Below are 57,671 nucleotides of genomic sequence, written 5' to 3'. Positions count from 1 at the left end.
ATGAGCCTGGGAGACGCGCACCTGGCGGCCGGGGACGCGGAGCAGGCGCGCGTGTGCCTGGACGAGGCGGTCACGGTGATGTCAGCGGCGGGCGCGGGGCTGCAACTGGCCGACGCCGTCGAGGCGCGGGCCCGCTGCCACCGCCTGGCGGGCCGCCGGGCGCAGGAGGTGGCGGACCTGCGCACCGCCGCCGCCCAGTACGAGGCGAACGGGGACCGGCTCGGCCTCGCCCGCGTGCGGGCCCGCCTGGCCGAGCCGGCCGACTGACCCCTGATTCCGGTCTGGCTCCCGGCCTGGCGCTCACCGGCCGGCCGGTGAGCGGCTCGGCACGGGTCCGGGGCGGGCGGCCCGACGCCGCTCGGCTCGGCTCACGTGGTCCCGGACCGGCTCCCCCGCGGTGCCCGGGAGCCGTTCAGCGATGGCCCGCGGAAAGCGGTTCGACGGTGACGCGGTGCGCCGCGGCGCCGGTGCGCACGGTGAGCACGGGCACCGCCGCGGCCAGGTCCCGGCCGCCCGCGAGCCAGGCGTGCAGCGCGGAGGCGTAGGCGGCGGGATCGCACAGGTCGGCCCGCCCGTCGGGGTCCGCGGCGGCGGACAGCCGCACGAGGTCCCCCTCGCGGGTGCGCACCACACAGCGGTCCGGCCCGTCCACATAGGCGGCCAGCCCGCGGGTGACGCTGAAGCGTCTCCGCCGTCCAGGCGGCCGGCGGCCCGAGCCGTGGGTCGTCCCCGGCCGCGTACCGCACGACGACGTCGGCAAGGTCCAGCCGGCGGTCTCCCGCGTCTCCTCGTCCACCGGCGTGTGCGCCGAGTCGACCCACGCCGGGAGGTCCGACGGGTCGGCTCCGGCCCCGGCCACGGCGTGCCGGACGACGGCGACCTCCGGCGGGTCCGTGCCGGGAGCGCCGGCGAACACGCGGACCGGGGCGGTGCGCCGGGCGGGCAGGTACGGCGGCAGCGGCAGCGGGTCGAGCAGCGCGGGGTGCCCGTCCGGCTCGGGCAGGTCCATGAGGCCGTAGAACAGACGGCGCAGGAGGGCGGCCGACTCGCCCGGCGCGGAACTGGTCTGCTCCGCCAGCTCCTTGTACCGGCCGGGATCGTGGGCCGCGACAGCGCGCTCGATCTGGGCGCGCAGCCCGCCCCGGCGATCCAGCCGGGGCGCCGTACGGCCGAGGGCGGCGACGGGGGAGAGCGGGTCGAGGTCCTGCTGGGCAAAGGCCCCGAGCAGGACGGGGACGCCGATGGACGCCGCGTAGTAGGTGACGCTGGAGTGGTCCCCGAGGACGCAGTCGGCGGCGATCAGGGCCTGGCGCCAGCCGTCGAGGGGGTCGATCGTGTCGAGGCCGGCCCGCCGGGCGCCGTCCAGCCAGGCCCGGACCTGTCCGGGGCCGTGGCCGTACCAGATGTTCGGGTGCAGGACCGCGACGGTCCGGTACTCGTCGGCGGGCAGCTCCGCCGTCAGACGGGACAGCAGCCAGGGCAGCAGATCGTCCGCCGCCGGCTCCGCGGTGCCGCCGAAGAGGGAGCGGGAGGCCCAGGTGGAGCTGACGACGATCAGCCGCTGGCCGGGGCCCACGCCCAACGCCCGGCGGTAGCGGGCGCGTTGGGGGAGGGCGGCGAGGATGCGGTCGTAGCACGGATCACCGGCGAGCGCTGCCGTGGGCGCCGCCTGCGGACAGGCCGAGCGCAGCCGCTCCAGTTGCTCGGGGTGGGAGAGGACGGTGGCGTCGGCGAGGGGCCGTCCGTCGTGGAGGAGCCAGTCGGGCGCCGGGCCGAAGACCGGTGTTGTCCGGTGTTGTCCGGTGTTGTCCGGTGTTGCCAGCCTCTTATTGTAGCCGACGCCGTGTGACAGAACGGCCAACTTGCCCTGGACGGCGGCCAGTTCGCCGCCGTAGCTGGCCGACACGGCAAGGTCGAAGGGCGTCTGTCTTGCCTGCTCCCAGGGCAGGACCGGCAGGCCCGCGCGGGCCAGCAGCCCGGGCACTCCGGCCAGGAACGGGGAGGAGCCGGTGCAGGCGGCGACCATCTGCACGCGCAGGTCGCCGGAGAGCAGCGGGAGGACGTCCAGCAGCCGTCGCCGAGGTCACGTTGTGCACGACGAACAGGACACGGCGGCAGCCGGCCCGGGTGACCCACCGCTCCGCGTCCGCGCCCACCGGCACGCGCACACGCGCCGCCCCGCCCGTCACCACCGCGCCCGCCGGCACCCCACCCGTCACGGGGTTCACCTCAGCACTCGATGATGTTCACCGCAAGGCCGCCCCGGGCCGTCTCCTTGTACTTGACGGACATGTCGGCGCCGGTGTCCTTCATGGTCTTGATGACCTTGTCCAGGGACACCTTGTGGGAGCCGTCGCCGCGCATCGCCATCTTGGCGGCCGTGACCGCCTTCACCGCGGCCATGCCGTTGCGCTCGATGCACGGGATCTGGACCAGGCCGCCGACCGGGTCGCAGGTCAGGCCCAGGTTGTGCTCCATGCCGATCTCGGCCGCGTTCTCGACCTGCTCGGGGCTGCCGCCGAGCACCTCCGCCAGCGCGCCCGCGGCCATCGAGCAGGCCGAGCCGACCTCGCCCTGGCAGCCGACCTCGGCGCCGGAGATGGAGGCGTTCTCCTTGAACAGCATGCCGATCGCGCCGGCTGCCAGCAGGAAGCGGACCACGCCGTCCTCGTCGGCGCCGGGCACGAAGTTGATGTAGTAGTGCAGGACTGCGGGGATGATGCCCGCCGCGCCGTTCGTCGGGGCGGTCACCACGCGTCCGCCGGCCGCGTTCTCCTCGTTCACCGCCATCGCGTAGAGCGTGATCCACTCCATCGCGTGCGCCAGCGGGTCGCCCTCGGCGCGCAGCTGGCGGGCGGAGACGGCCGCGCGGCGGCGGACCTTCAGACCGCCGGGCAGGATGCCCTCCCGGCTCATACCGCGCTGGACGCACTCGCGCATCACGCGCCAGATCTCCAGCAGGCCCGCCCGGATCTCCTCCTCCGTGCGCCAGGCCCGCTCGTTCTCCAGCATCAGCGAGGAGATCGACAGGCCCGTCTCGTTCGTCAGGCGCAGCAGCTCGTCGCCGGTGCGGAAGGGGTGCTTCAGGACCGTGTCGTCGAGCACGATGCGGTCCGCGCCCACCGCGTCCTCGTCCACGACGAAGCCGCCGCCGACCGAGTAGTACGTCTTCGTCAGCAGCTCGGCGCCCTCGGCGTCGTACGCCCGGATCGTCATGCCGTTGGCGTGGTAGGGCAGGGCCTTGCGGCGGTGCAGGACGAGGTCGTCGTCGAAGGAGAACGGGATCTCGTGCTCGCCCAGCAGCTTCAGCCGTCCCGCCGCCTTGATCGCGGCCACCCGGTCGTCGGCCGTCTCGACGTCCACCGTGCGCGGCGAGGCGCCCTCCAGGCCGAGCAGCACCGCCTTCGGGGTGCCGTGGCCGTGGCCGGTCGCGCCGAGGGAGCCGTACAGCTCGCAGCGCAGGGACGCCACCGGGCCGAGCAGGCCCTCGTTGCGCAGCCGGCGGGCGAACATGCGCGCCGCCCGCATCGGACCGACCGTGTGGGAGCTGGACGGGCCGATGCCGATCGAGAACAGGTCGAAGACCGAGATGGCCACGGTCACTCCTCAAGACAGCAGGAAAGGGGGTGGTGGGGCACCCTTTCCCAGGGTGCCCCACCGGGGGACTTACTTGTTCAGACCCGGGTACAGCGGGTGCTTGTCGGCGAGCGCCTCCACGCGCGCCTTGAGGGCCTGCGCGTCGTACGACGGCTTCAGTGCCTCGGCGATCACGTCCGCGACCTCGGCGAAGTCCTCGGCCGTGAAGCCGCGGGTGGCGAGGGCGGGGGTGCCGATGCGCAGGCCCGAGGTGACCATCGGAGGACGCGGGTCGTTCGGGACGGCGTTGCGGTTGACCGTGATGCCGACCTCGTGGAGCCGGTCCTCGGCCTGCCGGCCGTCCAGTTCCGAGGCGCGCAGATCGACCAGGACCAGGTGCACGTCCGTACCGCCGGACAGCACGTCCACCCCGGCCTGACGCACGTCCGCCGCCGTCAGGCGCTCGGCGAGGATGCGGGCACCCTCCACCGTACGGCGCTGGCGCTCCTTGAACTCCTCGCCCGCGGCCACCTTGAAGGAGACCGCCTTCGCCGCGATCACGTGCTCCAGGGGGCCGCCCTGGAAGCCCGGGAAGACGGAGGAGTTCAGCTTCTTCGCGAAGTCCTTCCTGGCGAGGATGATGCCGCCGCGCGGGCCGCCGAGGGTCTTGTGGGTCGTGGAGGTGACCACGTCCGCGTACTCGACCGGGTTCGGGTGCAGCCCGGCCGCGACCAGGCCGGCGAAGTGGGCCATGTCGACCCACAGGTACGCCTCGACCTCGTCGGCGATCCGGCGGAACTCGGCGAAGTCCAGCTGCCGCGGGTACGCCGACCAGCCGGCGATGATCACCTTCGGGCGGTGCTCCCTGGCGAGCTTCTCCAGCTCCGCCATGTCGACCAGACCGGTCTCCGGGTCGACGTGGTAGGCGACCACGTCGAACTGCTTGCCGGAGAAGTTCAGGCGCATGCCGTGGGTCAGGTGGCCGCCGTGCGCCAGGTCCAGACCGAGGATGGTGTCACCGGGCTGGGCGAGCGCGAACAGGGCCGCCTGGTTGGCGGAGGCGCCGGAGTGCGGCTGGACGTTGGCGTACTCGGCGCCGAACAGCTCCTTGACCCGGTCGATGGCGATCTGCTCGGCGACGTCGACGTGCTCGCAGCCGCCGTAGTAGCGCCGGCCGGGGTAGCCCTCGGCGTACTTGTTGGTCAGCACCGAGCCCTGCGCCTCCATCACCGCGAGCGGCGCGAAGTTCTCGGAGGCGATCATCTCCAGCGTGGACTGCTGGCGGCTCAGCTCGGCGTCGACCGCGGCGGCGATCTCCGGGTCCAGCTCGTGCAGGGACGTGTTCAGGACGGTCATGCGGATTACGACTCCTCGCCGCTGGTCTCGGCGGTGTACTCGTCGGCGGTGAGCAGGTCGGCCGGCTCCTCCGCGACGCGGACCTTGAACAGCCAGCCGCCCTCGAAGGGGGCGGAGTTCACCAGCGACGGGTCGTCGACGACGTCCTGGTTGGCCTCGGTGACCTCACCGCTGACCGGCGAGTACAGGTCGGAGACCGACTTGGTCGACTCCAGTTCGCCGCAGGTCTCGCCCGCGGTCACCGTGGAGCCGACCTCGGGGAGCTGGACGAAGACGACATCGCCGAGCGCGTTGGCCGCGTGTTCCGTGATGCCGACCGTCGAGACGCCGTCCGCGTCGGCGGCCGACAGCCACTCGTGCTCCTTGCTGTAGCGCAGCTGCTGGGGGTTGCTCATGGCCTGAATTCTCCTGTACGCGCGGGAGTGCTGATGAAGGGGGGAGGGCTGGATTCGCTGCTGAGCAGCGGAAATGTGCGCAGCGTCACGTCGCGTGGACGCCTCGCGCCCAGTCTTTTACCTCTGGCGCTTGTAGAACGGCAGCGCCACGACCCGGTACGGCTCGTGGCTGCCGCGGATGTCCACGCCGACGCCCTCGGTACCGGGTGCCGCGTGCGCCGCGTCGACGTAGGCCATGGCGATCGGCTTGCCCAGGGTGGGGGAGGGGGCGCCGGAGGTGACCTCGCCGATCACCGCGCCGCCGGCCACGACGGCGTACCCGGCGCGCGGGACGCGGCGGCCCTCGGCGACCAGCCCGACGAGGACCCGCGGCGGGTTCTGCTCCGCGCGCGCGGCGGCCTGGGCGAGCGCCTCGCGCCCGACGAAGTCGCCCTCCTTGTCGAACTTGACCACGCGGCCGAGTCCGGCGTCGAACGGGGTCAGCGAGGTGGTCAGCTCGTGCCCGTACAGCGGCATGCCCGCCTCCAGGCGCAGGGTGTCCCGGCAGGACAGCCCGCACGGCACCAGGCCGACGCCCTCGCCGGCCTCGGTCAGCGCCTGCCACAGCTCCACCGCGTGCTCCGGCTTCACGAACAGCTCGAAGCCGTCCTCGCCGGTGTAGCCGGTGCGGGCGATCAGGGCCGGGACGCCGGCGACGGTGCCGGGCAGGCCGGCGTAGTACTTCAGGCCGTCGAGGTCGGCGTCGGTGAGGGACTTCAGGATGCCGGGGGACTGAGGGCCCTGGACGGCGATCAACGCGTAGGCGTCCCGGTCGTCGCGGACCTCGGCGTCGAAGCCGGCCGCGCGCTCGGTGAGGGCGTCCAGCACCACCTGGGCGTTGGAGGCGTTGGCGACCACCATGTACTCGGTCTCGGCGAGCCGGTAGACGATCAGGTCGTCCAGGATGCCGCCGTCGGCCCGGCAGATCATCGTGTAGCGGGCGCGGCCGACGCCGACGGAGGCGATGTCGCCGACCAGGGCGTGGTTCAGGAAGGCGGCCGCCTCGGCGCCGGTCACGGTGATCTCGCCCATGTGGGAGAGGTCGAACAGACCGGCGTTCGTGCGCACCGCGACATGCTCGTCGCGCTCGGAGCCGTAGCGCAGGGGCATGTCCCAGCCGGCGAAGTCGGTCATCGTCGCACCGAGCGAGCGATGCAGCGCGTCCAGCGCGGTACGGCGCAGCTCGGTGGGTTCGGTACTGCTCATCGGTCGGTCGTCTCCCAGGGCAACAGGGATGGGGCGAGGAACGTTCCTCCCCATCTGTCATCGGAACCTGAGAGGTTCGCCGGGACCGCCACGAGGACGATCACGGCTTGCACCTTGGGTGGAGCCGCTGTCCGGGAGCGGCCCGCTTTTCAGATGTGCCTCGCCCGCGCGGTAACGGTGCCTGAGAGATTCAAGGGAGGGACTTGCTCCTTCGGCGTCCCAGCGAAGGCTGCTGGGAACTCTCCCGCGCGGATTCAAGCGGCCGGTATGCAGTTGGCGGCCACATCATTGCACGGCGAGCGGGCTTTTGTAACCGACCTGTGGCAGGGAGCGGACCCCGCCGCCGACACCGTCCATTACCTTCTCTTTACTCGTAACGGGAATGACTGTTACCGAGTCGACAGGGGAGGGCGATCACGGTGAACAGGACCCCGGTGTACGCCACCGCCACCACCGGCATCGCGGTGCCGAGGCAGCGTCCCGCGCCGGCCCCGGTCGTCCGCGACCTGCGCGACCGGGCGGGCCGCGGCCCGCACGCCCTGCTCTTCGGCCCCGGCGGCCTGGTGGTGGTCACGGGCCTGCCCGGCAGCGGCAAAGTCCACCTTGACGGACCGCGCGGTCCCCGGCCGCCGCGTCGACTCCCAGGACACCCGCGACCGCTGGGAGGCGCGCATGCCCGCTTCCTGCCCTACGCGCTCTACCGCCCCCCTGGTCCGCCTCGCCCTCCCCCACGCTCGGCTGCGCTCGCGCGGGGGAACCCCCATCGCCGGGCTGCGCCGCGCCCTGCGCACCGGAGAGGGGGTCGTCGTGCACGCCTGCGGCACCCGGAGCTGGGCGCGCGGCCTGCTCGCCCGCGAGGCCCGCCGCCGTGGCGGCACCCTGCACCTGCTGCTGCTCGACGTCACCTACGCCGCCGCCCGCGCGGGCCAGCGCGAGCGCGGCCGGGGTGTCTCCCGCTACGCCTTCGCCCGGCACCGCCGTACGACCGCCCGCCTGCTCGCCGTGGTGGAGCGGGGCGAGCTGCCCGCCGGCGTCGGCAACCCTGCTGGACCGGCCCGCGGCGGACGCCCTGCGCCGGATCGTGTTCACAGGGTGAGGGGTTGTCGCAGGCACCCGCTAGCCTTCATGGTCACAGCAGTGGTTCCCAGCAGGCGGTAGGCAGATGGACTTCCCGGCGGACATTCCCGCGGACTTCCCGGCACAGACGCACCCCCACCCGCACGGCGGCTGGCCCGGCAACGAGCTGGAGGAGGTGCTCGCGGCCTCCCTCGGCGTACCCGCCGCGGCCGGCCGGATCATCGAGGTCCTGGGCCGCAGCTTCCTGTGGATCCCGCTGCCCCAAGGCGGCGGCCCCGGCAGCGGCCCGCTCGACCTGCCCACGCTGGAGATCGACGGCCAGGCCTACGTCCCCGTCTTCAGCTCCGAGGAGCAGCTGCGCATGGCGGCCGGCCCCCACATGGCGTACACCATCGCCCCCGCCGTCGAGTTCGCGCGCGGCCTGCCCCCGCAGGTCGGCCTCGCGGTGAACGCGGACGCGCTGGTCGGCATCCCGCTCCCGCCCGCCGCCGTGGCCGAGCTGTGCCGCGCCGGCCGCACCCCCCTCGACGGCCCGAACACCGGCGGCCGGGTCCGCCTCTTCGAGCCCGACTGGCAGGACGACCCGGTCGACTTCCTCTCCGCCGCGTCCGCCGAGTTCGCCGGGACCGGCGTGGTCCTCACCGCCCGCCGCTGCCTGGCCGCCGTCGAGACGGACGACCCGGTCATGTTCGTCGGCGTCGAACTCTCCCAGTGGGAGGGCGACCTGCGCACCCGCCCCATGGACGCCCTCGGCCGCGCCCTGGGCCGCGTCCCGGTCGCCTGGCCGGTCAGCCTGGTCCTCCTGGACGTCACGGACGACCCGGTGGCCCAGTGGATGAAGACGAGCGTGCGGCCCTTCTATCAATACGGCCTCTAGGAGCCGGCCCGACGGCAGCGGCCCCGAGGGGCGCGGGGCCCTGTCCGATGCGCGGCTGCTCCGCAGGGGCGCGAACAACCCACCACTGAGCCGCGCACGCGCCCAGGGCGGCGCCCCGCCGGGCGCATAAGCTGTCCCCACACACGGGGCACGCAAAAGAGAAGGGCACGACAGGTGAGCGCGAGCCACAGCGGCAGCGTCGAGCACACGCTGAGCCAGGTCACGCCCGGACGCTACGACGCCTACGAGGCCCTGCTGCGCGCCCTCGCCACCCCCGCCTCCGGCCAGATCTGGATGCTCCTGTGGCGCGGCCAGGCCGGCACCCCGGACGCGCAGTACGGGACCATGGAGGTCGACGGCCTCCCGTACGCGCCCTGCGTCACCTCCGCGCAGGAGCTGTCGGCCAGCGGCTGGAACCGCTCGTACGAGGTCGTCGACGGCCTCGACGTGGCCCGCACCCTCTACCCCGACCACTACGGCCTCTGGCTCAACCCGCACGCCCCGGGCGGCGGCGTCGGCATCCCCTGGCTCGATCTGCGGCGCATCGCCACCGGCCTGGACCGCCAGCCCGCCGGCCCCCTCCGGCTCACCGAACCGGGCATCGAGATCCCGCAGTTCTACGCCCTGCTCGCGCAGAACGCCCACCACACCCCCGCCCTGCGCTCCCTGCGCCGCGCCTGGGTGCAGCCCGCGCTCGGCGCGCCGTACCTCGCCATCGGCCTCGACCTCTACGACACCTCCCCGGCCGCCGTCGACTCGGTGCGCGCCATGATGCAGCAGTCCGTCGCCGCCGTCCCCGAGGGCCTGCCGGTCTCCACCGTCGCGATGAGCGACGACCACGACCCGGTCGTGATGTGGATGCGGGGCAACGCCCGCCCGTTCTACGACCGCGACGCCCACGCGGCCCTCCCCCCGACGAACCCGCAGCCCCAGCCGCAGCTCCAGGCGCCCCCGCGGCCGCAGGCGCCGGCCGCCGGCTACGGCTATCCGCCGGTGCCCGGCGGCTACTGACCCGCCCGGCCCCGGCTCCGCCGACCTCGGCTTTCGGCCACCAACTCGGCCGATTCGTCCCCGCTTACCGTCCGCTCGCCGCAATTCACTGTCCGCATACCAGGAAACGCCTGCTTGCATCACGGTTGCGCATCCATTCGCCGTCAAGGCTGGCGGCTTGTCGCGCGGGCATTGAAGACTCCCCCTTCAAGGGGTTCGCCCCTGTGTACGACGGACTGATTGATGCCGCTACCAGCGGCAAGTGCGGGCCGGCTACCGCCGGTTGAGAGGGGTCCCAGCCTAATGACGGCACCATTGCACGAGCCGGCCGCGGAAGCGGCCCCGGGTGCGGCCGAGGAAGCGGCGGTCGCCGCCGCCGACGCGAAGGCCGTTCAGGGCCGTTCCCTGGGACGGATCGCCTGGGAGCGCCTGAAGCGGGACAAACTCGCCCTGACGGGCGGCGTCGTCGTGCTGCTCCTCATCCTGGTCGCGCTGCTCGCGCCGGTGATCACGAGCCTCGTCGGGCAGGACCCGGACGTCTACCACGAGAACCTCATCGACCCGCTGTTCAGCACGCCCAAGGGATCGCTGGGCGGCATCAGCGGCGACCACCTGCTCGGTGTCGAACCGGTCAACGGCCGCGACATCTTCGCGCGCATCATCTACGGTTCACAGGTCTCCCTGCTGGTCGGTTTCCTGTCCGCCCTGGTCGCCGTCGTCCTCGGCACGATCCTCGGCATCCTGGCCGGCTTCTTCGGCGGCTGGGTCGACTCGCTCATCAGCCGTGTGATGGACGGTCTGCTGGCCTTCCCGCAGCTGCTCTTCATCATCGCCCTGGTCTCCGTCATGCCGAACAGCATGCTGGGGCTGACCGGCACGGGCGTGCGCCTGTTCGTGATGATCCTGGTCATCGGCTTCTTCGGCTGGCCCTACATCGGCCGCGTGGTGCGCGGCCAGACGCTCTCGCTGCGTGAGCGCGAGTACGTCGAGGCCGCCCGCTCGCTGGGCGCGGGCCGCTTCTACATCCTCTTCAAGGAACTGCTGCCCAACCTGGTCGCACCGATCATCGTGTACACGACGATGATGATCCCCACCAACATCCTCACCGAGGCGGCGCTCAGCTTCCTGGGTGTGGGCGTCAAGCCGCCGACCCCCTCGTGGGGCCAGATGCTGTCGAGCGCGATCGACTACTACGACTCGGACCCCATGTACATGGTGATCCCGGGCGTGGCGATCTTCATCACCGTGCTGGCGTTCAACCTCTTCGGCGACGGCGTGCGCGACGCGCTGGACCCGAAGGCCTCCCGCTGAACCGCCGCACCCCTAGCGTCCCGTGTGCTCAGCCACGGGGTCTCTCATCAATTCCGGAGGATCCGAGATCGTGACTACCCAACGCACCTCAGGGCGGCGCAAGCAGGCCCTTGCCGCTGCCGCAGTGGTCGCCGGGCTGCTGACCACGGCGGCGTGCGGCGGTGGCAACGGCGGCAGCGACTCGAAGAACGGCGCTGCCGGCTTCGACGCCGCCAACAACAAGGTCGCCCAGGCGTCGCTGGCCAAGAAGGGCGGCGAGCTGAAGTTCGCGTCCGCCCAGGACGCCGACTCGTGGGACACCACGCGTGGCTACTACGGCTTCATGTGGAACTTCTCCCGCTACTACGCCCGCCAGCTGGTCACCTACGCCACGGCGCCGGGCAAGGACGGGTCGAAGGTCGTCCCCGACCTGGCCACCGACACGGGTAAGGTCTCGGCCGACGGCAAGACCTACACGTTCACCCTGCGGGACGGGATCACCTGGGAGGACGGCAAGGCCATCACCTCCCAGGACATCAAGTACGGCATCGAGCGCGTGTGGGCGCAGGACGTGCTCTCCGGCGGTCCCACGTACCTGAAGGACGTCCTGGACCCGGACGGCAAGTACAAGGGCCCGTACAAGGACACCAGCAAGGACCACCTGGGCCTGTCGGCGATCGAGACGCCGGACGCGAAGACGATCGTCTTCCACCTGCCCAAGCCCAACGCGGACTTCCCGGACATGCTGGCGCTGCCCTCGGCGTCCCCGGTCCGGCAGGACATGGACACCAAGTCCAAGTACGCGCTGCACCCGTTCTCCTCGGGCCCGTACAAGTTCCAGTCGTACGACCCCGGCAAGTCGCTGGTCCTGGTGCGCAACGACAAGTGGAACGCCTCCTCGGACCCGGTCCGCAAGGCGTACCCGGACAAGGTCAGCATCAAGTTCTTCAGCAACGCCAACGACCTCGACCAGCGTCTGATCAACGGCGACTACCAGCTGGACATGACCCAGACCGGTCTGTCCCCGCAGGGCCGCCAGACCGCGCTGAAGCAGGACAAGGGCAACCTGGACAACCCGGTCTCCGGCTACGTCCGCTACGGGGTCTTCCCGCAGAGCGTCAAGCCGTTCGACAACGTCCACTGCCGCAAGGCCGTGATCTACGGCGCCGACCACGTGTCCATCCAGACCGCGCGCGGCGGCCCGATCGCCGGTGGTGACATCGGCACCAACATGCTCCCGCCGTCGGTCGCCGGCGCCGAGGGCCAGAAGTACGACCCGTACAACATCGCAGGCTCCGGCAAGAACGGCGACGTCGCCAAGGCCAAGGACGAGCTGAAGCAGTGCGGCCAGCCGAACGGCTTCAGCACCACCATCGCGGTCCGCAACAACAAGCCCGCCGAGGTCGCCACCGCCGAGTCGCTCCAGGCGGCGCTGAAGAAGATCGGCGTCAACGCCCAGATCGACCAGTACGACGGCTCGCAGACCACCGGCATCATCGGCAGCCCCTCGAACGTCCAGAAGAAGGGCTACGGCATCATCATCATGGGCTGGGGCCCGGACTTCCCGACCGTCCAGGGCTACGGCCGCCCGCTGTGGGACAGCCGCTACATCCAGCAGAGCGGTAACAACAACTACGCCCTGATCAACGACAAGTCGATCGACGGCCTCTTCGACCAGTACACCGCCACGCTGGACGACGCCAAGAAGGCGGAGATCTCGACCCAGATCAACCACAAGGTGATGGACGGCGCGTACTACCTGCCCTTCACCTTCGAGCGGTTCCTCAACTGGCGCGGTTCGAACCTGGCGAACGTCTACACGTCCGACGCGTACAACGGCATGTACGACTTCGTCAACCTGGGTCTGAAGAACCCGAAGTAATCCCGGCACACCCGCTGAACTGCACGAAAGGCAGGTGAAGGCCGGCGCGGTGTGACCGCGGGCCGCTGGACACAATCCGGCGGCCCGCGATCCGCGGCGGGCCGTACGCTGTGCTCGCTTACCTCATCAGGCGGCTGTTCGCTGCCGCAGTGATGCTGGTGGTCACCATCGTGGTGGTCTTCTGCATCTTCTTCCTGGTCCCGAAGTGGGCGGGCGTCGATCCCGCCCTGAGCTTCGTGGGCAAGCAGGCCGACCCGGCCGCCGTCGAGGCGGTGCGTATGAAGCTGGGTCTGAGCGACCCGCTCTACGCGCAGGTCTGGCACTTCTTCAAGGGCATCTTCGTGGGCCGCACCTACGCGGCCGGCGGCGATGTCACCCACTGCGCGGCGCCGTGCTTCGGCTACTCGTTCCGCAGTGAGCAGGCTGTCTGGCCCGTCCTGACCAGCCGTTTCCCGGTGACCCTGGAACTCGCGCTCGGTGCCGCCGTGTTGTGGCTCGTCTTCGGTGTGGCGGCGGGTGTCCTCTCCGCGCTCAAGCGGGGCAGCCTGTGGGACCGCGGCGCCATGGTGGTCGCCCTCTCCGGCGTCTCCCTGCCCATCTACTTCACCGGTCTGCTCGCCTCGGCGATCTTCGTCTTCGGACTGAAGTGGTTCAACGGCCAGTACGTGTCCATCACGGACAACTTCGGCAGTTGGCTGGGCGGCATGATCCTGCCCTGGATCACGCTCGCCTTCCTGTACGCCGCGATGTACGCGAGGATCACCCGTGCCACCATGCTGGAGATCCTGGGCGAGGACTACATCCGCACCGCGCGCGCCAAGGGCCTGAAGGAGCCGGTCGTCATCGGCAAGCACGCCATGCGCTCCACGATGACGCCGATCCTCACCATGCTCGGCATGGACCTCGGCGCCCTGATCGGTGGCGCGATCCTCACCGAGACCACGTTCAGCCTTCCCGGCCTGGGCCAGGCGGTGCTCAACGCGATCCGTAACCAGGACCTGCCGATCATCCTCGGTGTCGTCCTGATCACGTCGCTGGCCGTGCTCATCGCCAACCTGCTCGTGGACCTCCTGTACGCCGTGATCGACCCCCGGGTGAGGCTCTCATGACCGAACTCAGCAAGAGCGGGGCGGCCGTCGGCGAGCCCACCGAGTCCTCGCCCGCGCCGTCCGCCTTCCTCGAAGTGCGTGACCTGAAGGTGCACTTCCCGACCGACGACGGCCTGGTGAAGTCCGTCGACGGGCTCAGCTTCCAGCTGGAGAAGGGCAAGACCCTCGGCATCGTGGGCGAGTCGGGCTCCGGCAAGTCCGTGACCTCGCTCGGCATCATGGGCCTGCACACCGCGGGCCAGTACGGCAAGCGCAAGGCACAGATATCCGGCGAGATCTGGCTGGACGGCACCGAGCTGCTGTCCGCCGACCCGGACGACGTGCGCCGGCTGCGCGGCCGCCAGATGGCGATGATCTTCCAGGACCCGCTGTCCGCGCTGCACCCGTACTACACGATCGGGCAGCAGATCGTGGAGGCGTACCGGATCCACCACGACGTCGACAAGAAGACCGCGAAGAAGCGCGCGGTCGAGATGCTCGACCGCGTCGGCATCCCGCAGCCGGACAAGCGGGTGGACAACTACCCGCACGAGTTCTCGGGCGGTATGCGCCAGCGCGCCATGATCGCCATGTCGCTGGTGAACAACCCCGAACTGCTGATCGCCGACGAGCCGACCACCGCGCTCGACGTGACGGTCCAGGCGCAGATCCTGGACCTGATCCGCGACCTGCAGAAGGAGGTCGGCTCCGCGGTCATCATCATCACCCACGACCTGGGCGTCGTCGCCGAACTGGCCGACGACATCCTGGTGATGTACGGCGGCCGCTGCGTCGAGCGGGGACCGGCCGACAAGGTGTTCTACGAGCCCCGCCACCCCTACACCTGGGGCCTGCTCGGCTCGATGCCCCGGCTCGACCGCGAGCAGCAGGACCGGCTCATCCCGGTCAAGGGCTCGCCGCCGTCCCTGATCAACATCCCGTCCGGCTGCGCCTTCAACCCGCGCTGCCCGTACGCCGACCTGCCGAAGGACAACGTCACCCGCACGGTCCGCCCCGAACTCGCCGAGGTCGGCAGCCGGCACTGGGCCGCCTGCCACCTGAGCAAGGAGCAGCGGGAGCGGATCTGGACCGAAGAGATTGCGCCGAAACTGTGAGTGACGAGAAGGCCGAGAAGGCAGGGGCTACTCCCCGGCAGAGCGAAGAGAACGGCCGCGTCGCCGACGGCGAGGTGCTGCTGAGGGTCACCGGCCTGCAGAAGCACTTCCCGATCAAGAAGGGCCTGCTCCAGCGGCAGGTCGGGGCGGTGCACGCCGTCGACGGGATCGACTTCGAGGTCCGCTCCGGGGAGACCCTCGGCGTGGTGGGCGAGTCGGGCTGCGGCAAGTCCACCATGGGCCGGCTGATCACCCGGCTGCTCGAACCGACCGGCGGAACCATCGAGTTCGAGGGCAAGGACATCACGCACCTCGGGGTGACGGGCATGCGCCCGATGCGCCGAGACGTGCAGATGATCTTCCAGGACCCGTACTCCTCGCTGAACCCGCGCCACACCATCGGCACCATCGTCGGAGCCCCCTTCCGGCTCCAGGGTGTCGAGCCGGAGGGCGGGATCAAGAAGGAGGTTCAGCGGCTGCTGTCGGTGGTCGGCCTCAACCCCGAGCACTACAACCGCTATCCGCACGAGTTCTCCGGCGGTCAGCGCCAGCGCATCGGCATCGCCCGTGCGCTGGCCCTCAAGCCGAAGCTGGTGGTCGCCGACGAGCCGGTCTCCGCGCTCGACGTGTCGATCCAGGCGCAGGTCGTGAACCTCATGGACGACCTCCAGGAGGAACTCGGCCTGACGTACGTGATCATCGCGCACGACCTGTCGGTGGTGCGGCACGTGTCGGACCGGATCGCGGTGATGTACCTGGGCAAGGTCGTCGAGCTGGCCGACCGGGACCTGCTGTACAGGACGCCGATGCACCCGTACACCAAGGCGCTCATGTCCGCGGTGCCGATCCCGGACCCGAAGCGGAAGAACGCCAAGAGCGAGCGCATCCTGCTCAAGGGCGACGTGCCCTCGCCGATCTCGCCGCCCTCGGGCTGCCGCTTCCACACCCGGTGCTGGAAGGCGACGCAGATCTGCAAGACCACCGAGCCGCCGCTGCTGGAGCTGCGGCCCGGCCAGCGCGTCGCGTGCCACCACCCGGAGAACTTCGAGGACCAGGCGCCGCAGGACACCGTCCTGCTGTCGGCCGCGAAGGAGGCCGCCGAGCTGGTCGCCGACGAGGTGCTGGCCGCGTCGGCCCAGACCTCCGAGGCCCTGGCCACGGCGGTCGCCGAGGGCGAGCTGGGCTCCGACCAGCGGCCCGACGAGGCGGAGGCGGCGGCCGAGGGCCCATCCTCCCGGGAACCGGCCGACGAAGCCGACGCGGAGTCCGCCGGGGAGCCGACCGGGGAAGCCGTGGAGGAGCCGGCCGCGGGATCTGCCGAGGAGTCCGCCGCGGAAGCCGACGCGGAGTCTGCCGGGGAGGCCGTGGAGGAGCCGGCCGCGGGATCTGCCGAGGAGTCCGCCGCGGAAGCCGACGCGGAGTCTGCTGAGGAGCCGACCGGGGAAGGCGGGGAGCCGGCCGCGGCGTCCGCCGAGGCGTCGACCGGCGCGGGGAGCGAGGCTCCTGCCGAGGAGAAGACCCGGAAGTCGACCGGCAAGTAAGAGTCGCTTACCAGGCTCACAGGGGTGCCCCCCTGTGAGCCTGGCTTCGTAAGGTCCATGCGCCCCGGCAGGCGAGAATGTCGGGGTGCATTTCCAGCCACTCTTCAGCCCCTCTGTCCAGCACACGCTCGATGTCATCGGCATCTTCGTGTTCGCGATCTCCGGCGCGCTGCTGGCCGTCCGGAAGAACTTCGACGTGTTCGGCATCGCCGTCCTCGCCGAGGTGACCGCGCTGGGCGGGGGGCTGTTCCGCGATCTGGTCATCGGGGCGGTACCCCCGGCCGCCTTCACCGACCTCGGGTACTTCGTCACCCCGCTGCTCGCCGCGCTCGTCGTCTTCTTCCTGCACCCGCACGTGGAGCGGATCCAGGCGGCGGTGCTCGTCTTCGACGCGGCCGGCCTCGGCCTGTTCTGCGTCAGCGGTACGACGAAGGCGTACAGCTACGGCCTCGGCCTGACCGCGTCGGCGACGCTGGGCCTCGCGACCGCCGTCGGCGGCGGCGTGCTCCGGGACGTGCTGGCCAACGAGGTGCCGTCACTGCTGCGCTGGGACCGCGATCTGTACGCGGTCCCAGCGATGGTCGGCGCCACGATGGTGGTGCTGTGCATCCGTTACGACGTGCTGACCCCGTTCACCAGCGGGCTCGCGGTCGTCACGGCTTTCGTGCTCCGCCTGCTCGCGATGCGGTTCCACTGGCGAGCTCCGCGCGCCTGGAACCGCCGGTCGACGGTGTCAGAGGATTGAGCGGAGTCGCCGTGCGGGTGTGGCCCGGGGTGCCGCCGTGCCCTGTCATCACCCGGGTCAGCCACTCGAACACGGTGGGCACCTGCGGCCGCCACAGCGCCATCGAGTGCGGTCCGGAACTGCGGGGCAGGAACACCACCCGCACCTCCGTCGGCGGCTTCGCGATCTGTTCCAGCGCCACACCGGCCTCGTAGCCGTCGCCGCTCTCGCCGGAGATGTAGAGCGCGATCCGCGGCGGGGTGCGGTAGCCCTTCAGGATGTAGTAGGGATTGTTGGCCCGCCGCAGCTCCAGGCTGCCCGCGGCCAGTGAGTTGCGCTCGCCGATCGGGTCGTTGTAGCCGGAGAGGCTGATGGCGGCCCGGTAGCGGTCGGGGTGCGCGACGGCGAGCTTGGCCGCGCAGTGGGCGCCCGCGGAGTAGCCGGCCGCGGCCCAGCCGTCCGGCGCGGACTCGGCGCGGAAGTTGTCCGTGATCATCTTCGGTACGTCGATGCTCAGCCAGGTGTCCGCGTTCACGGTGCCCGGGATGTTGGCGCACCCGGTGTCGATCTTGGCGATCAGGTTCGTGCGCGGGGAGACCAGGATGAACGGGGCGACCTGGCCGCTCTTCATCAGCGGCTCCAGCTGCTCGTGCACCTTCATGGAGCCGAACCACGCCTTCGCCGAGCCGGGGTAGCCCGACAGCAGCTCGACGACCGGGAACTTCTTGTTCTTGTACGCCGGGTCGTTGTACTGCGGCGGCAGCCACACGTACACCTCGGCGTTCACGCCTGACACCCGGCCCTTGAGCTGGGTGACCTCCACCCCGCCGGCCGCGCGCATGCCGGGACCGTCGGCCGCGGTGAACTTCTGCTGCACCTTGGGCAGCCGCTTGTACGCTATTCCGCCCGTGCCGTCGGCGCCGAGGTTGGCGGCCTGCTGGACGTGGTTGCCCGTGCCGAGCAGGTCGGCCCAGTTGTCGTACAGGTTGTTGGCGTTGTTGACCAGTACGAAGACGAGGGTGATGGCCGTGGCCTGGGCGAAGAACAGCATCAGTACGCGCGAGGTGACACGCAGGGCCTTGGGCCCGCGCACCCGCGACCACAGTGCGAGCGGCAGTATCAGTGCAACCACGGCCAGCACGATGGCCGTGTAGAGGAACGGAGTCCCGGTGAGGCTCATGTCCCCATAGAGGGGAATCCGTGGTCCGAGGTTGTGGACGTGTAGGGACACTTACTTAGAAATTGCCGGAGCCTCACCCGGATGGCGCATAGAACGAGGTCGCAGGCGGGTGGTCAGAGTATCGCAAGAAGAAAGCTACCGCTTAGTAGTTTCCTGTTGTACCGTTCGTCCATGCCAGAAGGAGCCTTCGCACCGACCGCGCCGGCAGTCATCGGCGCCAGCGAGTTCGACCGCGACACCGCCGTCACCCGGCGTGAGCCCGGGGTCTACGACATCGACCTCTCGGCCGGCTGGACCATCATCAGCGCCGTCAACGGCGGCTACCTGCTGGCCGTGCTCGGCCGGGCCCTCGCGGACACCCTGCCGCACCCGGACCCCTTCACCGTCACGGCGCACTACCTGACCGCCTCCCGCCCCGGCCCGGCGGTCATCCGCACCGAGACGGTCCGCACCGGCCGCACCCTCTCCACCGGCCAGGCCTCCCTCTACCAGTACGACGACGAGGGCACGGAGGTCGAGCGCATCCGCGTCCTCGCCTCCTACGGCGACCTCGACGCCCTCCCGGACGACGTCCGTACGACGGCGACGCCCCCGCCGATCCCGCCGCTGGACCAGTGCCTCGGCCCCGCCGACGGGCCGGCCCCGGTCGAGGGCAGCTCCGCGATCGCCGACCGGCTGATGCTCAAGCTGGACCCGTCGACCCTCGGCTGGGCCCTGGGCGCCCCCTCCGGCAGGGGCGAGATGCGCGCCTGGTTCGGTCTGGCCGACGGCCGTGACGCGGACCCCCTCTCGCTGCTGCTCGCGGTGGACGCCCTGCCGCCCACCGCCTTCGAGATCGGCCTGAAGGGCTGGGTCCCCACGGTGGAACTCACGGTCCACGTCCGCCACCGCCCGGCCCCCGGCCCGCTGCGGGTGTCCATCACCACCCGCAACCTGGCCGGCGGCTTCCTGGAGGAGGACGCCGAGGTCTGGGACAGCGACGACCGCCTGGTCGCCCAGTCCCGACAGCTCGCCAGGGTCCGGCTGGGCTGATCGGCGCCGGGCCGGGGTCAGCTCCGGGTGAGCGGTGTGCGGCCCAGCCAGGCCGCCAGCTCCTCGTAGGGGCCGGCGTCGGCGGGGGCCTGACAGCGGGCGTGGAAAGGCGGCTCGCCATTGGCGGAGTGGGGGGACGCGACGTCGCGGGGGCGCGAGTCGGGCAGCACCGCGCGAGCGGTGGCGAGCGCGAACTCGCCGAGTTCGGGGGCGAGTTCGAACGGCCGACCCAGGGCCTCGGCGAGATCCCAGGTGTGGGTCACGATCTCCATGACGTACCCCGACAGCGCCGCGTGGCCGGGCACCTCGCCCCAGGGCACGCGCACCTGCGTCGTCATCCGCTCGTCGCTCTCCCAGGCCTTGACCACCCGGGTCATGACCTCGTCGTACGCCTCCTCCCAGCCGTCGTCCGCCACATCGCCGACGGCCGGGTCGACGGCGAGTCCGTCCCCGCCCTCGCCGACCACCGCGATGCGCCGGGTGCCGCCGACGACGTGGCCCAGCAGGGCGCGTACGTCGTACTCGCTGCACGGCGTCGGCCGGGTCAGGTCCTCGGGGCGCACGGTCCGCACCAGCGCGGCGAACTGCTCGGTGGCGCGGGCGTAGACGGGGCGGGGATCGGTGAAACCGGTGGTGGTCATGGGTGCCTCTTCCTTCTGTTCCTCGTGCGGGAGCACGCCGGTGTCGGTCGGTGCTGCGAGCATCCCCGGATAACCTGACAACCGCCGTCAACATTTGCGCCAACCTCGCGGGGGCGGGAGCCTGGCGGCGTGAAATCCGACCGGCTGCTGTCGATCCTGCTGCTCCTCCAGACCCGGGGCCGGGTCCCCGCGCACGAACTCGCCGACCGGCTGGAGGTGTCGGTGCGCACCATCTACCGGGACGTCGAGGCGCTGTCCGCCTCGGGCGTCCCGGTGTACGCGGAGCGCGGCCGGCACGGCGGCATCGAGCTCCTCGCCGGATTCCGCACCGACGTCACCGGGCTGACCGCCGACGAGTCCCGCGCCCTGTTCATCCTGGCCGCCCAGGGCGCCCACGCCGCGCTCGGCCTCGACGCCGCCCTCGGCTCGGCCCTGCGCAAGGTGATGGCCGCGCTCCCGGCGCCGCACCGGCCCGCCGCCGAGGTGACCAGCCGGCGCATCCTGGTCGACGCCACCCGCTGGCGCAGCGGACCCCAGGAGGCCGCGGAGCTGCAGGTGCTGCAGGACGCGGTCTTCTCCGACCGGCGGCTGCGACTGCGCTACCGGCACAGCGGGCAGCGGCAGCCGCGGACGTACACCGTGGACCCGTACGGGCTGGTCGCCAAGGCCGGGGTCTGGTACCTGGTCGCCGACCGGCGCGGGCGCCCGCAGCTGTTCCGGGCCGACCGGGTGCACGCGGCCCGACTCCTCGACGACCCCGTGCGGCGCCGGCCGGGCGTCGAACTCGCCGGCGTCTGGGAGGTGTTGCGCCGGCAGGTGGAGGTGCGGGAGGGCGGGATCGAGGTCACCGTCCGGGTCCGGCGTGACCGGCTCGACCTGTTCCGGCGGATGGCGGCCGCCGAGCTGACCCTCCTGCCCGACGACGGCGCGGGGGAGTGGGCCGCCGTCCGGCTGACGTACCCGGTGCTGCGCGCGGTGCGCCAACTCCTGGGCTTCTCCGACCAGGTGGAGGTCCTCGACCCGCCGGAGGCCCGCGCGGAACTGCTGGCCGGGGCCCGTTCCGTCACGGCCCTGTACCGAGGCGCCGGGGAGGCGAGGCCGGTACGGTCGGTCAGTCGAGCCAGTGGCTGCGGCCGACGGTGATGAGCCGCAGCTGCCGCCGGGCGAGCCGTGTGACCCGTTCCCGCTCCTCGGCCGGCGCCTCCTGCGCCTCCAGGAAGAGGGAGGCGGTGATGAGCATCTGGTCGACGTAGAGGTGCGCGAGCATCAACAGGTCGTCGTCGTTCCAGCCCTCGGCCTCCGGGTCCTTGGCCAGCTCGGTCTTCACCTCCTCGGCGAACCGCTCCAGTTGGGCCCGGATGGCCTCGCGCACCGGCTGCACCCCGCCGTGCCGCTCGCGCGCGATGAAGCGGACATGGGCGGGATGGGTGTCCACGTGATGGGAGATCAACTCGATGGCGCGGACGATGCGTTCCTCGCTGCCGTCCGCCGTGGCCACCGTCGTCCGCACCATCGGGTGCAGGCTGCCGAGCGCCTCGTCGACCAGGGCCACGCCGAGGTCGGCGGTCGAGCGGAAGTGCCGGTAGAAGGCGGTCGGGGCGACACCGACGGCCCGGGTGACCTCGCGCAGACCCAGGCTGCTCAGGCTCTGCTCCTCCAGCAGCGCGAGCGCGGCGTCGAGGAACGCCTGCCGGGTCTTCTGCTTCTGCGCCTGCCGGATGCCGAGGGTGTGACTCATGTCATCCAGTTAACAACTGTTCTCTGGAATTGAAAAGCCGTGGGACGCGCTAGACTCGAAGTCAGTGAACAAGTGTTACTACAACTGTTCACCCAAACTTCACACCTGCCCGATACGAGGTATCCCGGAGGGGGGATTTGATCCCATGCTGTTCCTCGTCGCCGCACTCATGCTCTTCGGAGTCGTGCTGGGCACCGTCGCCCACGCACCGCTGACCGTCACCGCCCTCATCGCCGCCGTCATCGCCGTCTGGCTCGGCGTCTTCGCGGTCCGCGAGCGCCTCGGCCGCCGACGCCGTACGCAGGCCAACTGACCGTCCGCCACGACGACTTACTGGAGCTGAGCACCATGCAACTCACCGCACCGGTCACGAGCGGTACCGACACCCGCCGGGCCCCGCGCGACGCCGACGGGATGGCCGTGGCGTCCTTCATCCTCGGTCTGCTGGGCCTGCTCGTCCTCAACCTCTTCCTCGGCCCGGTCGCCGTCGCCCTGGCCGCGGTCTCCCTCTGGCGGGGCACCGCCCGCCGCGGCCGCGCCTGGCTGGGGCTGGCGCTCGGCGTCGCCGATCTGGCCGTCCTGGTCCTGTCGATGCAGCTGAGCCACTCGGTGTCCTGGAGCCTGTAGGCGCAGGAGGAGTCGGGAGGCAGCGGCGTACATCGCCGCGAAGCGGCCGAACCGCCACCGAGCCGCCCGCCGGGGGCCCCGTAGAATCAGGGCACCATGGCTTACCTCGACCACGCCGCGACCACCCCCATGCTCCCGGAGGCGGCAGAGGCACTGACCGCCCGGCTGGGCATCACGGGCAACGCCTCCTCCCTGCACGCGGCCGGCCGCCGGGCCCGCCGTACCGTCGAGGAGTCCCGCGAAACCCTCGCGGAAGCGCTGGGCGCGCGCCCCAGCGAGGTCGTCTTCACCTCGGGCGGCACCGAGGCCGACAACCTCGCCGTCAAGGGCCTGTACTGGTCCCGCCGCGCCGCCGACCCGGCCCGCACCCGGGTGCTGTCCAGCCCGGTCGAACACCACGCCGTCCTCGACGCCGTCCACTGGCTCGGCGAACACGAGGGCGCCACGGTCGAGTACCTCCCCGTCGACTCCTACGGCCGTGTCCACCCCGACGCCCTGCGCGAGGCCATCGCCCGCGACCCCGGCGACGTCGCCCTGGTCACCGTGATGTGGGCCAACAACGAGATCGGCACGGTCCTGCCGATCCGTGAACTGGTCGATGTCGCCGCGGAGTTCGGCATCCCGGTGCACGCGGACGCGGTCCAGGCCTTCGGCCAGGTCCCGGTCGGCTTCGCCGCCTCCGGCCTCGCCGCGATGACCGTCTCCGGCCACAAGATCGGCGGCCCGTACGGCATCGGCGCGCTGCTGCTCGGCCGCGCGTACACGCCCGTCCCGGTACTGCACGGCGGCGGCCAGGAGCGCCATGTCCGCTCCGGCACCCTCGACGTCCCCGCCATCGCCTCGTTCGCCGTCGCCGGCCGGCTCGCCGCCGAGCGCCGCGAGGCGTTCGCCCGGGAGATCGGCGCGCTGCGCGACCGCCTGATCGACGCCGTGCGCGGTGCCGTGCCGGACGCGATCCTCGGCGGCGACCCGGCGCCCGAGGGGCGCCTTCCGGCCAACGCGCACTTCACCTTCCCCGGCTGCGAGGGCGACTCCCTGCTGCTCCTGCTCGACGCCCAGGGCATCGAGTGCTCCACCGGCTCCGCCTGCACCGCGGGCGTCGCCCAGCCCAGCCATGTGCTGCTCGCCACCGGCATCGACCCGGAGCTGGCCCGCGGCACCCTGCGCTTCTCTCTCGGCCACACCTCGACCGAGGCGGACGTGGAGGCGGTCGCGAAGGCGATCGGCCCGGCGGTGGAGCGGGCCCGCGCCGCCGGCCTGAGCTGAGACGCGAGAACGACCTACGAGGCGGGTTCCCTTCGCCGGTATTGTCCGGATCAGGTGGTTGGGGGTCGCCTTCCGATCCAGTCGTCCTGACCTGGCTCTTCCGGCCTCTCAGCCCGAGCGTCGACGTCGGCACCAGCGGAGATTCTCGTACCTCTCGGTGAAGGGAGATCCTTTTTCTCTCGCTGAAGTCGGCTACTCCGCTTGGGCTCCCTCACTCGTCTCGTAGGTCTGATTCCAGAGTAAATCGGTACCTATCGTGCGCAAGGGGCTGGCCCTTGATTTTTTCGGCTGCTTCGCTCTTTCTCCGGGGCGGCGCCCGGGGCCCCGTACCCTGGAAGGGCTATGACTGAGACCCCGCAGCGCCCCCTCCGTGTCCTCGCCGCCATGTCCGGCGGAGTCGACTCCGCCGTAGCCGCCGCACGCGCCGCGGAAGCCGGCCACGACGTCACCGGCGTCCACCTCGCGCTCTCCGCGAACCCGCAGTCCTTCCGCACGGGCGCGCGGGGCTGTTGCACCATCGAGGACTCCCGCGACGCCCGCCGCGCGGCCGACGTCATCGGCATCCCCTTCTACGTCTGGGACCTCGCCGACCGCTTCCGCGAGGACGTGGTCGAGGACTTCGTCGCCGAGTACGAGGCGGGCCGTACGCCCAATCCCTGCCTGCGCTGCAACGAGAAGATCAAGTTCGCCGCGCTGCTCGACAAGGCGCTCGCCCTCGGCTTCGACGCGGTCTGCACCGGTCACTACGCCAAGGTGATCGTGAACGAGGACGGCTCCCGCGAACTGCACCGCGCCTCCGACATGGCCAAGGACCAGTCGTACGTCCTCGGCGTGCTGGACGAGAGGCAGCTCGCCCACGCCCTGTTCCCGCTCGGCGACACGGTCACCACCAAGGAGGAGATCCGCGCCGAGGCCGAGCGCCGGGGCCTCGCCGTCGCCAAGAAGCCCGACTCGCACGACATCTGCTTCATCGCCGACGGCGACACCCAGGGCTTCCTCGCCCAGCGGCTCGGCAAGGCCGAGGGCGACATCGTCGACGAGTCCGGCACCCGGCTGGGCACGCACGAGGGCGCGTACGGCTTCACGATCGGCCAGCGCAAGGGCCTTCGGATCGGCACCCCGGCCCCCGACGGCAAGCCGCGCTACGTCCTCGACATCTCCCCGGTGACGAACACGGTCACGGTCGGCCCGGCCGCCGCCCTGGACGTGGTGGGCCTGACCGCGATCAGGCCCCGCTGGTGCGGCACCACCCCCACCGCCCCCGGCACCTACACCGCCCAGCTGCGCGCCCACGGCGGCGAGAGCGAGGTCACCGCCGAGCCGGTCGACGGGGAACTGCGCGTGACCTTCACCGAGCCGGTCCGCGGCGTCGCTCCCGGCCAGGCCATCGTCCTGTACGACGGCACGCGCGTGGTCGGCTCGGCGACGATCGCGACGACCACGCGCGCGACGGCGGCGGCGGTGTAGCTCTCCGGGGGTACGGGCGGGGGCGCGGCTCCCGTAGCTCTCCAGGGGGACGCCGGTGGGTCCTCAGCCGGCGAGGAACTCCGCCAGCACCGGCCCCAGCACGTCCGGTTCCACCATGTGGGTCTGTCCCGGAAGCACCCGGTAGGTGCCCTGGGGCACCGCCTCCGCGACGGCCTGGGCCGCCCGGTGCATCCACTCCGGGCTCGCCCCGCCCACGACGGACAACACCGGCACGGAGACCGCCGCGAGCCGCTCGCGCGGGAGCAGGCCGTCGCCCATGACCGCGTCGTCGTACGCGAGACTCGGCGCCACGGCCTCCATGCCGGCCCACATCGGCGACTGGCGGGCGCCCCGGATCACCTCCTCGCCGAGGCCGGTCAGCCGCAGGAACAGCTCCACGGCGTCCCCCTGCCGGCCCTCGGACAGCGCCTTGTTCAGCTGCTCCTTGTAAACGGCCTCCCGCTCGGCGCCGCCCTGGAGGAAGTCGGCGTACGGCACCTCGTAGACGGCCACCCGGCGCACCGGCAGGCCGCCCGCCGCCGCCCGGAGCACCAGCGCGCCGCCCGAGGAGACCCCGAACAGCGCCGCCTCGCCGCCCACCGCGTCGACCAGCGCGGCCAGGTCCTCGATCTCACGCTCGACCGCGTACGGCTTCGTGTCACCGCTCTCGCCGCGGCCCCGGCGGTCGTACACGACCGCCGTGCACCGGTCCGCGAGCCGCGCGGCCAGGGGCGCCACGGTGCCCCCGGTGGACATCGCGCCGCTCACCAGGATCACCGTGGGCCCCTGACCGGTCACCTCATAGGCGAGGGAAGTGCCGTCGCGGGAAGTCGTCTTCTTGTCCATGTCCGTGCAGACTGCCGTACCGCGCGGGAGTCATCGGTCACGACACGTCGACGTCGTAGAAGCAGAGGTGGTCCTTGATGCGTGCCACGTCCGGCTTCGGGTCCGGGTACGCCCAGACCAGGTCCGGCGCGTCCGGCAGCGACCAGTAGGACGCCGTTCCCTTGAACGGGCAGACGGTGTGTGTCCCGGAGGGGGTCAGCAGGTCGAGGCGTACGTCCTCGGCGGGGATGTAGTACCGCGGCGGACAGCCCGTCTCGCGCAGTACCAGGGGTCGGTCGGTCTCCGCGAGCACCAGGTCGCCGTGCACCACGCGCACGTGCCGCTCGCCCTGCTCGATGGTGATGGTGTGTCCTTCGGCCATGTCCGTAGAGCACCGGCGCGCTCCGGCTTCTTCCCGGGTGCGGGGGCTCCTTCGGCGACGGGGGCCGTACGGTGGACGCCATGAACATCTGCGTCTTCCTGTCCGCCGCCGACCTCGACGAGCGTTACACGCGCCCCGCGCGCGAGTTCGCGGAACTGCTCGGCAAGGCGGGCCACACCCTCGTCTGGGGCGGCTCCAACGTCGGCCTGATGAAGGTCGTCGCCGACGGGGTGCACGAGGCGGGCGGCAGGCTGCTGGGCGTCTCCGTGGAGTTCCTCGCGAACAAGGCGCGGCCCGGCGCCGACGAGATGCTCATCGCCCCCGACCTCGCCGAGCGCAAGAGGCTGCTGCTGGAGAAGGCCGACGCCGTGGTCATCATGGTCGGCGGCACCGGCACGCTGGACGAGGCGACGGAGATCCTGGAGCTGAAGAAGCACGGCCGCACCGACAAGCCGGTCGTGCTGCTGAACACCGCGGGCTTCTACGACGGCCTCGAAGAGCAGTTCCGCCGCATGGAGGCCGAGGGATTCCTGCCGCGCCCGCTGTCGGAGCTGGTGTTCTTCGCCGATGAGCCGATCGGGGCCCTCGCCCACCTGGAAGAGCGGCTCGGCGGCCGCTGATGCGAGCATGGCGGGCATGGCTACTCATGTGATCACCGGCGCCGGCTCCGGCATCGGCGCCGCCGTCGCCCGCCGTCTGCACGCGCGCGGGGACGGCATCGTCCTGCACGCGCGCGACGCGGGCCGTGCGAAGGATCTGGCGGCCGAGTTCCCCGGCGCCCGCACGCTGGTGGGCGACCTCGCGGACCCGGACCGCCTCTCCTGGGCGCTCTCGCACCAGACCCTCCCCGACCGGGTGGACTCCCTGCTCCACATCGCCGGCGTCGTGGACCTGGGCGGTGTCGGCGAGCTGACCCCCAAGTCCTGGCACCACCAGCTCAACGTCAACCTGATCGCGCCCGCCGAGCTGACCCGGCTCCTGCTGCCCCAACTGCGCGCCGCCCGCGGCCATGTGATCTTCGTCAACTCCGGCGCCGGCCTCAACGCCGGCGCGGGCTGGTCCGCGTACGCCGCCTCCAAGCACGGTCTGAAGGCCCTCGCCGACTCCCTGCGCCAGGAGGAGCACGCGGACGGCGTCCGCGTCACCTCCGTCTACCCCGGCCGCACGGCCAGCCCCATGCAGGCCAAGGTCCACCAGCAGGAGGGCAAGACCTACGACCCCGCGCGGTGGATCGACCCCGAGTCGGTCGCCACCACCATCCTCATGGCCCTGGACCTGCCGAGGGACGCGGAGGTCAACGACCTGACCGTACGGCCGGGGCACTGACCCTCCGGCCGACGGCTCCGGGCGGCGCGGGACGCCTTACCCTGCCGGAGTGAGTGACAACAGCCAGTTCACGTTCCCCCCGGCCACCGGGGTCGGATCCATGCCCGGCACCGACGCCAGAGAGACCGCCAAGACGGTCACCGGCAGCTTCGAGGACTTCCCGCACCTCCCCGAGCTGCCCGCGCGCGGACCCGGCGCCGACATGATCGGCCGCACCGCCGGCATGCTGGTCGAGCTGTACGCGCGCGTGGAGCCCAGCGGCTGGCGGATCGGGGACCGGCCCGGCCGCGACACCAAGCGGGCCCGGTCCTGGCTGGGCGAGGACCTGGACGCACTCGAGGAGTTCACGCAGGGGTACGAGGGCGCCCTGAAGGTACAGGCCGTGGGGCCCTGGACGCTCGCCGCCGCCCTGGAGCTGAAGAACGGCGAGGCCGCCCTCTCCGACCCCGGCGCCTGCCGTGACCTCACCGCCTCCCTCACCGAGGGCCTCCGCCTCCACCTCGCCGAGGTACGGCGCCGCGTCCCCGGCGCCCGCCTCGTCCTCCAGCTCGACGAGCCCTCGCTCACCGCCGTCCTGCGCGGCCAGGTCCGCACCGCCAGCGGCTACCGCACCCACCGGGCCGTGGACCGCCAGGTCGTGGAGTCCGCCCTGAGGGACCTCGTCGCCGTGCACGGAGACGGCCCCGTCGTCGTCCACTCCTGCGCGCCCGACGTGCCCTTCGCCCTGCTGCGCCGGGCCGGCGCCACCGCCGTCTCCTTCGACTTCTCGCTCCTCACCGAGCGTGACGACGACACGATCGGCGAGGCCGTCGAGGCGGGTACACGGCTGTTCGCCGGTGTCGTGCCGGGCACGGACGGCCCATTGTCAGACCCTGCCGGTAGCGTCATGGGTGTCAGGACGTTGTGGCGCAGGCTGGGGCTGCGTCCGGGGCTGCTCGCACAGGCCGTCACGGTGACCCCGGCGTGCGGTCTGGCGGGTGCTTCCCCCGGCTACGCACGCCAGGCGCTCGCCCACTGCGTCCGGGCGGCGAGATCCCTCGCGGACAACCCAGAGTAACGGGAGGACAACACGGTGGCCGGCGACAAGCAGCAGGCGGAGACGGCAGTGCCCGCCGAGGCACGGGACAAGCACGCGCAGCTGGCGGAGCAGGTCGAGGAGCACCGCTTCCGGTACTACGTGAAGGACGCTCCCGTCATCAGCGACGCGGAGTTCGACCAGCTCCTGAAGTCCCTGGAGGCACTGGAGGAGCGGTATCCGGAGCTGCGCACCCCGGACTCGCCCACCCAGAAGGTCGCAGGGTCCTACGCGACGGAGTTCACCGCCGTCGAGCACCGCCAGCGCATGCTCTCCCTCGACAACACCTTCAACGACGACGAGCTGGCCGCCTGGGCCGAGCGCATCGCGCGCGAACTGGGCGACCAGAAGTACCACTTCCTGTGCGAGCTGAAGGTCGACGGCCTCGCGGTCAACCTCACGTACGAGCAGGGCCGCCTCACGCGCGCGGCCACCCGGGGCGACGGCCGCACCGGCGAGGACATCACGCCCAACGTCCGCACGATCGCCGAGATCCCGGACCGTCTGCGGGGCGACGAGGTCCCGGACCTGGTGGAGATCCGCGGCGAGGTCTACTTCCCGATGGAGAAGTTCCTCGACCTGAACGAACGCCTGGTCGCCGCCGGTGACAAGCCGTTCGCCAACCCCCGTAACGCCGCCGCCGGTTCGCTGCGCCAGAAGGACCCGCGCGTCACCGCCACCCGCCCGCTGCACATGGTGGTCCACGGCATCGGCGCCCTGGAGGGCTTCACGGGCCTCACCCGCCTCTCCCAGGCCTACGACCTGCTGAAGTCCTGGGGCCTGCCCCCCTCGCCGCACAACCGGGTGGTGGACGACCTCGACGGCGTACGGCAGTTCATCGCCCGCTACGACGGCGAGATGCGCCACTCGGTGGAGCACGAGATCGACGGCGCCGTCGTCAAGCTGGACGAGATCCGGCTCCAGGGCCGCCTCGGCTCCACCGCGCGGGCGCCCCGCTGGGCCATCGCCTACAAGTACGCGCCGGAAGAGGTCAACACCAAGCTCGTCGACATCAAGGTCGGTGTCGGCCGCACCGGCCGGGTCACGCCGTACGCCCAGGTCGAGCCGGTGACGGTCGCGGGCAGCGAGGTCGAGTTCGCCACCCTGCACAACCAGGAGGTCGTCAAGGCCAAGGGCGTCCTCATCGGGGACACGGTGGTCATCCGCAAGGCCGGCGACGTCATCCCCGAGATCCTCGGCCCGGTGGTCGACCTGCGGGACGGCAGCGAGCGGGAGTTCGTGATGCCGGGCGAGTGCCCCGAGTGCGGCACGCCGCTGCGGCCCATGAAGGAGGGCGACATCGACCTGCGTTGCCCCAACGGCCGTACGTGCCCGGCGCAGTTGCGCGAGCGTGTGTCCTACCTCGCGGGCCGCGAGTGCCTGGACATCGAGCACTTCGGCGCGGTCGCGGCCGCCGCCCTCACCCGCCCTCTGGAGCCGGCGGACCCGCCGCTGGTGGACGAGGGCGACCTGTTCGACCTCACGGTCGAGAAGCTGCTGCCCATCAAGGCCTACGTCCTCGACCCCGACAGCGGTCTGCCCAAGCGGGACCCCAAGACGGGCGAGGAGAAGGTCGTCACCGTCTTCGCCAACCAGAAGGGCGAGCCGAAGAAGAACACCCTGGCCCTGCTGGAGAACATCGAGGCGGCCAAGCGGCGTCCGCTGGCACGGTTCCTCAACGGACTGTCCATCCGGCACGTCGGACCGGTGGCCGCGCAGGCCCTCGCCCGCGAGTTCCGCTCCATCGACCGCATCGAACAGGCCAGCGAGGAGGAGCTGGCGACCACCGACGGCGTCGGCCCGATCATCGCCGCCGCCCTCAAGGAATGGTTCGCCGAGGAGTGGCACCGCGAGATCGTCCGCAAGTGGAAGGCCGCGGGAGTCCCGCTGGAGGACCAGTCCACCGGCGAGGACGAGGGCCCGCGCCCGCTGGAGGGACTCACGGTCGTCGTCACCGGAACGCTGGAGAACTTCACCCGGGACGGCGCCAAGGAGGCACTGCAGAGCCGCGGCGCGAAAGTGACCGGATCCGTATCGAAGAAGACGTCGTTCGTCGTTGTGGGTGACAATCCCGGCTCGAAGTACGACAAGGCCATGCAATTGAAGGTTCCGGTCCTGAACGAGGACGGTTTCGCCGTCCTCTTGGAGCAGGGCCCGGACGCCGCGGCCGAAGTCGCGCTTCCGGCCGAGGAGTAGCGGTTGAAGGCCACCCGATCGGCGCATATCAGATGCATACGGGTGGGCCGGGCGCATTCGGGCAACCGTCGACGACCGGTGCCCGTGGAAGCGTTCAGCGGCCTACTGTTGAGGTGTGCGCCTGCCGTGCCCAGCTGCGGTCGGGGCATCTCCGCGTGCTCCCAAGACGCGGGGAACGTTTCTTCAACGCGGAGCCGCTGATGGGTGTCGGACATCGGGCCGCGTGGCGTGGGCACCGCCGGGTGTGAGAGGGACGGGAATGGAACCGACCGAGAGCGTCGCCCCGGACTCACGGCTGCGCCTGCGCCGACGCGCGGGCGCCTGGCGGGGGACCCCGTGGGCGGGACGGGCGGCCACGCGCACGGCAGGCCGGGTCCGCCCGGCCGGACCGGGCGCCGTCGCCGAGACCCATCCGCCGATACCCCTGGCCGCCATCGAGCCCGTCCCCGGCCTGCCCGGGACCGGTGCCGGCACCGAACAGGACCGGCACCTGCCGTGGCCCGCCCTGCCCGCGGCCCTCGTGGCCGGCGCGGCGCTCGTCCTGGGCGCGGCCTTCTACCGCGCCTTCGCCGACCACCACGCCCTCTTCCCGGGCGGCACCGCCGGCTGGTCGCTGGCCCTGCTCGCCGGCGTCATCGTCGGCCACCTCGTCATGCTGGGCCGCGCCCGCTGGTGGGGCGGCACCGGCTCGGGTGCCGCCCTCACCCTCGCCGTCCTGCTGCTGTACGGCTGGGTGCCCGCCGGCATGGTCAGCCTCACCGTCGTCGTCCTGGTCGGCATCGCCCGGCGCCACCGCTGGCGCCAGGGCGTCCTGCACGGCGCGGTGGACCTCCTCGGCATCGGCGCCGGCGCGCTGCTGCTCTGCGCGTTCGGGCGGGTCCCGAGCGTCGAGTCGCCCTGGCGGCCGGAGAGCTGGAGCATCGCCACCGGGCCCGAGGTCGTGCTCGTCGCCGGTGTCTACCTCGCGGTCAGCCGCGGCCTGCTGTGGTACCTGCGCGCGCCGCGCGACGGCAAGGTGCCCACCGTCGACCGCGCCTCCCTGGTCAGACAGGGGCTGGTCGCCGTCGCGCTGCTCGGCATCGCGCCCCTGCTGTGCGTCGTCGCCGACGCGCAGCCCGTCCTGCTGCCGCTGTTCGCCATCCCGCTCATCGCCCTCGACTCGACTCTGTGGATGGCCCGCGCGCGGGCCGAGGAGCAGTTGCGCGATCCGCTGACCGGGCTGCCCAACCGGCAGTGGCTGCTGGAGCGGATCTGGACCGCCCTCGACGACGCCGAACGGATCGGCGCCCGCTCCGCCCTCATGCTGATCGACCTCGACCGGTTCCGGTCGGTGAACGACACCCTCGGCCATCTCGCCGGTGACCGGCTGCTGCTCCAGATAGCGGACCGGCTGCGGCTCGCGCTGCCGCGCGGAGCGGAGGCCGCGCGGCTCGGCGGGGACGAGTTCGCGGTCTTACTGCCCGTCGCCGACTCCACCACGTCGGCCACGCGCGTCGCCCGCGGCCTCGTCGCCGCCCTCAGCTCCCCGCTCGACCTCGACGGCCTCACCCTCGTCCTGGAGGCCAGCGCCGGCGTCGCCGTCTTCCCCGACCACGCCCTGGACGCCGAAGGCATGCTGCGCCGGGCCGACGTGGCGATGTACCAGGCGAAGCGGGACCGTACGGGCGTCGAGGTCTACGAGTCCAAGCGGGACTCCAACACCCCGGACCGGCTCGGCCTGCTGGGCGATCTGCGCCGGGCGCTGGACGCGCACGAGGTGCAGCTGCACTACCAGCCCAAGGTCCGCTTCGACGGCCAGGTCGCCGGCCTGGAGGCCCTGGTGCGCTGGGTGCACCCCGAGCGCGGGAAGGTGCCGCCGGACGAGTTCATAGCGATCGCCGAGTCCTCCGGGCTGATGCCCCACCTGACGGAGTACGTGCTGGAGACCGCGCTCGGGCAGGTCGCCCGGTGGCGGGCGCAGGGGCTGCGGGTGCCGGTCGCCGTCAACGTCTCCCCGCGCGACGTCCACACGCCCGGCTTCGCGGGCTCGGTCGCGGCCAGGCTGGCCCGGCACGGGGTCCCCGCGGGGGCCCTGCAGCTGGAGATCACCGAGCACGTCCTGCTGGAGGACCCGCAGCGCGCCGCCGACACCCTCGCCGGGCTCACCGGGCACGGCGTGAAGATGTCGCTGGACGACTTCGGCACCGGTTACTCGTCCCTGGTCCATCTGCGGCGGTTGCCGGTGAGCGAGCTGAAGATCGACCGCTCGTTCGTGGCGCGGCTGGCCGTCGACACCGAGGACGCGGAGATCGTGCGGTGCACGGTGGACCTGGCGCACTCGCTCGGTCTTCTCGTCGTCGCCGAGGGCGTGGAGGACGACGAGACCTGGGAGCGGCTGCGGGACATGGGGTGCGACGCGGTCCAGGGCTGGCTGGTCGCCGCCGCCATGCCCGCGGAGGAGACCACCGCGTGGCTGCTGGCCCGCGGATCCCGCGGATGGCAACGCCCGCGCGCCGCCCTGCCCGCGGCCGAATAACCGCCCACCCGGGCGACCACGCCCTCCCCCCTCCCGGCGACCGCGTGCTCGTGCCCGCCGGCCTGCTCCGGTGACTGCGCGCCCCTGCCCGCCTTCCGGGGGCGGCCGCGTCCTTGCGCCCGCCCGCCTGCCGGCGACTGCGTCCTTGCACCCGCTCCGCTCGGCCTGTTCTGCGTATTCCTCGGGTTACCGCCGCGGCCGGCTACGCGCGGAGCCGGCCGCGCCTGGCTGCCGGTCAAGGGGGCGAGGAACGGCACCTTCGCGATGGCGGGCCCGGCCCTGCTCGCCTTCGCGGCAGCGCGCCCCGAGGCGTGGTTCACGGGGCGCCTTCGGGATCCACTTCGCCACCGCGATCGTGGTACTGATCAGTGCCGGACTGCTCTTCGCGGTCCGACGGCACCGGGCCGGTCCGCCGGCAGACAGGGGAAACGCGAGATGTCACTGTTCGTACCCACGTTCGAGGAGACCGTCGTCGTCCGGGACGCCGAGGCCGAGGTCGTCGGCCAGGCGCCCACCAGCGTCAAGCTGCTGGCCGACAGCAGTGCCGCCGGCGGCGCGCTGTCCACCGTGCGGGTCGCCCTCGCCGAAGGGGCCGACGGCGCCCGCCCGCACGTGCACCACAAGTCCGCCGAGATGTTCTTCCTGCTCGACGGCGCCGCCGAGTTCCTCTCCGGGGACGACGTGGTCACCGCCGGGCCCGGGGACCTGATCATCGTGCCGCCGGACCGGCCGCACGCCTTCGCCGCCGCCCCGGGCGCGCCGGCTGACATCCTGATCGTCATCGCCCCCGGCGTCGAGCGCTTCGAGTACTTCCGCCACCTCCAGCGCATCCGCCTCGGCGAGGTCACCCCGGAGAGCATCCTCGAAGTGCAGGAGCTGTACGACAACCACTTCCTGAAGAGCGACGTCTGGGACGGCCGGCACCAGCGGTGAGGACGGGGCCCGGGGAAACCGTTTCACGGGCACCGGGCCCCGCCCCATAGGATTGGGCCCAAACCACACACACTCACCCCAGAGGATCGCTGCATGCCTGGCATCACGCGCGAGGAGGTCGCCCACCTCGCCCGGCTGGCGCGTCTGGAGCTGAAGCCCGAAGAACTCGACCACTTCGCGGGACAGCTCGACGACATCATCGGCGCGGTAGCCCGCGTCAGCGAGGTCGCCGACCAAGACGTACCGCCGACCTCGCACCCGCTGCCGCTGACGAACGTCATGCGGCCGGACGAGGTCCGTCCCTCGCTCACCCCCGAGCAGGCGCTCTCCGGCGCCCCGGCCCAGGAGCAGCAGCGTTTCAAGGTGCCGCAGATCCTGGGGGAGGAGTGACCACCATGACGGACAGCAACATCATCAAGCTCACGGCCGCGCAGATCGCCGAGAAGATCGCCTCCGGCGAGCTGACGGCAGTCGAGGTCACCGAGGCCCACCTCGTCCGCATCGAGGCCGTCGACGAGAAGGTGCACGCCTTCCTGTACGTCGACCGCGAGGGCGCGCTCGCGCAGGCCCGGGCCGTGGACGAGAAGCGGGCCCGTGGCGAGAAGCTCGGTCCGCTCGCCGGCGTGCCCCTCGCGCTCAAGGACATCTTCACGACCGAGGGCGTGCCCACGACCGTCGGCTCGAAGATCCTGGAGGGCTGGATCCCGCCGTACGACGCGACGCTCACCAAGCGGCTGAAGGCCGCCGACGTCGTCATCCTCGGCAAGACCAACATGGACGAGTTCGCCATGGGGTCCTCCACCGAGAACAGCGCCTACGGCCCGACCGGCAACCCCTGGGACCTCACCAAGATCCCCGGCGGCTCCGGCGGCGGCTCCTCCGCCGCGCTCGCCTCCTTCGAGGCCCCCCTCGCCATCGGCACCGACACCGGCGGCTCCATCCGCCAGCCGGCCGCCGTCACCGGCACGGTCGGCGTGAAGCCGACGTACGGCGCGGTGTCCCGCTTCGGCATGGTCGCCTTCTCCTCCTCCCTCGACCAGGGCGGCCCCTGCGCCCGTACGGTCCTGGACGCGGCGCTGCTGCACGAGGTCATCGCCGGGCACGACCCGCTGGACTCCACCTCCGTCGACGCCCCGGTCCCGCCGGTGGTCGAGGCCGCCCGCAACGGCTCCGTGCAGGGCATGCGCGTCGGCGTGGTCAAGCAGTTCCGCGGCGAGGGCTACCAGGCCGGCGTCATCCAGCGCTTCGACGAGTCCGTCGAGCTGCTGAAGGAGCTGGGCGCCGAGATCGTCGAGCTGGACTGCCCGTCCTTCGACCTCGCCCTGTCGGCGTACTACCTGATCGCGCCGTCCGAGTGCTCCTCCAACCTCGCCCGCTTCGACGGCCTGCGCTACGGCCTGCGGACCGGCGACGACGGCGGCCACTCGGCCGAGGAGGTCACCTCCCTGACCCGCGAGGCCGGCTTCGGCCCCGAGGTCAAGCGCCGCATCATGCTCGGCACGTACGCCCTGTCGAGCGGCTACTACGACGCGTACTACGGCTCCGCGCAGAAGGTCCGCACGCTCATCACGCGTGACTTCGAGAAGGCCTTCGAGCAGGTGGACGTCATCGTCTCGCCGACGACCCCCACCACCGCCTTCGCGATCGGCGAGCGCGCCGACGACCCGATGGCGATGTACCTCGCGGACCTGTGCACCATCCCGACCAACCTGGCGGGCAACGCGGCCATGTCCCTGCCCTGCGGCCTCGCCCCGGAGGACAACCTCCCGGTGGGCCTGCAGATCATCGCCCCCGCGCTCAAGGACGACCGGCTGTACAGGGTCGGCGCCGCCGTCGAGGCCGCCTTCGTGGAAAAGTGGGGACACCCGCTGCTGGAGGAGGCTCCGTCGCTGTGAGCAAGCTGTCGAAGGCCAAGGACTTCAAGAAGTCCAAGTCCGGTACGTACCTGTCCATGGCCACCACCGCGTTCGGCGCGTTCGGTGTCGCCAAGCAGATCAAGAAGGCCCGCGCCGAGCACGACACGCTGCGGCTGATCGACGCCTCGGTCTCGGCCGTCGCGATCGTGACCGGCCTCGCGATCCTCTACCGCGAGCTGAAGCGGCTGGGCGACGACGACGTCCTGCTGGGCTGAGAGGGAAGTTTTCACCGTGACCACCACGACCGACCTGGTGTCGTACGAGGACGCGCTGGCGTCGTACGACCCCGTCATGGGCCTTGAGGTCCATGTCGAACTCGGCACCAAGACCAAGATGTTCTGCGGGTGTTCGACCGAGCTGGGCGCCGAGCCCAACTCGCAGACCTGCCCGACGTGCCTCGGCCTGCCCGGCGCGCTGCCGGTCGTCAACGCGACCGGCGTCGAGTCCGCGATCAAGATCGGTCTCGCGCTGAACTGCGAGATCGCCGAGTGGTGCCGCTTCGCCCGGAAGAACTACTTCTATCCGGACATGCCGAAGAACTTCCAGACCTCCCAGTACGACGAGCCGATCGCCTTCAACGGCTACCTCGACGTGCAGCTGGAGGACGGCGAGACCTTCCGCGTGGAGATCGAGCGCGCCCACATGGAGGAGGACACCGGCAAGTCGACGCACGTCGGCGGCGCCACCGGCCGTATCCACGGCGCGTCCCACTCCCTGCTGGACTACAACCGCGCGGGCATCCCGCTCATCGAGATCGTCACCAAGCCGATCGTGGGCGCCGGCGAGCGCGCCCCCGAGGTGGCGAAGGCGTACGTCCGGGAGCTGCGCGAGGTCATCCGTGCCCTCGGCGTGTCCGAGGCCCGCATGGAGATGGGCCAGATGCGCTGTGACGTCAACCTGTCGCTGATGCGCAAGGGCGCCGACACGTTCGGCACGCGCAGCGAGACCAAGAACGTCAACTCGCTGCGTTCCGTGGAGCGTGCGGCCCGCTTCGAGATCATGCGGCACGCGGCCGTGCTCTCCGGCGGCGGCACGATCGTCCAGGAGACCCGCCACTTCCACGAGGACACCGGGTCCACGACCTCGGGCCGCGTGAAGGAGGAGGCCGAGGACTACCGGTACTTCCCCGAGCCGGACCTCGTGCCGGTGGCCCCCTCGCGCGAGTGGGTCGAGGAGATCCGCGCGTCCCTGCCGGAGATGCCGCTGGCCCGCCGTACCCGGCTGCTCGCCGAGTGGGGCATCTCGGCCACCGACATGCAGGCGATCCTCAACGCCGGTGCGCTGGACCCGATCGTCGCCACGATCGACGCCGGTGCCGACGCCGCCTCCGCCCGCAAGTGGTGGATGGGCGAACTGGCGCGCAGCGCCAACGAGTCCGGCACCGCGCTGGACGAGCTGGCCATCACGCCGCAGCAGGTGGCCCGGGTCGCCGAGCTGGTCACGAAGGGCGACCTGAACGACAAGCTGGCCCGGCAGGTCATCGAGGGCGTCCTCGCGGGCGAGGGCACCCCGGACGAGGTCGTGGACAAGCGCGGTCTGAAGGTCGTCTCGGACGACTCCGCGCTCGGCACGGCCGTCGACGAGGCCATCGCCGGCAACCCCGGTATCGCGGACAAGATCCGCGGCGGCAAGGTGGCCGCCGCCGGCGCCCTGGTCGGCGCCGTCATGAAGGCCACCCGGGGCCAGGCCGACGCCGCCCGCGTCAAGGAGCTGATCCTGGAGAAGCTGGGCGTCAGCGAGGGCTGAGCCGCCGTCAGCCACGGCCACGGGGGGACGCGCCGAACCCGGCGCGTCCCCCCGCGTCGTACACCGCCCAGCCGAAGGCACTACGCTCCCCCGCCATGAGCCACCGCACCCCCTCCGCGATACCCACCCGCCCCGCGACCACCGGGAACCGGAGGCCCGGGCGACCGGAAGACGACGCCGAGCGCGGGACGGCCGGGAACTCGGGGGGCCACGTAGAGGACGGGACGGCCCGGGGCTCGGAGGAGCGAGTCGAGGACGGGACGGTTCGGGGCTTGGAAGACCGGATCGGGGGCGGGGCGGCCGGGAGTCCGGAGGCGCGCGGCGCGGGTGCCGCGGTCAGCGGCCCGGAAGGGCAGGGTGAGGGGGCGGCTTCGGCCGGCGGGGCGGACGGGCACGGTGCGGGAGCGACGACGGTCAGCGGCCCGGAAGGGCACGGCGAGGCAGCGACGACGGCCGGTGAGCCGGAGGAAGACGTCGGGGAGGCTCGGCGGGCGCGTTGGGCGGCGGCCGGTACGGGGGTGCTGCTGACCCTCGCCGGGTGCGGTGCCGCCCTGCTCAAGCTCACCGCTGCCGTCCCCGCCCGCGTCCCCGCCGCGTACGCCCTCGGGGCCGCCGTGTGCGCCGGTGCCGCCGCCCTCGGCGCCCGGGGCCGTACCCGCAGGGCCCTGTGGCTGCTGATCGCCGGGACGATGGTCATGGCACTGGGCGACCAGTTCGACTGAATTGCCCCGGGATTCGGCGCCGATAAAGCCTGTGAATTCCCTCGCACCGGTGTGAAGAAGCCCACGAACACGGCAAACGATCACTTTCGCCTGCGAGAGTGGCTTGCGGTTGCTCATCCGTTCTTTGCGGGCAGTTCAGTTCATGGACGATCGTTCCCGGCCAAAGATCCACAAATCGCACTTCTGGGAGCACGTCCGTGGCAGACCTCGCCCGTTGGTGTGTCCGGCACCGGTTGATCACCGTGCTGCTGTGGCTCCTCGCTTTCGGCGGGGTGAGCGCGGCGGCCGCCGTCGCCGGTACGTCGTACTCGAACGACTACGCCGTACCGGGCACCGAGTCCGGCCGGGCGGCGGAGTTGCTCCAGCGGGGCTTCCCGGGCCTGGGCGGGGACAGCGACACCGTCGTCTGGCACACCGACGCCGGCACCGTCCGCGCCGCCGGCGTCGAGCAGACCATGACCCGCACCCTCGACCGGATCGCCACCGTGCCCGGCGTCGCCTCGGTGTCCGGTCCGTACGGCCCCCAGGGCGCCCACCGGATCAGCGCCGACGGCCGTACGGCCTACGCCACCGTCACCTTCACCCGGCCCTCCGACGCGATCGGCAAGTCCGAGGCGCAGGCCGTGGTACGCACCGCCAAGGCCGCCGAACGGGGCGGGCTCCAGGTGGAGCTGGGCGGCGACGCGATCGGCCGCACCGCGTCCCCGCGCGAGCACACCGCCGAGGTGGTCGGCGTGCTCGTCGCCGCCGTCGTGCTCTTCCTCGCCTTCGGCTCGTTCGCCGCCTCCCTGCTGCCCATCGCCACCGCCCTGGTCGGCGTGGGCACGGCGTACGCCGGGATCGGGCTGCTCGGTCACGCCATGACCGTCGCCGACTTCGCGCCCATGCTCGGCATGCTGATCGGGCTCGGCGTCGGCATCGACTACGCGCTGTTCATCGTGACCAGACACCGGCGCGGGCTGAAACGCGGGCTGAGCCCGACCGAGGCCGTCGTCAGCGCCGTGGCCACCACCGGGCGGGCCGTCGTGTTCGCGGGTGCGACGGTGTGCATCGCCCTGCTGGGCATGCTCACCCTGCGGCTGGGCTTCCTCAACGGGGTCGCGGTCGCCGCCTCGTTGACGGTCGTGCTCACCGTCGCCGCCTCGGTCACCCTGCTGCCCGCCCTGCTGTCCTTCATCGGACCGCGCGCCCTCAGCCGCCGCGAGCGGCGCCGGCTCGCCGAGCACGGGCCGCGCCCGGAGGTGCCCACCGGATTCGCCGCCCGCTGGTCGGCGCTGGTCGAACGCCACCCCAAGCTGCTCGGCGCGCTCGCCGTCCTCGTCATCGCCGTCCTCGCGCTGCCCACCTTCTCGCTGCGCCTCGGCACCTCCGACCAGGGCAACGACCCGAGCACCTCCACCACCCGCAAGGCCTACGACCTGCTCGCCGACGGCTTCGGCCCGGGCGTGAACGGGCCGCTCACCCTGGTGGCGCGGGTCGACGGAGCCGCCGACAAGCTCGTCCTGGACAACCTCGACACCACCCTGCGCGCCACCCACGGCGTCGCCTCCGTCACCCCGGTCACCTACGACACCGGCGGCGGCACCGCCTACCTGACGGTCGTCCCCGCCTCCGCCCCCCAGTCGCAGGCCACCAGCGACCTCGTGAACCGGCTGCGCACCCAGGTGCTGCCCCGCGCGGAGACCGGCACCTCCCTCGACATCCAGGTCGGAGGCGTGACCGCGGGCTACGACGACTTCGCGGCTGTGATCGTGGGCAAACTCCCGCTCTTCGTCGGCGCGGTCGTCGGGCTCGGCTGTCTCCTGCTGCTGGTCGCCTTCCGCTCGCTCGGCATCCCGGCGAAGGCCGCCGTGATGAACATCGCCGCCGTCGCCGCCGCGTTCGGCATCGTCGTCGCCGTCTTCCAGTGGGGCTGGGGCAGCGAACTGCTCGGTCTCGGCCGGGCCGGACCCATCGAGCCCTTCCTGCCCGTGATCATGGTCTCGGTCCTCTTCGGCCTCTCCATGGACTACCAGGTCTTCCTGGTCAGCCGGATGTACGAGGAGTGGCTGGAGACCGGCGACAACCGGCGCGCCGTGCGCGTGGGCCTCGCCGAGACCAGCCGGGTCATCAACTCCGCGGCGATCATCATGATCTCGGTCTTCCTCGCCTTCGTGCTCAGCGGCGACCGGGTCATCGCCATGTTCGGCATCGGGCTCGCCTCCGCCGTCGCCGTCGACGCCTTCGTGCTGCGTACGCTGCTCGTGCCCGCGCTGATGCACCTGCTCGGCCCCGCCAACTGGTGGCTGCCCGCCTGGCTGGAGCGCCGTCTGCCGCGCGTCAGCATCGAGCCGCCCGAGTGCCGCACCGCGCATGAGAGGCTCGACGGGCTCTCGATGGAAGCGCTGGGGGAGGAACAGGACCACGATGTACGCGATATCCCTGGGTGACGACGGCGCCGAACTGCGGCCCATGGAGGTGTGGCACGCCGAGGAGGTCCTCGCCAACATCGACCGGGGGCGGGAGTTCATCGGCCGGCACGTCGGCCTGCCGGACGTGGTGTCCGACCTGGCCGGCGCGCGTGCGTGGCTGAGGGCGTACGCCGACAAGCGGGCCGCCGACGCCGGGAGCCTGCACGGCATCTGGCTGGACGGGACGCTCGTCGGCGGGCTGCTGTTCCGCGTCTGGGACACCCCGAGCGGCGTGTGCGAGGCCGGCTGCTGGCTGGAACCGGCCGCGGCCGGGCGCGGGCTCGTCACGCGGGGCATGCGGGTGCTGCTCGACTGGGCCTTCGGAGAGCGCGGCATGCACCGCGTGGAGTGGCACGTCTCCCCGGCCAACGAGCCGAGCATCGACGTGGCCCGGCGGCTCGGCATGACCCGCGAGGGCGTCCTGCGCGAGAACCACCCGCACCAGGGCGTACGCACCAGCACCGAGATCTGGTCCGTCCTCGCCCCCGAGTGGCGCGCGGCACACGCGCGTACCGGACAGAAGGATCATTAAGAGACCTCTCAGACAGCGTCCGTACGGTGCCGGGCATGGCTACGAAGACACAGGAAGGCGCCGAGGCCGGTACCGAGGCGCAGCACGACGAGACGGCGGTGGAGGAGACGACCGCCGCGCAGGACACCGCGACCGCCGAGGAGACCCCGGACACCGAGGCGCGGCAGGACGCCGAAGAGGAGCCGGAGGCGCAGGACGACACCGTGCCGGAGGCCAGGGTGCCCTCCGGGGTCGGCCAGGGCGCCGGTGCCGTCGTCTCCGCCGCCCTCGGCCTGGTCTCGCTCAGCGGCGGCTGGATCGGCATCGTCGCCGGCGCCCGCCAGCAGCTCGTCGGCCAGCTGCGGACCTCCTCGACGGCGAGCGTCGCCAACCAGATCAAGGCCGTCTACGGCGACGCCTGGCACAGCACCGCCCTGTGGGCCGGCCTGTTCGCGCTGGCCGCGCTGCTGACCGGCGCCGTCGTGCTCGCCCGGCCCGCGTTCGGCGTCCCGGGCCGCCCCCAGGCGCCCTGGATCAAGTCGGTCGCCTGGGCGGGTCTCTCGCTCGGTGTCATCGGCCTGCTCCTGGCCGTGCTGAAGTACTCCGACGCGCTGCTGGGCCTGCCCTCGGCGAACTGAGAAACCGCGAGGCCACACAGGCCGTCACAGGGGCCTTAGGGAATCCGTGCGTACCTTACGGACCTCCCTGGGGCCCCTTACGCGCGCGTGCGGCCCACGGCCGGCGCGAAGATGCGGAACTCTCCCGATGTGCCGCACCCCCCTCGGCGGCGAAGGTGGAGGCCTCGCAGAACGCGAGGCACCACCCCGGCGCTCACCGAGCTTCATCGAGGCTCGTCGAGCCCCGCCGAGAAAACCGAGGGATCTGCCGTGATCGAGTTCGAGTACCACAAGATGCGCTCCGCCCAGCTGATCCGCGCGGCCGAGGAGGAGCGCCTGGCCCGCTCCGTCGCCCGGGCCCGCCGCGCCGCCCGCCCCGCGGAACCGGCCGGCCACGACGGCGCCGGTGCCGAGTCCCATACCGACCGGCCCCGCCGGCACCGCCTCCCGCACACCGCGTGAATCCCGCGCCGACGGACACCGCCCACAGGCTCGGTACGACAATCGCACCGAGCCTGTGGAAAACCGGTGCCCCGCCGCCCGGACCTCGTGCGATGCTCGGGCCCGTGGAGACCAGGTCCGTCAGTCCCGTGTTCGTCGGCCGCACCGACGAACTGGCCACGCTGAACGACGCGCTCGCCCGCGCCCGCGCCGGCGAGCCGCAGGCCCTGCTGCTCGGCGGCGAGGCAGGTGTCGGGAAGACCCGCCTCGTCGAGGAGTTCGCGGCGGCCGCCGCCCGGCACGCGGTCGTGGCCGTCGGCGGCTGCGTCGAGATCGGCGCGGACGGGCTGCCGTTCGCGCCCTTCTCCGCCGCGCTGCGCGCGCTGCGCGACGCCCTGCCCGGGCAGTTCGCCGCCGCCGCGAGCGGACAGGAGGAGGAGCTGGCCCGGCTCCTGCCCGACCTGGGCGAGGCCGGCGCCGGCCGGCACGACGAGCAGGGCATGGCCCGCCTCTTCGAGCTGACCGCCCGGCTGCTGGAGCGCGTCGCCGCCGAGCAGCCCGTCGTCTTCGTCCTGGAGGACCTGCACTGGGCCGACGCCTCCACCCGCCACCTGCTCTCCTACCTCCTGCGCACCCTGCGCGCCGGCCGCCTCCTCGTCCTCGCCAGCTACCGCTCGGACGACATCCACCGCCGCCACCCGCTGCGCCCCCTGCTCGCCGAACTGGACCGGCTGCGCACGGTCCGCCGGATCGAGCTCGACCGCTTCACGCGCGAGGAGGTCGGCCGCCAGATCGCCGGCATCATCGCCACCGAACCCGACCCCGACCAGGTCGACGACATCTTCGAACGCTCCGACGGCAACGCCTTCTTCGTCGAGGAACTCGCCGTCGCCGCCTGGGAGGGCTGCTGCACCGGCCTCACCGACTCCCTGCGCGATCTGCTCCTGGTCCGGGTCGAGGCACTGCCCGAGCGCGCCCAGCGGGTCGCCCGGATCGTCGCCGAGGGCGGCTCCACCGTGGAGTACCGGCTGATCGCCGCGGTCGCCGGGCTCGCCGAGGACGACCTCATCGAGGCGCTGCGCTCCGCCGTCGGCACCAACATCCTCACCGTCACCCCGGCCGGTGACGGCTACCGCTTCCGGCACTCCCTGGTCCGCGAGGCCGTCGCCGACGACCTGCTGCCCGGCGAACGCTCCCGGCTCAGCCGCCGCTACGCCGAAGCCGTCGAGGCCGACCCCACACTGGTCCCGGCCGACGCGCGCGTGATGCGCCTGGCCAGTTACTGGTACCACGCGCACGACGCCGCCAAGGCCCTGCCCGCCGTCCTGGACGCCTCCGTCGTGGCCCGCCGCCGGCACGCCTACACCGAGCAACTGGGGCTGCTGGAGCGGGCGATGGAGCTGTGGGACAGCGCCCCCGACGCGGTCCGCGCCGCCCTGCGCCCGGTCGACTACACCGAGATCTACCCTCCGTGCGGCTGCGACCGCGCCGCCACCCCGCTGCGCTATCTCGACCTGATGGCCGAGGCGGCCGTCGCGGGGCGCTTCGGCGGCGAGCGCGAACGCGCCCTGAAGATCACCAAGCGGGCGCTGCGCCTGCTGGAGGAGGACCCCGACCCGCTGCGCGCCGCCTGGTTCTGGATCCAGCGCTCCCGCCTGGTGCAGTCCCTCGCCCGCGGTGACGGCTGGCGGGAACTGGCCACCGCCCAGGACCTGGTGCGCGGGCTGCCGCCCTCGGAGGTGCACGCCGAGGTGCTGGCCCTCGCCGCCAACTGGTCCATGCTGCACCGGCCCGGATCGGAGGCCTTCGCCGCCGCCGAGCGGGCCGTGCAGTACGCGCGCATGGTCGGCGCCCGCGACACCGAGCTGCACGCCCGCCTCACCCTCGGCGGCCTCAAGGTCGACGCCGGCGACTTCGAGACCGGGCTCGCGGAGATGCGGCAGGTGCTGGCGGACACCCTCGCCGAGGGAGTGCGCCAGGTCGCGGGCCGCGCCTATGTGAACCTGCCGTCCGAGCTGCAGTCCGTCGGCCGCGACCGGGAGGCCGCCGCCCTGCTGCGCGAAGGCCTCGGCTTCGCCCGCGCCCACGGGCTGCTCGACGCCGAGTCGTGGATGTGGTGCAACCTCTCCGAGTCGCTGTACGCGCTCGGCGAGTGGACCGAGGCCGCCGAGGCCGCCGCACACGCGGCGCGGGGCGGCCGCGGCGCCCAGCCGCGCGGCTCCGGCGCCCTGCGCCTGGCCTATCTCGTCCTGGCCCGCGGCGACCACGCCGAGGCCGGCCGGCACCTCGCCGCCGCCCGCGCCCACTACGGCACCCACGACCCCATGCCCCAGCACTTCCTGCCGCTGGCCCGGGTCGCCCTCGGTGTCGCCGCCGCCGAGGGCCGCGTCGCCGACGCCCGCACCGAACTGCTGCGGGCCCTGGACACCGGTTTCCCGCCCGGCACCCACCGCTACGGCTGGCCCCTGCTGCTCGCCGCCGCCACCGCCGAGGCGGACACCCGGGCCCTGCCCGCCGCCGCGCCGGGCCGCGAGGATTTCCTCGACCGCCTCTTCGAGACGGTCCGGAAGCTCACCACGGGTGCCCCGCTCTGGCAGGCCTACGAGCAGTGGACCCGCGCCGAACTGCTGCGCGCCCGGGGCACCGACACCGCCGACACCTGGTCGACGGTGGTCACCGCCTTCGAGTGCCTGGACCGCCCCTACGACCTCGCCCGGGTCCGCCACCGGCTCGCCGCGGCCCTCCTCGCCGAAGCCGACGGCGGGGACGACGCACGCGACCGCGCGGTGGAGCTGCTCCGGCTGTCCGGCGCGGTCGCCGACCACCTGGGCGCGCGCCCGCTGGCCGAGCAGGTGAGCCGCCTCGCCCAGCGCGCCCGCCTCACCCTGAGCCGCGCCACGCGCCGGGCCCTGCCCGCCGACCCGGCCGCGGCCCTCGGCCTCACCACACGCGAACGGGACGTCCTGCGCCTGGTCGCGGCGGGCCGCACCAACCGGCAGATAGCCGAGGAGCTGTTCATCTCCCCGAAGACGGCGAGCGTCCACGTCTCCAACATCCTGAGCAAACTCGGCGTCTCGGGGCGGGGGGAGGCGGCCGCGCTGGCCCACCGGCTGGAGCTGTTCCCGGCCGAGACGGCCCCTGTGCCCTCGCCGGGCTGACCCGTACGCTGGAGGAGAAACCGGCCAAGGGGAGAAAACGGGGGAGAAGCCGTGTTCAACGCCTTCGAGGAGCTGTTCGCACCCGGCCGCAAGCACACCCGCGACGAGCAGAACCGCCTGGAGCTGACCCGGGAGGACGTGGGCGACGGCGACCCCGGCCGTGGGCCGATAGACCTGGCGTCGGGGAAGGCGGTCATACGGCTGCCCGGCGAGCGTCCGGAAAGCGGGGCCGGTGACGGCACGGCCGCGCAATAGCGGCCGAGGCGACGGGGGAGGAGCCGAATACCGAGGACCCTTTCACGCCGGTGCCGCAGTCCGTCAGCGGTGAGGACGTCCGCGTGGTGTCCTGGCCCCGGGCCTGACCGTCGGCTGCATGGCGCACCGGGCGTTCCTGGCGACCTCAGCCCCAGCTGCGCCCACCGCCTCACTCCCACGACCCCTGCGCCGCCGGCAGGCCGGCGATCTCCGTGAGGTCCTGGTCGGTCAGTCGGAGGTTCGTGGCGGCCGCGTTGTCGGCGGCCCAGTGCGCGTGCTTCGTGCCCGGCAGGGCGATCACGTGGCGGCCCCGGCTCAGGACCCAGGCCAGGGCGACCTGGGCCGGGGTGACGTGCTCGCCGTGGCGGCGGGCGATCCGGCGCAGTCCGGCGACGATCGGCTGGTTGGCCGCCATCATCTCGGCCGTGAAGCGGGGATGGCGGGCGCGCAGGTCGTCCGGCTCGAAGCCCTCGCCGGGCGTCAGCGTGCCGGTCAGGAAACCGTTGCCCAACGGCATCGCCGCGAGGAAGCCCACACCCCGCGCCTCGCACCACGGCAGCAGCCCGTCCAGCGCCTCCGGCGACCACACCGACAGCTCCGCCTGCACCGCCGCCACCGGGAACACCTGCTGCAGCCGCTGCAGTTGGCGCACCGTCAGGTCGTGCAGGCCGCCGGCCGTCCGGCGTCCGCCGCGCGCCCCCACCGCGCACAGGCCGAGCGCCCGCACCTTGCCCGCCCGCACCAGCTCCGCCATCGCGCCCCACGTCTCCTCGATCGGGACCTCGGGGTCGGCGCGGTGCAGCTGGTAGAGGTCGATGACGTCTGTCTGGAGGCGGCGCAGCGAGGCGTCACAGGCCCGTCTGACGTACCCGGGGCGGCCGTTGGCCACGATGTGCTGCTCGCCCACCAGCAGCCCCACCTTCGTCGACACGAAGGCGTCCGCACGCCGCTCCCTCAACACCCGGCCCAGCAGCAGCTCGTTGGTGAACGGGCCGTACATGTCGGCTGTGTCCAGGAGGGTCGAGCCCAGGTCCAGCGCCCGGTGCACGGTTCTCAGCGACTCCTCACCGCGCTGCCGCGAGGTGCTGTACGCCCAGCTCATCGGCATGCACCCGAGTCCGACGGCCCCCACCGCGAGTGCCCCCGCGCCGATCGTCCTGCGCTCCACCTGCTCGTGAACCTCCCTCTCCTGGTCCCCAACCTAACCTCTGCGCCCGCGGGCCCCTGACATAGCCTCCTTGCCATGACTACGGACGTGTGGCTTCCCATTCCGCCCGAGGAGATCGAGGGGCTCCCCGAAGGGCCCCGGTATCTGTTCTGGGACGGGGGCGAGGACGGTGGGCAGGAGTTCCCCGGGGACCCCGCGGACTGCGCCGTGTACGTCGTGCCGTACATGAAGCCGATGCCCGTGCGGGTGCGGCCGCTCGGGCGGCTCACGCGCGTGCGGCTCATCCAGACGCTCACCGCCGGTGTCGACGACATCACCGCGCACCTCGGTTCCATCGGGCCGGGCGTCGCGCTCTGCAACGCGCGCGGGGTGCACGAGGCGAGCACCGCCGAACTCGCCCTCGCCCTGACCCTCGCCTCCCTGCGCGGCATCCCCGGCTTCGTGCGCGCGCAGGCGCAGGAACGCTGGGAGAGCGGATTCCGGCCCGCCCTCGCCGACAAGAACGTCCTGATCGTCGGGTACGGGCCCATCGGCCAGGCCATCGAGGACCGGCTCACGCCCTTCGAGGTCGCGCGGGTGGCGCGCATCGCGCGCTCGGGGCGCACCACAGCGCGCGGGCTTGTGCATCCGATCACCGATGTGCTCTCACTGCTTCCGGACGCGGACGTCGTCATCCTGTCCACTCCCCTCACCGAGGCCACACACCGGCTCGTCGACGCGGAGTTCCTCGCGCGGATGAAGGACGGGGCGCTGCTCGTCAACGTCGCGCGGGGACCGGTCGTGGACACCGACGCCCTGCTCGCCGAGCTGAAGAGCGGCCGGATCACCGCCGCCCTGGACGTCACCGACCCCGAGCCGCTGCCCCCGGGCCACCCCCTGTGGAAGGCTCCCGGTGTGCTGATCAGCCCCCATGTCGGCGGCCCGTCCTCGGCCTTCCTGCCCCGCGCCAAGCGGCTGCTCGTCGACCAGTTGGGCCGCTTCGTGAACCAGGAACCGCTGCGCAACGTGATCCTGACGACGGACGCCGCAACGGCGGGCGGAGCCGGGCGCTGATCCTCCCCAACGCCCGGCTCCGCCCGAGCGGGCAGGCCCCGTCCGGCACCCTGCGCAACCCCTCGGACGCGGGCCGTGGCCGTATCCCCGCTGGTCGTCACGGAGCGTAGAGAAGCTATGTCCCTGAGTGACGAACCTGGTGTATCGTCCCGACGAGGGGCTGCGCCGCGAGCCGTTTCGGCGCCGGGGACGGACATTTCAGATTTGTGAGGGGGGCGACGGGCGATGCACGGCCTATGGACGAACGATCCGACGCGGCGGAGCCGCCGACGGCGACCCTGGCGCACGGCCGCGCGCGGGCGCGGTCACCACACCGGCCATCACGGCGACCACCAGCACAGGCAGACGGCCCGCAGGCGGCACACACACCCAGCGCACCGGGACCGGGGAGCGGCGCGGACCGGGAGGCCCCGGTGACTGCGCCGCTCTCCGTGACCACCGCGCCTGAGGACGCGGTGCGCGCACCGCACCCGCAGGAGACACCGCCGCCCCGCCGGCCGGCCCCCGGCGAGGGCTCGCGCGTGACCGAGCAACTCGTACTCGCCCTGGTCTGCGCGGCCTACGCCGTCGGGGCCGCGTTCGACTGGGGTGCGCACGAAGTGGCGTTGATCATGGGAGACTTCGGGCTGGCCGCCGCGGCCGGCACCGCCGCCGTCTCCTGCTTCCTGTACGCCCGCAAGGCCCGTGTCCGCTTCCGGTCCGCGTGGCTGCTGTTCGCCCTGTCGTCGATGATGGCGTGCCTGGGCAACGCGGTCTGGGGCTGGTACGAGGTCGTGCTCGGCCGGCCCGTGCCCACGCCCAGCTACGCCGACCTGTTCTTCCTGTGCTTCGCGCCGCCCGCCATCGTCGGCCTGCTGGTGCTGGCCAAACGGCCGGTGACCAAGGCCGGCTGGATGTGCCTGGGGCTGGACGCCTGGCTGATCGGCGGCTCGCTGCTGACCCTGTCGTGGAGCCTCGCGCTCGCCCAGGCGGCCCGCTTCGACGGACCGAGCGTGGCGCACACCGCGCTGTCGCTGGCGTACCCGCTGCTCGACATCGTGCTGGTCAGCATGGTGCTCGCGCTGCACTTCCGGCGCGCCCCGGGCAGTCGTACGGCGGTGAACACCGCGATCGGCGCGCTCGCGCTGACCGTGATGTGCGACGCGCTGTTCACCTCCCCGCTGCTGCACAGCAGCTACCGCTCCGGCCAGCTGCTGGACGCCGGCTGGTTCGCCGGTTCGCTGCTTCTCGCCTACGCGCCCTGGGTCGACCGCCGGCACAGAGGCGCACCGCGGGGTCGCGCACGGGACGGGCAGACGCGCGTGGTCCACGAGCACGTGCCCGGACAGCGCGGCGCCGGCCACCACCCGGCGCCCGCACCCGTCCCGGCCGGCGACCACGGCCGCTACCCGGCCGGCCGGCCGCTCACCGGCTCCCTCGCCGCGCTCACCCCGTACCTCGCGGCCGCCGTGTGCACCCTGGGCATCCTGTACAACGTCCTCAACGGCCGCCGGCCCGACCACGTCGTGCTGATCACGGCGGGCGCGGTCGTGCTCGCGCTCGTGATCCGGCAGGGCATCATGCTGCTGGACAACATCACCCTCACCCAGGAACTGGCGCAGAAGGAGAACCACTTCCGCTCCCTGGTGCAGGGCTCCAGCGACGTCATCATGATCGCCGCGCCCAACGGCGTCCTGCGGTACGTCTCCCCGGCCGCCGCCGGGGTCTACGGCCGGTCCGCCGAGGAACTGGTGGGCAAGGAGCTGGCCACCCTCATCCACCCCGAGGACCTGGGCTGCGTGGTGCACGAGGTGCGCCGCTTCCTGGTCGCGAGCCCCCTGGAGGAGCCCACCACCCGCATCGAGTGCCGCTTCCGCTCCGGCGACGGCGGCTGGCTCAACGTCGAGTCGACCGTCAACCGGCACCACGGCGGGCTGATCTTCAACAGCCGGGACGTGACCGAAAGAGTGCGCCTTCAGGCGCAGTTGCAGCACAACGCCGAGCACGACCCGCTGACCGACCTGCCCAACCGCGCCCTGTTCACCCGGCGCGTCCAGCAGGCCCTGTCCGGCCGCCGGGCCACGGACCGGGGCGCCGCCCTGCGCAACACGGCGGTGCTCTTCATCGACCTGGACGGCTTCAAGGCCGTCAACGACACGATCGGGCACCAGGCCGGGGACGAACTGCTCGTCCAGGCCGCCCGCCGGCTCCAGGACGCGGTCCGGCAGGGGGACACCGCCTCCCGGCTGGGGGGCGACGAGTTCGCGGCCCTGATCGTCGGGGACGGCACCCGTGACCGTGCCGCCCGGGAGCGGAACATCCTGGAGCTCGCCGACCGCCTCAGGGTGACCCTCTCCCAGCCCTACGCCATCGACGGCAACGATGTCCGGGTCAACGCCTCCATCGGCGTCGCCTTCGCCGAGCCGGGCCTCGGCGCGGGCGAGTTGCTGCGCAACGCCGACCTCGCGATGTACCGCGCGAAAGCGGCCGGAAAGGGCCGGGTCGAGCTGTACAAGCCGCAGATGCAGCAGGACGTCGTACGCAAGGCGGAGCTGGCCACCCGGCTGCGCGCGGCGCTGCACGACGGCGAGTTCGCACTGCTGCACCAGCCGGTGGTCTGCCTGGCCACCGGCCGGATCACGGCGGTATCCGCGCAGGCGCGCTGGCGCTCCTCGCAAGGGGTGCTGTTCACCCCGGCCGAGTTCCTGCGGGTGGCCGAGGAGGGTGACAAGACGGCCGAGCTGGACCGCTGGATCCTCCAGGAGGCCGTCGAGCAGGCCGCCGAGCGGGCCGCGACCGGGCTCCTCATGCCGGTCACGGTCCGGATGAGCGCCCGTCGGCTGCTGGACCGCTCGATGCCGCTCGGCTCGGTGGAGGCGCTGCTCACCCGGCACGGACTGCCCCCCGGCGCCCTGGTCGTGGAGCTGTCCGACACCGATCCGCGGGTGCCCCTGGAGGAGCTGGAACGGCGCCTGACCGCGCTCAGCCGGCTCGGGGTGCGGATCGCGCTGGACGGCTTCGGCAGCGGCTACGCGGCCATCACGGCCCTCAGGAGGCTCCCGGTCGACATCCTGAAGCTCGACCGCAGCCTGGTCGAAGGCGTCGTGGAGTCGGCGCGGCTGCACAAGATCACCAGTGGTCTGCTGCGGATCGCCGGGGATCTCGGGCTGCAGTCCGTGGCCGAGGGCGTGGACCTCCCGGACCAGGTCGTCGCCCTGCGCGCGATGGGCTGCACGCACGGGCAGGGCATGGCGTTCGCGGGACCGGTGGACGAGTACCGCCTGCGCCGGGCGCTCGGATCCGGCCATTATCCGGTGCCGCACGCCCCGGCCGAGCCGGCGTTCGCGGGCGGCGTCCGCGAACCGCAGGGACGCGTCGGCGTCGACAGCGGGGCCGGGCTGGGCACGGTCGTGGCCCCGGCACCGACCGGGGCACCGGGGAGATGAGGCGCGGGCCGGACGCGGGTCGGGCCGGGGCCGAGTGAGGGACGGACGAGTAGGTGAAGCGAGTAGTGCGGTGGGGTACAGGGGTGTACACAAGGGGTGTTCCCGCTGTCTTCGGAGGCGGCAGTGCCCTTCGCTCACATTCTGAGACTCCCGTCCCACCCACTTGACACGTGGTGCGCGTCAGAGGGAGGGTCAGTGCCATGCGCACCCGAATTCTCGTACTTGGCAAGCGCGTCGGCTGAGCTGGGGCCCACCGGAGGACGATCCGGAATCCCCAGCGACCACACCGGCGCGCTCCCCTCGCTTGCCTTATGGCACGAGGGGTTTTTTGTTGCACGAGCACCGGGCGTGCAGCGCTTGAACTCCGCACAAACCTCGCAAAAACCCTCAGCATCGAGAAGAGAATGCCGATGACCGAGCAGGCCACCGGGGCCCATCCGCAGCCGCGGCCCCGATCCGGAGGACAGCAGTCCGCCCCCGTCGAGCACGTCACGGGTGCGCAGTCCCTCATCCGCTCCCTCGAGGAGGTCGGCGCGGACACGGTATTCGGCATTCCGGGCGGCGCGATCCTGCCGGCGTACGACCCGCTGATGGACTCGAAGCGGGTGCGTCACGTCCTGGTCCGCCACGAGCAGGGCGCCGGCCACGCGGCCACCGGCTACGCGCAGGCCACCGGCAAGGTCGGCGTCTGCATGGCCACCTCCGGCCCCGGCGCCACCAACCTGGTCACCCCGATCGCCGACGCCCACATGGACTCCGTCCCGCTGGTCGCCATCACGGGCCAGGTGGCGTCCAAGTCGATCGGCACGGACGCCTTCCAGGAGGCGGACATCGTCGGCATCACCATGCCGATCACCAAGCACAACTTCCTCGTCACCAAGGCCGAGGACATCCCGCGGGTCATCGCGCAGGCGTTCCACATCGCCTCCACCGGCCGTCCCGGCCCGGTCCTGGTCGACATCGCCAAGGACGCCCTCCAGGCGAGGACCACCTTCTCCTGGCCGCCCGCCATGGACCTGCCCGGCTACCGTCCGGTGACCAAGCCGCACGCCAAGCAGATCCGCGAGGCCGCCAAGCTGATCACCGCCGCCAGGCGGCCCGTCCTCTACGTGGGCGGCGGCGTCCTCAAGGCGCAGGCCACCGCCGAGCTGAAGGTCCTCGCCGAACTCACCGGGGCGCCCGTCACCACCACCCTGATGGCGCTCGGCGCGTTCCCCGACAGCCACCCGCTGCACGTGGGAATGCCGGGCATGCACGGTGCGGTCACCGCCGTCACCGCGCTGCAGAAGGCCGACCTGATCGTCGCCCTCGGCGCCCGCTTCGACGACCGCGTCACCGGCAAGCTGGACAGTTTCGCCCCGTACGCCAAGATCGTCCACGCCGACATCGACCCGGCCGAGATCGGCAAGAACCGCGCCGCCGACGTGCCGATCGTCGGTGACGCCCGCGAGGTCATCGCCGACCTCGTCCAGGCCGTGCAGAAGGAGCACAGCGAGGGCCACAAGGGCGACTACACCGCATGGTGGAGCGACCTCAACCGCTGGCGCGAGACCTACCCGCTCGGCTACGACCTGCCCGAGGACGGCTCGCTCTCCCCGCAAGCGGTCATCGAGCGCATCGGGCAGCTCGCCCCGGAGGGCACGATCTTCGCGGCCGGCGTCGGCCAGCACCAGATGTGGTCCGCGCACTTCATCCAGTACGACCGGCCCGCCACCTGGCTCAACTCCGGCGGCGCCGGGACGATGGGCTACGCGGTCCCGGCCGCGATGGGCGCCAAGGCCGGAGCGCCGGAGCAGACCGTCTGGGCGATCGACGGCGACGGCTGCTTCCAGATGACCAACCAGGAACTGACCACCTGCGCGCTGAACAACATCCCGATCAAGGTCGCCATCATCAACAACGGTGCCCTCGGCATGGTCCGCCAGTGGCAGACCCTCTTCTACAACCAGCGCTACTCCAACACCGTCCTGCACAGCGGTCCGGACGACGTCAACCCCGACGCCCGGGGCACCCGCGTCCCGGACTTCGTGAAGCTGTCGGAGGCGATGGGCTGCGTGGGCCTGCGCTGCGAGCGCCCGGAGGACCTGGACAAGGTCATCGAGGAGGCGAACTCCATCACCGACCGGCCGGTCGTCGTCGACTTCATCGTCCACGAGGACGCGATGGTCTGGCCGATGGTCGCCGCCGGCACCTCCAACGACGAGATCATGGCCGCCCGGGACGTCCGCCCCGACTTCGGCGACAGCGAAGACGACTGAGAGAGAGCTGAGTCAAGAACATGTCCAAGCACACGCTCTCCGTCCTGGTGGAGAACACGCCGGGCATCCTCGCCCGCATCGCCGCCCTCTTCTCCCGCCGCGGCTTCAACATCGACTCGCTCGCGGTCGGCGTCACCGAACACCCCGACATCTCCCGCATCACCATCGTGGTGGGTGTCGAGGACCTGCCGCTGGAGCAGGTGACCAAGCAGCTCAACAAGCTGGTCAACGTGCTGAAGATCGTCGAACTGGAGCCCGGTCAGGCCGTCCAGCGCGAACTCGTCCTGGTGAAGGTCCGCGCCGACAACGAGACCCGCTCCCAGATCGTGGAGATCGTCCAGCTCTTCCGCGCCAAGACGGTCGACGTCTCCCCGGAGGCCGTCACCATCGAGGCCACCGGATCCAGCGAGAAGCTGTCCGCCATGCTCAAGATGCTGGAGCCGTTCGGCATCAAGGAGCTGGTGCAGTCCGGCACCATCGCGATCGGCCGCGGCGCCCGCTCGATCACGGACCGCTCGCTGCGCGCTCTGGACCGATCCGCGTAAGGCTGGAAACGGGCGGTGTCCGCCGCCCGGATGCCGAGACCCCGAAACTTCCCTTCCCCTCACCGGCATACGGTGGGACGCACAACCTGCACACCAAGGAGAGAACCCAAAGTGGCCGAGCTGTTCTACGACGCTGACGCCGACCTGTCCATCATCCAGGGCCGCAAGGTCGCGGTCATCGGCTACGGCAGCCAGGGCCACGCCCACGCGCTGTCGCTGCGTGACTCCGGTGTCGACGTGCGTGTCGGTCTGCACGAGGGCTCCAGGTCCAAGGCCAAGGCCGAGGAGCAGGGCCTGCGCGTGGTGACGCCCTCGGAGGCCGCCGCCGAGGCCGACGTCATCATGATCCTGGTGCCGGACCCGATCCAGGCCCAGGTCTACGAGGAGTCCATCGCCCCGAACCTGAAGGACGGCGACGCGCTGTTCTTCGGCCACGGCTTCAACATCCGCTTCGGCTTCATCAAGCCCCCGGCCGGCGTGGACGTCTGCATGGTCGCCCCGAAGGGCCCGGGCCACCTGGTGCGCCGCCAGTACGAGGAGGGCCGCGGCGTTCCGTGCATCGTGGCCGTGGAGCAGGACGCGTCCGGAGGCGCCTTCGCGCTGGCGCTGTCGTACGCCAAGGGCATCGGCGGCACCCGCGCCGGCGTCATCAAGACCACCTTCACCGAGGAGACCGAGACCGACCTGTTCGGTGAGCAGGCCGTCCTGTGCGGTGGTACGGCGGCGCTGGTCAAGGCGGGCTTCGAGACCCTGACCGAGGCCGGCTACCAGCCGGAGATCGCCTACTTCGAGTGCCTGCACGAGCTGAAGCTGATCGTGGACCTCATGTACGAGGGCGGCCTGGAGAAGATGCGCTGGTCGATCTCGGAGACCGCCGAGTGGGGCGACTACGTCACCGGCCCGCGGATCATCACCGACGCGACCAAGGCCGAGATGAAGAAGGTCCTCGCCGAGATCCAGGACGGCTCCTTCGCCCAGAACTGGATGGACGAGTACCACGGCGGCCTGAAGAAGTACAACGAGTACAAGCAGCAGGACTCCGAGCACCTGCTGGAGACCACCGGCAAGCAGCTGCGCAAGCTGATGAGCTGGGTGAACGAGGAGGCGTAAGCATCATGTCAGGGGGCCGGGGCACACTGCTCCGGCCCCCTGCGTGCCTTTCGTTGTCCACCCCGTCCAGCCCCGGACGGGTGATCCTTCCGCAGAGGCGCAAGACGCCCTCGGCGGCGCCACTACACTGCTGCACAACACGCGTCAGGCCCACAGCGTCGTGCGTCTTCCGCGGCTAGCCCCCCTCCTCCGCCTGCGGCCGTCGGGACGGCCGTCCGCATGCCTTGGACTTGTGAGGACCTCACGTGAGCTCGAAACCTGTCGTACTCATCGCTGAAGAGCTGTCGCCCGCGACTGTGGACGCACTCGGCCCGGACTTCGAGATCCGGCACACCAACGGAGCAGACCGAGCCGAACTGCTCCCCGCCATCGCCGACGTCGACGCGATCCTGATCCGCTCCGCCACGAAGGTCGACGCCGAGGCCATCGCCGCGGCGAAGAAGCTCAAGGTCGTCGCGCGCGCCGGCGTGGGCCTCGACAACGTCGACGTCTCCGCCGCCACCAAGGCCGGCGTGATGGTCGTCAACGCCCCGACCTCCAACATCGTGACCGCCGCCGAGCTGGCCTGCGGTCTGATCCTGGCCACCGCCCGCAACATCCCGCAGGCCAACGCCGCGCTGAAGAACGGCGAGTGGAAGCGCAGCAAGTACACGGGCGTCGAGCTGGCCGAGAAGACCCTCGGTGTCGTCGGCCTCGGCCGCATCGGCGCCCTGGTCGCCCAGCGCATGTCCGCCTTCGGCATGAAGGTCGTCGCCTACGACCCCTACGTGCAGCCCGCGCGGGCCGCGCAGATGGGCGTCAAGGTGCTGTCCCTGGACGAGCTGCTGGAGGTCTCCGACTTCATCACCGTCCACCTGCCCAAGACCCCCGAGACCCTCGGGCTCATCGGCGACGAGGCGCTGCGCAAGGTCAAGCCGAGCGTGCGCGTCGTCAACGCCGCGCGCGGCGGCATCGTGGACGAGGCGGCGCTGTACGCGGCGCTGAAGGAGGGCCGGGTCGCCGGCGCCGGCCTCGACGTGTACGCCAAGGAGCCCTGCACCGACTCGCCGCTGTTCGAGCTGGACCAGGTCGTGTGCACCCCGCACCTCGGCGCCTCCACCGACGAGGCCCAGGAGAAGGCGGGCATCGCGGTCGCCAAGTCCGTCCGCCTGGCGCTCGCCGGTGAGCTGGTCCCGGACGCTGTGAACGTCCAGGGCGGTGTCATCGCCGAGGACGTCAAGCCCGGTCTGCCGCTCGCCGAGCGCCTCGGCCGGATCTTCACCGCGCTGGCCGGCGAGGTGGCGCACCGCCTCGACGTCGAGGTCTACGGCGAGATCACCCAGCACGACGTGAAGGTGCTGGAGCTGTCCGCGCTCAAGGGCGTCTTCGAGGACGTCGTCGCCGAGACGGTGTCGTACGTCAACGCCCCGCTGTTCGCGCAGGAGCGCGGCGTCGAGGTCCGGCTGACCACCAGCTCCGAGTCGGCCGACCACCGCAACGTCGTCACCGTGCGCGGCACGCTCGCGAGCGGCGAGGAGGTCTCGGTCTCCGGCACGCTGGCCGGCCCGAAGCACCTGCAGAAGATCGTCGCGGTCGGTGACTACGACGTCGACCTCGCCCTGACCGACCACATGGTCGTCCTGCGCTACGAGGACCGCCCCGGTGTCGTCGGCACCGTCGGCCGCATCCTCGGCGAGGCGGGCATCAACATCGGCGGTATGCAGGTCGCGCGTGCCGCGGTGGGCGGCGAGGCGCTGGCCGTGCTGACCGTGGACGACACGGTGGCCGCGGGCGTGCTGGCCGAGGTCGCGGCGGAGATCGGGGCGACGTCGGCCCGGTCCGTGAACCTGGTCTAGGTGCAGGACATCCCGAACGGCGGGCGGGCTGACCTGAGTCAGCCCGCCCGCCCCGTTTAACGCCCGCAAAAAAACCCTCACAGTACAACCTAATCAGCACAC

The 57,671-nt window shown here is 72.0% G+C and carries 50 protein-coding genes, 1 pseudogene and 2 riboswitches (1 of these 53 cut by a window edge); of the genes and pseudogenes, 40 read left to right on the top strand and 11 right to left on the bottom strand.

Features of this window, described 5'->3' with window-relative positions; translation table 11 throughout:
• Positions 1–4, top strand: the end of a protein-coding gene (locus ACZ60X_RS21525) for a hypothetical protein (protein WP_469600670.1). It extends 620 nt beyond the left edge of the window; only the last 4 of its 624 coding nucleotides appear in the window; its start codon lies beyond the left edge, outside the window; the stop codon is at positions 2–4.
• Positions 1–267, top strand: coding sequence for a hypothetical protein (locus tag ACZ60X_RS21520; RefSeq protein WP_469600668.1), 267 nt, complete (start codon positions 1–3; stop codon positions 265–267). Before ACZ60X_RS21525 ends, ACZ60X_RS21520 begins: the two co-directional genes overlap by 4 nt.
• A gap of 145 nt (positions 268–412) precedes the next feature.
• Here ACZ60X_RS21520 and ACZ60X_RS21515 read toward each other — a convergent pair whose 3' ends face one another.
• The 5 genes from ACZ60X_RS21515 to gcvT form a co-directional block, all read right to left on the bottom strand.
• Positions 413–2,032 carry a hypothetical protein gene (locus ACZ60X_RS21515; RefSeq protein ID WP_469600666.1) on the bottom strand — a complete coding sequence of 540 codons (1,620 nt, stop codon included), beginning with the start codon at positions 2,030–2,032 and terminating at the stop codon, positions 413–415.
• Positions 2,033–2,229: 197 nt separating this feature from the next.
• Positions 2,230–3,597, bottom strand: coding sequence for an L-serine ammonia-lyase (locus tag ACZ60X_RS21510; protein WP_469600663.1), 1,368 nt, complete (start codon positions 3,595–3,597; stop codon positions 2,230–2,232).
• A 69-nt stretch (positions 3,598–3,666) separates the two neighbouring features.
• Positions 3,667–4,932 (bottom strand): serine hydroxymethyltransferase, encoded by a 1,266-nt coding sequence (gene glyA / locus ACZ60X_RS21505; RefSeq protein WP_469600662.1) that lies wholly within the window; start codon positions 4,930–4,932, stop codon positions 3,667–3,669.
• A 5-nt stretch (positions 4,933–4,937) separates the two neighbouring features.
• Positions 4,938–5,327 carry a glycine cleavage system protein GcvH gene (gene gcvH, locus ACZ60X_RS21500; protein WP_469600660.1) on the bottom strand — a complete coding sequence of 130 codons (390 nt, stop codon included), beginning with the start codon at positions 5,325–5,327 and terminating at the stop codon, positions 4,938–4,940.
• 117 nt (positions 5,328–5,444) lie between these two features.
• Positions 5,445–6,572, bottom strand: coding sequence for a glycine cleavage system aminomethyltransferase GcvT (gcvT, locus tag ACZ60X_RS21495; protein WP_469600657.1), 1,128 nt, complete (start codon positions 6,570–6,572; stop codon positions 5,445–5,447).
• A gap of 44 nt (positions 6,573–6,616) precedes the next feature.
• Positions 6,617–6,731, bottom strand: a riboswitch (glycine riboswitch).
• Positions 6,732–6,829, bottom strand: a riboswitch (glycine riboswitch).
• 162 nt (positions 6,830–6,991) lie between these two features.
• On the opposite strand from gcvT, the pseudogene ACZ60X_RS21490 reads away from it, so the two are divergent.
• The 9 genes and pseudogenes from ACZ60X_RS21490 (at position 6,992) to ACZ60X_RS21450 (ending at position 17,177) form a co-directional block, all read left to right on the top strand.
• Positions 6,992–7,668, top strand: a pseudogene (locus ACZ60X_RS21490) (AAA family ATPase).
• Positions 7,669–7,734: 66 nt separating this feature from the next.
• Positions 7,735–8,526, top strand: coding sequence for an enhanced serine sensitivity protein SseB (locus ACZ60X_RS21485; protein WP_469600655.1), 792 nt, complete (start codon positions 7,735–7,737; stop codon positions 8,524–8,526).
• A gap of 174 nt (positions 8,527–8,700) precedes the next feature.
• Positions 8,701–9,537: an enhanced serine sensitivity protein SseB C-terminal domain-containing protein gene (locus ACZ60X_RS21480; RefSeq protein WP_469600653.1), complete on the top strand. Its 837-nt coding sequence runs from the start codon at positions 8,701–8,703 to the stop codon at positions 9,535–9,537.
• A gap of 282 nt (positions 9,538–9,819) precedes the next feature.
• Complete coding sequence (locus ACZ60X_RS21475) at positions 9,820–10,827, top strand: ABC transporter permease (protein ID WP_469600651.1); 1,008 nt, start codon at positions 9,820–9,822, stop codon at positions 10,825–10,827.
• Positions 10,828–10,897: 70 nt separating this feature from the next.
• The gene (locus tag ACZ60X_RS21470) at positions 10,898–12,688 is read left to right on the top strand and encodes an ABC transporter substrate-binding protein (protein ID WP_469600649.1); all 1,791 of its coding nucleotides are present in this window, start codon (positions 10,898–10,900) and stop codon (positions 12,686–12,688) included.
• Positions 12,689–12,798: 110 nt separating this feature from the next.
• Positions 12,799–13,797, top strand: coding sequence for an ABC transporter permease (locus tag ACZ60X_RS21465; RefSeq protein ID WP_469600648.1), 999 nt, complete (start codon positions 12,799–12,801; stop codon positions 13,795–13,797).
• Complete coding sequence (locus tag ACZ60X_RS21460) at positions 13,794–14,891, top strand: ABC transporter ATP-binding protein (RefSeq protein ID WP_469600646.1); 1,098 nt, start codon at positions 13,794–13,796, stop codon at positions 14,889–14,891. The genes ACZ60X_RS21465 and ACZ60X_RS21460 overlap by 4 nt, the downstream gene beginning before the upstream one ends.
• Positions 14,888–16,432: an ABC transporter ATP-binding protein gene (locus tag ACZ60X_RS21455; RefSeq protein WP_469600644.1), complete on the top strand. Its 1,545-nt coding sequence runs from the start codon at positions 14,888–14,890 to the stop codon at positions 16,430–16,432. Before ACZ60X_RS21460 ends, ACZ60X_RS21455 begins: the two co-directional genes overlap by 4 nt.
• An 85-nt stretch (positions 16,433–16,517) precedes the next feature.
• Positions 16,518–17,177, top strand: coding sequence for a trimeric intracellular cation channel family protein (locus ACZ60X_RS21450; protein ID WP_469600642.1), 660 nt, complete (start codon positions 16,518–16,520; stop codon positions 17,175–17,177).
• On the opposite strand, the gene ACZ60X_RS21445 is transcribed toward ACZ60X_RS21450, so the two are convergent.
• Complete coding sequence (locus tag ACZ60X_RS21445) at positions 17,086–18,336, bottom strand: alpha/beta hydrolase (RefSeq protein WP_469600639.1); 1,251 nt, start codon at positions 18,334–18,336, stop codon at positions 17,086–17,088. The genes ACZ60X_RS21450 and ACZ60X_RS21445 overlap by 92 nt on opposite strands.
• 171 nt (positions 18,337–18,507) lie before the next feature.
• Between ACZ60X_RS21445 and ACZ60X_RS21440 the strand changes: the two genes are divergently transcribed.
• On the top strand, positions 18,508–19,368 hold the full coding sequence (locus tag ACZ60X_RS21440; protein ID WP_469600636.1) for a thioesterase family protein: 861 nt from the start codon (positions 18,508–18,510) through the stop codon (positions 19,366–19,368).
• Between the two features lie 17 nt (positions 19,369–19,385).
• Here the strand turns inward: ACZ60X_RS21440 and ACZ60X_RS21435 are convergent, their stop codons facing one another.
• Complete coding sequence (locus ACZ60X_RS21435; RefSeq protein ID WP_469600758.1) at positions 19,386–20,009, bottom strand: TIGR03086 family metal-binding protein; 624 nt, start codon at positions 20,007–20,009, stop codon at positions 19,386–19,388.
• Positions 20,010–20,138: 129 nt separating this feature from the next.
• Between ACZ60X_RS21435 and ACZ60X_RS21430 the strand changes: the two genes are divergently transcribed.
• The gene (locus ACZ60X_RS21430) at positions 20,139–21,152 is read left to right on the top strand and encodes a helix-turn-helix transcriptional regulator (protein ID WP_469600632.1); all 1,014 of its coding nucleotides are present in this window, start codon (positions 20,139–20,141) and stop codon (positions 21,150–21,152) included.
• Here the strand turns inward: ACZ60X_RS21430 and ACZ60X_RS21425 are convergent.
• Positions 21,121–21,747 (bottom strand): TetR family transcriptional regulator, encoded by a 627-nt coding sequence (locus ACZ60X_RS21425; protein ID WP_469600630.1) that lies wholly within the window; start codon positions 21,745–21,747, stop codon positions 21,121–21,123. The genes ACZ60X_RS21430 and ACZ60X_RS21425 overlap by 32 nt on opposite strands.
• 145 nt (positions 21,748–21,892) lie before the next feature.
• Here ACZ60X_RS21425 and ACZ60X_RS21420 point away from each other — a divergent pair, with 145 nt between their 5' ends.
• From ACZ60X_RS21420 to mnmA, 4 genes are all read left to right on the top strand, one after another.
• Positions 21,893–22,060 (top strand): hypothetical protein, encoded by a 168-nt coding sequence (locus tag ACZ60X_RS21420; RefSeq protein WP_469600628.1) that lies wholly within the window; start codon positions 21,893–21,895, stop codon positions 22,058–22,060.
• Positions 22,061–22,095: 35 nt separating this feature from the next.
• On the top strand, positions 22,096–22,374 hold the full coding sequence (locus ACZ60X_RS21415) for a DUF4190 domain-containing protein (protein ID WP_469600626.1): 279 nt from the start codon (positions 22,096–22,098) through the stop codon (positions 22,372–22,374).
• A gap of 96 nt (positions 22,375–22,470) precedes the next feature.
• Entirely contained in the window at positions 22,471–23,640 is a 1,170-nt protein-coding gene (locus tag ACZ60X_RS21410; RefSeq protein WP_469600624.1) for a cysteine desulfurase family protein, read from the top strand.
• A 342-nt stretch (positions 23,641–23,982) separates the two neighbouring features.
• Complete coding sequence (mnmA, locus tag ACZ60X_RS21405; RefSeq protein ID WP_469600623.1) at positions 23,983–25,107, top strand: tRNA 2-thiouridine(34) synthase MnmA; 1,125 nt, start codon at positions 23,983–23,985, stop codon at positions 25,105–25,107.
• Positions 25,108–25,170: 63 nt separating this feature from the next.
• On the opposite strand, the gene ACZ60X_RS21400 is transcribed toward mnmA, so the two are convergent.
• Positions 25,171–25,953 (bottom strand): alpha/beta fold hydrolase, encoded by a 783-nt coding sequence (locus tag ACZ60X_RS21400; protein ID WP_469600620.1) that lies wholly within the window; start codon positions 25,951–25,953, stop codon positions 25,171–25,173.
• 37 nt (positions 25,954–25,990) lie between these two features.
• The gene (locus tag ACZ60X_RS21395; RefSeq protein WP_469600618.1) at positions 25,991–26,314 is read right to left on the bottom strand and encodes a DUF427 domain-containing protein; all 324 of its coding nucleotides are present in this window, start codon (positions 26,312–26,314) and stop codon (positions 25,991–25,993) included.
• An 80-nt stretch (positions 26,315–26,394) separates the two neighbouring features.
• Here ACZ60X_RS21395 and ACZ60X_RS21390 point away from each other — a divergent pair, with 80 nt between their 5' ends.
• From ACZ60X_RS21390 to ACZ60X_RS21310, 17 genes are all read left to right on the top strand, one after another.
• A complete protein-coding gene (locus tag ACZ60X_RS21390) occupies positions 26,395–26,934 on the top strand; it encodes an LOG family protein (RefSeq protein WP_469600616.1) in 540 nt (179 codons plus the stop codon).
• Between the two features lie 16 nt (positions 26,935–26,950).
• The gene (locus ACZ60X_RS21385; RefSeq protein ID WP_469600613.1) at positions 26,951–27,640 is read left to right on the top strand and encodes an SDR family oxidoreductase; all 690 of its coding nucleotides are present in this window, start codon (positions 26,951–26,953) and stop codon (positions 27,638–27,640) included.
• 49 nt (positions 27,641–27,689) lie between these two features.
• The gene (locus ACZ60X_RS21380; protein ID WP_469600612.1) at positions 27,690–28,697 is read left to right on the top strand and encodes a methionine synthase; all 1,008 of its coding nucleotides are present in this window, start codon (positions 27,690–27,692) and stop codon (positions 28,695–28,697) included.
• Between the two features lie 15 nt (positions 28,698–28,712).
• Complete coding sequence (gene ligA / locus ACZ60X_RS21375; protein ID WP_469600610.1) at positions 28,713–30,911, top strand: NAD-dependent DNA ligase LigA; 2,199 nt, start codon at positions 28,713–28,715, stop codon at positions 30,909–30,911.
• Positions 30,912–31,170: 259 nt separating this feature from the next.
• A complete protein-coding gene (locus ACZ60X_RS21370) occupies positions 31,171–33,426 on the top strand; it encodes a putative bifunctional diguanylate cyclase/phosphodiesterase (RefSeq protein WP_469600607.1) in 2,256 nt (751 codons plus the stop codon).
• A 435-nt stretch (positions 33,427–33,861) separates the two neighbouring features.
• Positions 33,862–34,359, top strand: coding sequence for a cupin domain-containing protein (locus ACZ60X_RS21365; protein ID WP_469600606.1), 498 nt, complete (start codon positions 33,862–33,864; stop codon positions 34,357–34,359).
• A gap of 93 nt (positions 34,360–34,452) precedes the next feature.
• A complete protein-coding gene (gene gatC / locus ACZ60X_RS21360; RefSeq protein WP_004925108.1) occupies positions 34,453–34,749 on the top strand; it encodes an Asp-tRNA(Asn)/Glu-tRNA(Gln) amidotransferase subunit GatC in 297 nt (98 codons plus the stop codon).
• 5 nt (positions 34,750–34,754) lie between these two features.
• The gene (gene gatA / locus ACZ60X_RS21355; protein WP_469600603.1) at positions 34,755–36,254 is read left to right on the top strand and encodes an Asp-tRNA(Asn)/Glu-tRNA(Gln) amidotransferase subunit GatA; all 1,500 of its coding nucleotides are present in this window, start codon (positions 34,755–34,757) and stop codon (positions 36,252–36,254) included.
• Entirely contained in the window at positions 36,251–36,490 is a 240-nt protein-coding gene (locus tag ACZ60X_RS21350; protein WP_469600601.1) for a hypothetical protein, read from the top strand. The genes gatA and ACZ60X_RS21350 overlap by 4 nt, the downstream gene beginning before the upstream one ends.
• Positions 36,491–36,506: 16 nt before the next feature.
• On the top strand, positions 36,507–38,021 hold the full coding sequence (gene gatB / locus ACZ60X_RS21345; protein ID WP_469600598.1) for an Asp-tRNA(Asn)/Glu-tRNA(Gln) amidotransferase subunit GatB: 1,515 nt from the start codon (positions 36,507–36,509) through the stop codon (positions 38,019–38,021).
• Positions 38,022–38,293: 272 nt separating this feature from the next.
• Positions 38,294–38,743: a hypothetical protein gene (locus ACZ60X_RS21340; RefSeq protein ID WP_469600597.1), complete on the top strand. Its 450-nt coding sequence runs from the start codon at positions 38,294–38,296 to the stop codon at positions 38,741–38,743.
• Positions 38,744–38,940: 197 nt separating this feature from the next.
• A complete protein-coding gene (locus tag ACZ60X_RS21335; RefSeq protein ID WP_469600594.1) occupies positions 38,941–41,172 on the top strand; it encodes an MMPL family transporter in 2,232 nt (743 codons plus the stop codon).
• A complete protein-coding gene (locus ACZ60X_RS21330) occupies positions 41,150–41,725 on the top strand; it encodes a GNAT family N-acetyltransferase (protein WP_469600592.1) in 576 nt (191 codons plus the stop codon). Before ACZ60X_RS21335 ends, ACZ60X_RS21330 begins: the two co-directional genes overlap by 23 nt.
• A gap of 35 nt (positions 41,726–41,760) precedes the next feature.
• A complete protein-coding gene (locus ACZ60X_RS21325) occupies positions 41,761–42,342 on the top strand; it encodes a hypothetical protein (RefSeq protein WP_469600589.1) in 582 nt (193 codons plus the stop codon).
• Positions 42,343–42,591: 249 nt separating this feature from the next.
• Entirely contained in the window at positions 42,592–42,783 is a 192-nt protein-coding gene (locus tag ACZ60X_RS21320; protein ID WP_469600587.1) for a hypothetical protein, read from the top strand.
• A 92-nt stretch (positions 42,784–42,875) separates the two neighbouring features.
• Entirely contained in the window at positions 42,876–45,920 is a 3,045-nt protein-coding gene (locus ACZ60X_RS21315; RefSeq protein WP_469600585.1) for a helix-turn-helix transcriptional regulator, read from the top strand.
• A gap of 51 nt (positions 45,921–45,971) precedes the next feature.
• Positions 45,972–46,175 (top strand): DUF6191 domain-containing protein, encoded by a 204-nt coding sequence (locus ACZ60X_RS21310; RefSeq protein ID WP_469600583.1) that lies wholly within the window; start codon positions 45,972–45,974, stop codon positions 46,173–46,175.
• A 169-nt stretch (positions 46,176–46,344) separates the two neighbouring features.
• Here ACZ60X_RS21310 and ACZ60X_RS21305 read toward each other — a convergent pair whose 3' ends face one another.
• A complete protein-coding gene (locus tag ACZ60X_RS21305; protein WP_469600582.1) occupies positions 46,345–47,343 on the bottom strand; it encodes an aldo/keto reductase in 999 nt (332 codons plus the stop codon).
• A gap of 75 nt (positions 47,344–47,418) precedes the next feature.
• Between ACZ60X_RS21305 and ACZ60X_RS21300 the strand changes: the two genes are divergently transcribed.
• From ACZ60X_RS21300 to serA, 6 genes are all read left to right on the top strand, one after another.
• Positions 47,419–48,396, top strand: coding sequence for a 2-hydroxyacid dehydrogenase (locus ACZ60X_RS21300; protein ID WP_469600579.1), 978 nt, complete (start codon positions 47,419–47,421; stop codon positions 48,394–48,396).
• Positions 48,397–48,809: 413 nt separating this feature from the next.
• The gene (locus ACZ60X_RS21295; RefSeq protein ID WP_469600577.1) at positions 48,810–51,821 is read left to right on the top strand and encodes a putative bifunctional diguanylate cyclase/phosphodiesterase; all 3,012 of its coding nucleotides are present in this window, start codon (positions 48,810–48,812) and stop codon (positions 51,819–51,821) included.
• Positions 51,822–52,231: 410 nt separating this feature from the next.
• The gene (locus tag ACZ60X_RS21290) at positions 52,232–54,079 is read left to right on the top strand and encodes an acetolactate synthase large subunit (RefSeq protein ID WP_469600575.1); all 1,848 of its coding nucleotides are present in this window, start codon (positions 52,232–52,234) and stop codon (positions 54,077–54,079) included.
• A gap of 20 nt (positions 54,080–54,099) precedes the next feature.
• Positions 54,100–54,624 (top strand): acetolactate synthase small subunit, encoded by a 525-nt coding sequence (gene ilvN, locus ACZ60X_RS21285; protein WP_055708145.1) that lies wholly within the window; start codon positions 54,100–54,102, stop codon positions 54,622–54,624.
• A 111-nt stretch (positions 54,625–54,735) separates the two neighbouring features.
• A complete protein-coding gene (ilvC, locus tag ACZ60X_RS21280; protein WP_469600572.1) occupies positions 54,736–55,734 on the top strand; it encodes a ketol-acid reductoisomerase in 999 nt (332 codons plus the stop codon).
• A 245-nt stretch (positions 55,735–55,979) separates the two neighbouring features.
• On the top strand, positions 55,980–57,569 hold the full coding sequence (gene serA, locus ACZ60X_RS21275; protein WP_469600569.1) for a phosphoglycerate dehydrogenase: 1,590 nt from the start codon (positions 55,980–55,982) through the stop codon (positions 57,567–57,569).
• The last annotated feature ends 102 nt before the right edge of the window (positions 57,570–57,671 follow it).

This window comes from Streptomyces sp. NPDC104106, from assembly GCF_055584345.1.
This window is presented reverse-complemented; position numbering and strand designations above follow the sequence as displayed.

Coding starts and splice junctions, on each gene's coding strand:
- ACZ60X_RS21520 (WP_469600668.1), top strand. CDS start 1: ATGAGCCTGGGAGACGCGCACCTGGCGGCCGGGGACGCGGAGCAGGCG.
- glyA (WP_469600662.1), bottom strand. CDS start 4,932: ATGACCGTCCTGAACACGTCCCTGCACGAGCTGGACCCGGAGATCGCC.
- gcvH (WP_469600660.1), bottom strand. CDS start 5,327: ATGAGCAACCCCCAGCAGCTGCGCTACAGCAAGGAGCACGAGTGGCTG.
- gcvT (WP_469600657.1), bottom strand. CDS start 6,572: ATGAGCAGTACCGAACCCACCGAGCTGCGCCGTACCGCGCTGGACGCG.
- ACZ60X_RS21485 (WP_469600655.1), top strand. CDS start 7,735: ATGGACTTCCCGGCGGACATTCCCGCGGACTTCCCGGCACAGACGCAC.
- ACZ60X_RS21475 (WP_469600651.1), top strand. CDS start 9,820: ATGACGGCACCATTGCACGAGCCGGCCGCGGAAGCGGCCCCGGGTGCG.
- ACZ60X_RS21460 (WP_469600646.1), top strand. CDS start 13,794: ATGACCGAACTCAGCAAGAGCGGGGCGGCCGTCGGCGAGCCCACCGAG.
- ACZ60X_RS21445 (WP_469600639.1), bottom strand. CDS start 18,336: ATGAGCCTCACCGGGACTCCGTTCCTCTACACGGCCATCGTGCTGGCC.
- ACZ60X_RS21440 (WP_469600636.1), top strand. CDS start 18,508: ATGCCAGAAGGAGCCTTCGCACCGACCGCGCCGGCAGTCATCGGCGCC.
- ACZ60X_RS21435 (WP_469600758.1), bottom strand. CDS start 20,009: ATGACCACCACCGGTTTCACCGATCCCCGCCCCGTCTACGCCCGCGCC.
- ACZ60X_RS21425 (WP_469600630.1), bottom strand. CDS start 21,747: ATGAGTCACACCCTCGGCATCCGGCAGGCGCAGAAGCAGAAGACCCGG.
- ACZ60X_RS21420 (WP_469600628.1), top strand. CDS start 21,893: ATGCTGTTCCTCGTCGCCGCACTCATGCTCTTCGGAGTCGTGCTGGGC.
- ACZ60X_RS21415 (WP_469600626.1), top strand. CDS start 22,096: ATGCAACTCACCGCACCGGTCACGAGCGGTACCGACACCCGCCGGGCC.
- ACZ60X_RS21410 (WP_469600624.1), top strand. CDS start 22,471: ATGGCTTACCTCGACCACGCCGCGACCACCCCCATGCTCCCGGAGGCG.
- mnmA (WP_469600623.1), top strand. CDS start 23,983: ATGACTGAGACCCCGCAGCGCCCCCTCCGTGTCCTCGCCGCCATGTCC.
- ACZ60X_RS21400 (WP_469600620.1), bottom strand. CDS start 25,953: ATGGACAAGAAGACGACTTCCCGCGACGGCACTTCCCTCGCCTATGAG.
- ACZ60X_RS21395 (WP_469600618.1), bottom strand. CDS start 26,314: ATGGCCGAAGGACACACCATCACCATCGAGCAGGGCGAGCGGCACGTG.
- ACZ60X_RS21390 (WP_469600616.1), top strand. CDS start 26,395: ATGAACATCTGCGTCTTCCTGTCCGCCGCCGACCTCGACGAGCGTTAC.
- ACZ60X_RS21385 (WP_469600613.1), top strand. CDS start 26,951: ATGGCTACTCATGTGATCACCGGCGCCGGCTCCGGCATCGGCGCCGCC.
- ACZ60X_RS21370 (WP_469600607.1), top strand. CDS start 31,171: ATGGAACCGACCGAGAGCGTCGCCCCGGACTCACGGCTGCGCCTGCGC.
- ACZ60X_RS21365 (WP_469600606.1), top strand. CDS start 33,862: ATGTCACTGTTCGTACCCACGTTCGAGGAGACCGTCGTCGTCCGGGAC.
- gatC (WP_004925108.1), top strand. CDS start 34,453: ATGCCTGGCATCACGCGCGAGGAGGTCGCCCACCTCGCCCGGCTGGCG.
- gatA (WP_469600603.1), top strand. CDS start 34,755: ATGACGGACAGCAACATCATCAAGCTCACGGCCGCGCAGATCGCCGAG.
- ACZ60X_RS21330 (WP_469600592.1), top strand. CDS start 41,150: ATGTACGCGATATCCCTGGGTGACGACGGCGCCGAACTGCGGCCCATG.
- ACZ60X_RS21325 (WP_469600589.1), top strand. CDS start 41,761: ATGGCTACGAAGACACAGGAAGGCGCCGAGGCCGGTACCGAGGCGCAG.
- ACZ60X_RS21315 (WP_469600585.1), top strand. CDS start 42,876: ATGCTCGGGCCCGTGGAGACCAGGTCCGTCAGTCCCGTGTTCGTCGGC.
- ACZ60X_RS21300 (WP_469600579.1), top strand. CDS start 47,419: ATGACTACGGACGTGTGGCTTCCCATTCCGCCCGAGGAGATCGAGGGG.
- ACZ60X_RS21290 (WP_469600575.1), top strand. CDS start 52,232: ATGACCGAGCAGGCCACCGGGGCCCATCCGCAGCCGCGGCCCCGATCC.
- ilvN (WP_055708145.1), top strand. CDS start 54,100: ATGTCCAAGCACACGCTCTCCGTCCTGGTGGAGAACACGCCGGGCATC.